The 57671-nt window shown below is 64.5% G+C and carries 47 protein-coding genes and 4 pseudogenes (2 of these 51 cut by a window edge); 21 read left to right on the top strand and 30 right to left on the bottom strand.

Annotation, left to right across the window (positions count from 1 at the left end):
- The 3 genes from ACVWY1_RS00535 to ACVWY1_RS00525 all read left to right on the top strand — a co-directional run.
- Positions 1–412, top strand: the 3' portion of a protein-coding gene (locus tag ACVWY1_RS00535; protein ID WP_198755418.1) for a tRNA-dependent cyclodipeptide synthase. It extends 338 nt beyond the left edge of the window; only the last 412 of its 750 coding nucleotides appear in the window; its start codon lies off the left edge, out of view; its stop codon occupies positions 410–412.
- Positions 413–482: 70 nt separating this feature from the next.
- Complete coding sequence (locus ACVWY1_RS00530; protein ID WP_457377616.1) at positions 483–2027, top strand: MFS transporter; 1545 nt, start codon at positions 483–485, stop codon at positions 2025–2027.
- Positions 2014–3354 carry an LLM class flavin-dependent oxidoreductase gene (locus ACVWY1_RS00525; RefSeq protein ID WP_457377615.1) on the top strand — a complete coding sequence of 447 codons (1341 nt, stop codon included), beginning with the start codon at positions 2014–2016 and terminating at the stop codon, positions 3352–3354. The genes ACVWY1_RS00530 and ACVWY1_RS00525 overlap by 14 nt, the downstream gene beginning before the upstream one ends.
- Before the next feature lie 139 nt (positions 3355–3493).
- On the opposite strand, the pseudogene ACVWY1_RS00520 reads toward ACVWY1_RS00525, so the two are convergent.
- The 3 genes and pseudogenes from ACVWY1_RS00520 to ACVWY1_RS00510 all read right to left on the bottom strand — a co-directional run.
- Positions 3494–3706, bottom strand: a pseudogene (locus ACVWY1_RS00520) (3-methylcrotonyl-CoA carboxylase); the annotation flags it as partial.
- 70 nt (positions 3707–3776) lie between these two features.
- On the bottom strand, positions 3777–4763 hold the full coding sequence (locus ACVWY1_RS00515; RefSeq protein WP_277504164.1) for an RHS repeat-associated core domain-containing protein: 987 nt from the start codon (positions 4761–4763) through the stop codon (positions 3777–3779).
- Between the two features lie 111 nt (positions 4764–4874).
- Complete coding sequence (locus ACVWY1_RS00510) at positions 4875–5036, bottom strand: hypothetical protein (RefSeq protein WP_277504162.1); 162 nt, start codon at positions 5034–5036, stop codon at positions 4875–4877.
- Between the two features lie 139 nt (positions 5037–5175).
- Here ACVWY1_RS00510 and ACVWY1_RS00505 point away from each other — a divergent pair.
- Positions 5176–5514: pseudogene (locus tag ACVWY1_RS00505) on the top strand (maltotransferase domain-containing protein); the annotation flags it as partial.
- Positions 5515–5655: 141 nt separating this feature from the next.
- On the opposite strand, the gene ACVWY1_RS00500 reads toward ACVWY1_RS00505, so the two are convergent.
- The 7 genes from ACVWY1_RS00500 to ACVWY1_RS00470 form a co-directional block, all read right to left on the bottom strand.
- Positions 5656–6570, bottom strand: a complete 915-nt coding sequence (locus ACVWY1_RS00500; protein WP_277505609.1) for a fatty acid desaturase family protein — start codon at positions 6568–6570, stop codon at positions 5656–5658.
- Between the two features lie 88 nt (positions 6571–6658).
- Complete coding sequence (locus ACVWY1_RS00495) at positions 6659–7726, bottom strand: GNAT family N-acetyltransferase (RefSeq protein ID WP_139671039.1); 1068 nt, start codon at positions 7724–7726, stop codon at positions 6659–6661.
- Between the two features lie 438 nt (positions 7727–8164).
- Positions 8165–9460 (bottom strand): histidine decarboxylase, encoded by a 1296-nt coding sequence (locus ACVWY1_RS00490; RefSeq protein ID WP_277504159.1) that lies wholly within the window; start codon positions 9458–9460, stop codon positions 8165–8167.
- A gap of 81 nt (positions 9461–9541) precedes the next feature.
- Positions 9542–10291: a 2,3-dihydro-2,3-dihydroxybenzoate dehydrogenase gene (gene dhbA, locus ACVWY1_RS00485; protein WP_110703388.1), complete on the bottom strand. Its 750-nt coding sequence runs from the start codon at positions 10289–10291 to the stop codon at positions 9542–9544.
- The gene (locus tag ACVWY1_RS00480) at positions 10291–11157 is read right to left on the bottom strand and encodes an isochorismatase family protein (protein WP_457377614.1); all 867 of its coding nucleotides are present in this window, start codon (positions 11155–11157) and stop codon (positions 10291–10293) included. The genes dhbA and ACVWY1_RS00480 overlap by 1 nt, the downstream gene beginning before the upstream one ends.
- A gap of 17 nt (positions 11158–11174) precedes the next feature.
- Positions 11175–12776, bottom strand: a complete 1602-nt coding sequence (locus tag ACVWY1_RS00475) for a (2,3-dihydroxybenzoyl)adenylate synthase (RefSeq protein ID WP_430944303.1) — start codon at positions 12774–12776, stop codon at positions 11175–11177.
- Positions 12777–12802: 26 nt separating this feature from the next.
- Positions 12803–13975 carry an isochorismate synthase gene (locus tag ACVWY1_RS00470; protein ID WP_277504158.1) on the bottom strand — a complete coding sequence of 391 codons (1173 nt, stop codon included), beginning with the start codon at positions 13973–13975 and terminating at the stop codon, positions 12803–12805.
- Positions 13976–14103: 128 nt separating this feature from the next.
- Between ACVWY1_RS00470 and ACVWY1_RS00465 the strand changes: the two genes are divergently transcribed.
- Positions 14104–18396 (top strand): amino acid adenylation domain-containing protein, encoded by a 4293-nt coding sequence (locus tag ACVWY1_RS00465; protein WP_457377613.1) that lies wholly within the window; start codon positions 14104–14106, stop codon positions 18394–18396.
- 75 nt (positions 18397–18471) lie between these two features.
- Positions 18472–19791, top strand: coding sequence for a putative histamine N-monooxygenase (basC, locus tag ACVWY1_RS00460; RefSeq protein WP_457377612.1), 1320 nt, complete (start codon positions 18472–18474; stop codon positions 19789–19791).
- A 152-nt stretch (positions 19792–19943) separates the two neighbouring features.
- Here basC and ACVWY1_RS00455 read toward each other — a convergent pair whose 3' ends face one another.
- Positions 19944–22049 (bottom strand): condensation domain-containing protein, encoded by a 2106-nt coding sequence (locus ACVWY1_RS00455; RefSeq protein WP_457377611.1) that lies wholly within the window; start codon positions 22047–22049, stop codon positions 19944–19946.
- A 218-nt stretch (positions 22050–22267) separates the two neighbouring features.
- Between ACVWY1_RS00455 and ACVWY1_RS00450 the strand changes: the two genes are divergently transcribed.
- From ACVWY1_RS00450 to ACVWY1_RS00410, 9 genes and pseudogenes are all read left to right on the top strand, one after another.
- Positions 22268–22786, top strand: coding sequence for a sigma-70 family RNA polymerase sigma factor (locus ACVWY1_RS00450; RefSeq protein ID WP_046855607.1), 519 nt, complete (start codon positions 22268–22270; stop codon positions 22784–22786).
- A gap of 120 nt (positions 22787–22906) precedes the next feature.
- Positions 22907–24694, top strand: a complete 1788-nt coding sequence (locus ACVWY1_RS00445; protein WP_457377610.1) for an ABC transporter ATP-binding protein — start codon at positions 22907–22909, stop codon at positions 24692–24694.
- 2 nt (positions 24695–24696) lie between these two features.
- Positions 24697–26466: an ABC transporter ATP-binding protein gene (locus ACVWY1_RS00440; protein ID WP_457377609.1), complete on the top strand. Its 1770-nt coding sequence runs from the start codon at positions 24697–24699 to the stop codon at positions 26464–26466.
- Positions 26463–27407, top strand: coding sequence for an ABC transporter permease (locus ACVWY1_RS00435; RefSeq protein ID WP_139671017.1), 945 nt, complete (start codon positions 26463–26465; stop codon positions 27405–27407). The genes ACVWY1_RS00440 and ACVWY1_RS00435 overlap by 4 nt, the downstream gene beginning before the upstream one ends.
- A complete protein-coding gene (locus ACVWY1_RS00430; RefSeq protein WP_102682064.1) occupies positions 27407–28342 on the top strand; it encodes an iron chelate uptake ABC transporter family permease subunit in 936 nt (311 codons plus the stop codon). Before ACVWY1_RS00435 ends, ACVWY1_RS00430 begins: the two co-directional genes overlap by 1 nt.
- Entirely contained in the window at positions 28339–29121 is a 783-nt protein-coding gene (locus ACVWY1_RS00425; RefSeq protein ID WP_258701578.1) for an iron ABC transporter ATP-binding protein, read from the top strand. Before ACVWY1_RS00430 ends, ACVWY1_RS00425 begins: the two co-directional genes overlap by 4 nt.
- The gene (locus ACVWY1_RS00420) at positions 29118–30080 is read left to right on the top strand and encodes a siderophore ABC transporter substrate-binding protein (protein WP_457377608.1); all 963 of its coding nucleotides are present in this window, start codon (positions 29118–29120) and stop codon (positions 30078–30080) included. The genes ACVWY1_RS00425 and ACVWY1_RS00420 overlap by 4 nt, the downstream gene beginning before the upstream one ends.
- Positions 30081–30306: 226 nt before the next feature.
- The gene (locus tag ACVWY1_RS00415; protein WP_457377607.1) at positions 30307–32544 is read left to right on the top strand and encodes a TonB-dependent receptor; all 2238 of its coding nucleotides are present in this window, start codon (positions 30307–30309) and stop codon (positions 32542–32544) included.
- 237 nt (positions 32545–32781) lie between these two features.
- Positions 32782–32925: pseudogene (locus ACVWY1_RS00410) on the top strand (CopG family transcriptional regulator); the annotation flags it as partial.
- Positions 32926–32949: 24 nt separating this feature from the next.
- Here the strand turns inward: ACVWY1_RS00410 and ACVWY1_RS00405 are convergent.
- The gene (locus ACVWY1_RS00405; RefSeq protein ID WP_457377606.1) at positions 32950–33882 is read right to left on the bottom strand and encodes a LysR substrate-binding domain-containing protein; all 933 of its coding nucleotides are present in this window, start codon (positions 33880–33882) and stop codon (positions 32950–32952) included.
- 121 nt (positions 33883–34003) lie between these two features.
- On the opposite strand from ACVWY1_RS00405, the gene ACVWY1_RS00400 reads away from it, so the two are divergent.
- The gene (locus ACVWY1_RS00400; RefSeq protein WP_102682000.1) at positions 34004–35335 is read left to right on the top strand and encodes a serine hydrolase domain-containing protein; all 1332 of its coding nucleotides are present in this window, start codon (positions 34004–34006) and stop codon (positions 35333–35335) included.
- A gap of 35 nt (positions 35336–35370) precedes the next feature.
- On the opposite strand, the gene ACVWY1_RS00395 is transcribed toward ACVWY1_RS00400, so the two are convergent.
- The 9 genes from ACVWY1_RS00395 to ACVWY1_RS00355 form a co-directional block, all read right to left on the bottom strand.
- Positions 35371–35874: a fimbrial protein gene (locus ACVWY1_RS00395; RefSeq protein ID WP_430944295.1), complete on the bottom strand. Its 504-nt coding sequence runs from the start codon at positions 35872–35874 to the stop codon at positions 35371–35373.
- 8 nt (positions 35875–35882) lie between these two features.
- Positions 35883–36389 (bottom strand): fimbrial protein, encoded by a 507-nt coding sequence (locus tag ACVWY1_RS00390; RefSeq protein ID WP_102681998.1) that lies wholly within the window; start codon positions 36387–36389, stop codon positions 35883–35885.
- Positions 36386–36871 carry a fimbrial protein gene (locus tag ACVWY1_RS00385; RefSeq protein ID WP_158247483.1) on the bottom strand — a complete coding sequence of 162 codons (486 nt, stop codon included), beginning with the start codon at positions 36869–36871 and terminating at the stop codon, positions 36386–36388. The genes ACVWY1_RS00390 and ACVWY1_RS00385 overlap by 4 nt, the downstream gene beginning before the upstream one ends.
- A 10-nt stretch (positions 36872–36881) precedes the next feature.
- The gene (locus ACVWY1_RS00380; RefSeq protein ID WP_158247484.1) at positions 36882–37475 is read right to left on the bottom strand and encodes a fimbrial protein; all 594 of its coding nucleotides are present in this window, start codon (positions 37473–37475) and stop codon (positions 36882–36884) included.
- Between the two features lie 8 nt (positions 37476–37483).
- Entirely contained in the window at positions 37484–38227 is a 744-nt protein-coding gene (locus tag ACVWY1_RS00375; protein WP_102681995.1) for a fimbria/pilus periplasmic chaperone, read from the bottom strand.
- 26 nt (positions 38228–38253) lie between these two features.
- Positions 38254–40731 carry an outer membrane usher protein gene (locus ACVWY1_RS00370; protein WP_430944293.1) on the bottom strand — a complete coding sequence of 826 codons (2478 nt, stop codon included), beginning with the start codon at positions 40729–40731 and terminating at the stop codon, positions 38254–38256.
- Between the two features lie 41 nt (positions 40732–40772).
- Complete coding sequence (locus ACVWY1_RS00365; RefSeq protein ID WP_457377605.1) at positions 40773–41231, bottom strand: fimbrial protein; 459 nt, start codon at positions 41229–41231, stop codon at positions 40773–40775.
- A gap of 157 nt (positions 41232–41388) precedes the next feature.
- Positions 41389–41943, bottom strand: coding sequence for a fimbrial protein (locus ACVWY1_RS00360; protein WP_457377604.1), 555 nt, complete (start codon positions 41941–41943; stop codon positions 41389–41391).
- A gap of 176 nt (positions 41944–42119) precedes the next feature.
- Positions 42120–42746, bottom strand: coding sequence for a response regulator transcription factor (locus tag ACVWY1_RS00355; RefSeq protein WP_102681993.1), 627 nt, complete (start codon positions 42744–42746; stop codon positions 42120–42122).
- A gap of 199 nt (positions 42747–42945) precedes the next feature.
- Here ACVWY1_RS00355 and ACVWY1_RS00350 point away from each other — a divergent pair, with 199 nt between their 5' ends.
- The 3 genes from ACVWY1_RS00350 (at position 42946) to ACVWY1_RS00340 (ending at position 48779) form a co-directional block, all read left to right on the top strand.
- The gene (locus ACVWY1_RS00350) at positions 42946–44157 is read left to right on the top strand and encodes an EAL domain-containing response regulator (RefSeq protein WP_457377710.1); all 1212 of its coding nucleotides are present in this window, start codon (positions 42946–42948) and stop codon (positions 44155–44157) included.
- A 126-nt stretch (positions 44158–44283) separates the two neighbouring features.
- Positions 44284–47898 carry a response regulator gene (locus ACVWY1_RS00345; RefSeq protein ID WP_457377603.1) on the top strand — a complete coding sequence of 1205 codons (3615 nt, stop codon included), beginning with the start codon at positions 44284–44286 and terminating at the stop codon, positions 47896–47898.
- Positions 47899–47957: 59 nt separating this feature from the next.
- Positions 47958–48779 carry an MrpH family fimbial adhesin gene (locus ACVWY1_RS00340; RefSeq protein ID WP_457377602.1) on the top strand — a complete coding sequence of 274 codons (822 nt, stop codon included), beginning with the start codon at positions 47958–47960 and terminating at the stop codon, positions 48777–48779.
- Positions 48780–48792: 13 nt separating this feature from the next.
- Here ACVWY1_RS00340 and ACVWY1_RS00335 read toward each other — a convergent pair whose 3' ends face one another.
- Positions 48793–49518 carry a methyl-accepting chemotaxis protein gene (locus ACVWY1_RS00335; protein WP_457377709.1) on the bottom strand — a complete coding sequence of 242 codons (726 nt, stop codon included), beginning with the start codon at positions 49516–49518 and terminating at the stop codon, positions 48793–48795.
- A 135-nt stretch (positions 49519–49653) separates the two neighbouring features.
- Positions 49654–49833 (bottom strand): annotated as a pseudogene (locus ACVWY1_RS00330) (HAMP domain-containing protein); the annotation flags it as partial.
- An 856-nt stretch (positions 49834–50689) separates the two neighbouring features.
- On the opposite strand from ACVWY1_RS00330, the gene ACVWY1_RS00325 reads away from it, so the two are divergent.
- Positions 50690–51427 (top strand): PA3715 family protein, encoded by a 738-nt coding sequence (locus ACVWY1_RS00325; RefSeq protein ID WP_457377601.1) that lies wholly within the window; start codon positions 50690–50692, stop codon positions 51425–51427.
- A gap of 157 nt (positions 51428–51584) precedes the next feature.
- On the opposite strand, the gene ACVWY1_RS00320 is transcribed toward ACVWY1_RS00325, so the two are convergent.
- The 6 genes from ACVWY1_RS00320 to ACVWY1_RS00295 all read right to left on the bottom strand — a co-directional run bounded on the left by ACVWY1_RS00320 (position 51585) and on the right by ACVWY1_RS00295 (position 56487).
- Positions 51585–51968, bottom strand: coding sequence for a hypothetical protein (locus tag ACVWY1_RS00320; protein ID WP_277504128.1), 384 nt, complete (start codon positions 51966–51968; stop codon positions 51585–51587).
- A gap of 24 nt (positions 51969–51992) precedes the next feature.
- Positions 51993–52556 (bottom strand): hypothetical protein, encoded by a 564-nt coding sequence (locus ACVWY1_RS00315; protein WP_277504127.1) that lies wholly within the window; start codon positions 52554–52556, stop codon positions 51993–51995.
- Positions 52557–52799: 243 nt separating this feature from the next.
- On the bottom strand, positions 52800–53603 hold the full coding sequence (locus tag ACVWY1_RS00310; RefSeq protein ID WP_457377600.1) for a glycine betaine ABC transporter substrate-binding protein: 804 nt from the start codon (positions 53601–53603) through the stop codon (positions 52800–52802).
- 113 nt (positions 53604–53716) lie between these two features.
- On the bottom strand, positions 53717–54043 hold the full coding sequence (locus tag ACVWY1_RS00305) for a putative quinol monooxygenase (protein WP_457377599.1): 327 nt from the start codon (positions 54041–54043) through the stop codon (positions 53717–53719).
- A 209-nt stretch (positions 54044–54252) separates the two neighbouring features.
- The gene (locus tag ACVWY1_RS00300; protein WP_457377598.1) at positions 54253–55425 is read right to left on the bottom strand and encodes an L-dopachrome tautomerase-related protein; all 1173 of its coding nucleotides are present in this window, start codon (positions 55423–55425) and stop codon (positions 54253–54255) included.
- A gap of 54 nt (positions 55426–55479) precedes the next feature.
- Positions 55480–56487 carry a zinc-binding alcohol dehydrogenase family protein gene (locus ACVWY1_RS00295; RefSeq protein WP_258601038.1) on the bottom strand — a complete coding sequence of 336 codons (1008 nt, stop codon included), beginning with the start codon at positions 56485–56487 and terminating at the stop codon, positions 55480–55482.
- Positions 56488–56593: 106 nt separating this feature from the next.
- Here ACVWY1_RS00295 and ACVWY1_RS00290 point away from each other — a divergent pair, with 106 nt between their 5' ends.
- Complete coding sequence (locus tag ACVWY1_RS00290; protein WP_110703451.1) at positions 56594–57484, top strand: LysR family transcriptional regulator; 891 nt, start codon at positions 56594–56596, stop codon at positions 57482–57484.
- Positions 57485–57548: 64 nt separating this feature from the next.
- On the opposite strand, the gene ACVWY1_RS00285 is transcribed toward ACVWY1_RS00290, so the two are convergent.
- On the bottom strand, positions 57549–57671 hold the final stretch of the coding sequence (locus tag ACVWY1_RS00285; RefSeq protein WP_214501678.1) for an Atu1372/SO_1960 family protein. 354 nt of this gene lie beyond the right edge of the window; only the last 123 of its 477 coding nucleotides appear in the window; its start codon lies off the right edge, out of view — the gene reads right to left on this strand; its stop codon occupies positions 57549–57551.

The following is a 57671-nucleotide window of genomic DNA, read 5'->3' as shown; positions in this document are numbered from 1 at the left end:
GCTGGCCTCGGACCGTTACGCCGAGCTGCGCCAGCAGGTGAACCAGCTTTATCGGGAAAGCGAGGAGCTGCGCGCCGCCATCGAAGCCACCATTGGCGTGTTCATCGAGCGTCTGCGAGTGCGTGACCCCGAGGCGGACCTGGAGCGCGCCGCCGCCCAGTGCCGCGAGTACATCCTCGAGGAAGTGCCGATCATCCTGCCGCAGTGGGCCGAGCAGGGGTACGACTACGTGATCTACCCGCAGCAGATGACCGACGCCATGGCGACCGCCCGGCGCCTGCTGGTCGAGCCTCACGCGCCAGACCGCGTGCACTGGCTGCCGCTGAAGTTCAAGAAACGCGGCATTCCGATTCCCTTCACCCTGCCAGGGGTGGTGCATCCGGCCTGGGCCGCCAGCGCCATTGCCATCTGACCTTTAGCCACGCAGGCCCCACGCCACACGGACGATGGCCTTCACACTGAAATCCGGAACAGGAGTTTCCATGGGCGTTTTTGCGCAACAGCAACGCAAATGGTGGGCTTTGCTCGGTGTGAGCATCGCCAGTTTTCTCGGCTGCGTCGACTTCACCATCGTCAACACCGCGCTGCCGGCGTTGCAGGCCGACCTCGGCGCCTCGGTGGGCAGCCTGCAATGGGTGATCAACGGCTTCATCCTGGCGTTGTCCAGCAGCATGGTGCTGGTGGGCAGGCTGGCCGACCTGAAAGGCCGCCGGCGGGTACTCAACCTCGGGCTCACGGTCTTCGGACTGGCCTCGCTGGCGGCAGGGCTGGCCAGCACCATCGATACGCTGGTGGCCGCGCGGATCGCCCAGGGCCTGGCCTGCGCGGTGCTGTACACCGCGTCGGGGGCGATCGTCGCGGCCACCTTCGCCAGCGAGGAACAGGGCAAGGCGTTCGGCGTGCTGTTCGGTGTCAATGGCATCGGCCTGGCGGCGGGGCCGGTGTTGGGCGGGCTGATTACCAGCGCCTTCGGCTGGCAATGGATCTTTCTGGTCAACGTGCCGTTCGTGTTGCTCAGCCTGGCGATCATCGCCGTGGCGGCGGACGAGTCGCGGGCCGGCGAGGACGGCGCACGGCTCGACTGGCTGGGGGCGGCGTTGCTGCTGCTGGGTTTGCCGAGCCTGGTGCTGGCCATCGTCCAGGGCGCCGACTGGGGCTGGACCTCGGCCAGTACCCTGGGCCTGCTGGGGGTGGCGCTGCTTGCCCTGCTGGCCTTCGTCGCGGTCGAGTTGCGGGTCGAGGCGCCGATCATCGACTTGCGCCTGTTCGCCAACCGCCGCTTCGTCGCGGCGGTCACCGCCAGCTTCGGCCTGGCAGTGTTCTATTGCGTGGCATTTTTCGTGATGCCGTTGTACCTGGCGTTGATCCGTGGTGAGAGCGTGCAGACCAGCGGCCTGCTGTTGCTGCCGACCACGCTCGGCGTGGCGTTGCTGTCGCCGTGGGTGGGGCGCCTGGTGGACCGCAAGGGCCCGACATTGCTGGTGCAGGCCGGGTTACTGCTGTTCGTGCTGTCCGCCGTGCTGCAGGCGGCATTCGGCGAGCAGACTTCGTTGCTGCACCTGCTCGGCGCCTTCGCGGTGATGGGGCTGGGCTGGGCGTGCATCCTCGGGCCTTCGACGGTGCTGGGGATCTCTTCGGTACCGCAGCAGGTGAGCTCGGTGGCCATGGGGTCGCTGATGACCCTGCACAATGTCGGCGGTGGGCTCGGCCTGGCGGTCGGGGTGGGGCTGTACCGGGCGGTGGCGGCCGATACCTTGTCCGGCGCCACGGGCGTACCTGCGCAGACCGCTTGGCTGGCCAGGGCGGCGGCGGCGCCGGAGCAGGGCGCGGCCCTGCTGGGCGAGCACCTGGGGCAGGGCGGCGACGTCCTGCAGGGCTGGGTGCATGCCGCGTTTCTCGACGGCTACCAGGCGTTGATGGTGTTCCTCGCCGTCAGCCTGTTGCTGGTCTGGGGCACGGTGACCCTGCTGCTGCGCACGACAAAAGCACCTGCGCCTGCCCAGGAGCCCAGCCATGGCAAGGCGTGACGGCCGCCTGCGACTGGGGGCTTTTCTCTCCGGCGCCGGCGCCCACGCCGGCAGTTGGCGACACCCGCAGGCCGACGCCGATGCCTCGATCAACTTCGAGCGCTATCGACAGTACGCCCAGACCCTTGAGCGCGGATGTTTCGACGTGCTGTTCCTCAACGACAACGTCGCCGTCGGCGAGCTGGATCCACGGGTGCTGCGCAGCAGCGCCCACAGCCTGCGCTGGGACCCGCTGACCCTGCTGCCGGCACTGGCGGTGGTGACCCGCCACCTTGGCTTGATCGCCACCGCCAACACCAGCTTCAACGAGCCGTACAACATCGCCCGCACCTTCGCGTCCCTCGATCACCTGTCCGCTGGCCGCGCCGGCTGGAACCTGGTCACGGGATTGATCGGCGGCGAGAATTTCAACCACGCGGCGCACGTGTCCCATGCCGATCGCTATGCCCGTGCCGGGGAGTTCTTCGACGTGGTCACCGGGCTCTGGGACAGCTGGGCGGACGATGCCTTCCCGCTGGACAAGGCCTCCGGCACCTGGCTGGAGCCCGCGCGGATGCGGGTGCTCGACCACCAGGGCGAGCATTTTCGCGTGCGTGGCCCGTTGAATGCGCCACGGCCGTTGCAGGGCTGGCCGGTGATCGCCCAGGCCGGCTCCTCTGAAGCCGGAAGAGCGTTGGCGGCGCGCAGCGCCGAGCTGGTGTTCACCGCCCAGCAGACCTTGACCGAAGGCCGGGCATTCTATGCGGACATCCACCAGCGCCTGGCCGTGGCCGGTCGGCCGTCGCAATCATTGCTGGTGTTGCCGGGCCTGGCGCCCGTGGTGGGGCGCACGGCCAGCGAAGCGCAGGAGAAGCACGAGCAACTGCAGGCGCTGGTGGATCCGGAGGCGGCGCTCAAGGCACTGTCGTTCCTGCTGGATATCGGCATCGACCTGGAGCGGCTGCCACCCGATGCCCCGGTTGTGCTGCCGGCCCCGTTGCCAGTGACCGAACGGCACAAGAGCCGCCAGCAGCTGGTGGTGGACCTGATCCGCCGCGAACGGCCCACCGCCAGACAACTGCTGGCCAGGCTCGGCGCAGGCGGACACCGGCTGCTGGTGGGCACGCCCGGACAGATTGTCGAGGAGATGGCCTGCTGGTTCGAGGAAGGCGCGGCGGATGGCTTCAACCTGCTGTTTACCCATCTGCCGGGCGGGCTGGATGATTTTATCGGGCAGGTGGTGCCGGAGTTGCAGCGGGTGGGCTTGTTCCGGCGCGAGTATGAGGGGCGTACGTTGCGGGAGAACCTGGGGTTGCGGTATGTGCCGAACCGGTATTTTTCGAACTGAGCGTGGCACCTGTGTGGGCTTGACCCGCGATGGCGCTAAAGCTATCGCGGGGCAAGCTGCTCGGGACTGTCAGATTTTCTGTGTGCGGGCCGGTAATGGCCTGACAATGGCCTGCGTCAGGCAGGCCCTGACTCTCACTAGGTCGGCCTGATGAACCGATCTCCGTCGGGGAGAACGCCGGGTGCGCCAGGATGCGGCGCAGGAAGATAATGTTGGTCTTCAGCCCCCCAATGGCGAGCTCATCAAGCATCGCCAGCAGTCGCAGGCGCGCCTGTTCGTGGTCCTGGCCCCAGGCGATCAGCTTGCCCAGCATCGGGTCGTAGAACGGCGATACCACGACGCCCTCGCTGACTAGCAGCTGGCGCATTTTGGAATCGGATTTCCATAGTGTGAGTAGGGTCGTGTTTTAGAAGTATTGAAGGCTAGCTAAGAAAGTTTCGTAACCGATCCATGAAGTCGCTGATGAAATTTCTCAATCCCTGCCCGAAACGAGGATAAAAGGTTATCGGTTCAGGGTTCGGGTGGGGTGCCGTACGAATTGTCATAGAGACGAGATTCCCCTGTGAGTCGAACGCATGACTGACTGGTACCTGTTTTTGGTAAGTAGTTACTGGCCTGTTGGCTAGCCGGGCTAGAACCAATCCTGGGGGCTTGACAGGATTGAAGTTATGATCCTCATACCAACTACCAGCATGGCAGCGAATGAGATGTATCGGTCCATTGGATAGTTCTATGTTTTCTCTCTTCATTTCTGCTAATAGCGCTTTGGGTTCGAACCCTCCAATTGTGCTGGTTCTAGGGCGCCCATGTCCGGCGATTACTGTCATGTTGTCGGTGTTGTGAATTATAGTGATGGCCCTAGCCTTAGGCGTTTCGCCAGTCAACTCTCCAAGGTACCGCACCGAGCCATCAGTTTTCTGAAGAGGAATAATGTGCGGTTTTCGCCGATGCCCTGAAGGGTCGCTGAAATTTATTGGATCCCCGGATGCAAATGCGTAGCTGTTGATCCCCCCTAGATCGAAAGGGCTTTCACTGTCCGGGCTACAAAATCTCATCAGAGTTGGTACATAAGAGCGCTGCCCCTTGCCAAGTAAATAATGGAGAGTAGGTTCCTCGGGGCGCTCACCCTTGAAAGCGATCGGTAGCAGTTCCTCGCGTCCAGCTGTGCCATATACGCTGAACATGCTGGATTGGACCCTGGCCACATAAAATGTTCGCATGGGAGTGTGTTGCAAATCGCAGGCGGCAAGGTTGACGAAATTTTTATCGGCTGTAGTGAGTAGCCAACCAACCGGTAAGCCACCGTGGCTTAAAATTGAAGTCTGACGTTCTTCCTCAAGAATCGTGGTGCGATTGTTATCAAGGTAAAAGAATCGCTTCACATGAAGCTTCCTGTCGACCATTGGCATACCCTGACTTCTCAATTAGTTTTCTTCGATAGGACATTTTTGCCGTAACTCATAATCACGGCATGTCGTGGGGCTATCAACTGGCAAATTTATCAGTTCTCCGGTCTATCCTTAGGCGTTCACCGGCGGCTCCAGGCTCGGCGGGTCGCCCACCGTAGGCGGCACGGTCGGCTTGATCGGCAGCTCGTCCGGGTCCTCCTCGGGCACCGGCGGCGGCAAGGTCGGGTCGTCGATGTTCGGGTCGGGTGTCTCCGGTGGAATGGGAATGTTCATGGGCCTGGCCTCGCGGGATGAATGAAGAGGTGTCGCAGGATTTGACCGGGGCTTGCGCCCTGCGCTCATTCTTTTTGAACCCTCGCGCTTGCGCACGGCTCTGAACCCTTTCCGCCACCAGCCCAAGGGAGCATGGTCGATGTCTGGTAACGAGCCGTTCGAAAGCGTGCCCATGGCGGGCGATCACCCGGACCAGGCCCCCAGCCGGCGTTTGCACTGCGTGGTCATGCATTCGCCGGGCAACGACCTGTGGCTGGCCGACTTCACCCCCACCGAGCTGGGCCTGCACCTGTTCAGCATCGAGGCCTAGATCGGCCCCTGGGCCACCTATTGCCAAGAAATACAAATTGTTGCTGCACCCCGACGCCGCACGTCTGATGGGGAGGCCGAGCATCGCAGCTACCTCACCCGCAGTCGCGAATTCCCGCTGGACGTGGACCGCGAGGCGACCCAGTTTGCCAGCTGGTATGAGCTGTTCCTTCAGGTTCGCGCGCAGAGCGTGTTGGGGCTGCGAAGTGCCAGGCGGCAGCAGCGATCTTGAAATCGAGCGCCGCCCGCGCGGCGCATCGCGGGGCAAGCCCGCTCCCACGCAGCCCCGTGCTACTTCAGAGGGGGCAGCTCAACTCCGCTGATCGAAGAAATGCCCCATCAGCTGCAACAACGGCCGGCGTCGGTTCTTCACCGCGAACTCCCATTCATGCGTCTGCGACGGCGCATGGCCGAGCTCATGCTCGCCCAGCAGCTTCTGCACCTTGGCCAGGCGGTACCAGGGCACGGAGGGGAAGGCATGGTGAACGATGTGCAGGTTGAAGTTGAGGATCACGAAGCGCGACCACAGCGGCAGGCTCTTGCAGTCGTGGGACACGCCGTCCTGCTCCCAGAACTGCAGGCGATCGGCATCGCGGGCGAGCAGCGGGGCCTCGGCGTGGTGCGGCAGGTTGAGCAGCTCGACCATGAAGAACAGGAACACCCAGGTGATCAGGTAGAACAGCACCAGGTCCAGCAGGTGCCCCAGGCTCCAGGCCAGCACGGCCGCCGCCAGGTAGCCGGCCAGGTACAGGCGGGCGAAGCGGATCTCCTTGAGGATCCGCGGCGAGCTGTCGCCCTTGGCCTTGGCGATGAAGGGCGCGCGCCAGTTGAGCAGGAAGTGGTTGGCGGCGATCATCGGGATCCAGTGCTTCCAGACGAACTCCAGGGTGCGCTCCTGCTTCTTGGTCATCACCGAGAAACGCTCGATCATGCCGCGGTTCTCCGGATCGTTCACCGGGTGCGCGGTCCAGGTGTGGTGAGCCATGTGGAAGCGCCGGCGGACCAGGAACGGCAGGGCGATCAGCCAGCCGTTGCAGTGGCCGATGAAGTCGTTGAACCGGCGGTTGGCCGAGGCGGCGCCGTGGGTCGCTTCGTGCATGATCAGGTAGAGCTGCACGGTGGCCAGACCGGCCAGCGCCAGGCCCAGCAACTGCAGGGCGGTGGAGTCGGCGAGCCAGAGGTTCCAGGCCACCGCCAGCAGCAGCAGGTCGGCAAACCACAACATCACGGTCCAGGGTTCCCGGGCACCGTCGGGGATCTGTTTTCTTACACTAAGCCATTGGTCCTTGGTCACTTGCTGAAACTCCGATCGGTTAGCTGGCGGCCCGGGAAGCCGGGGCCGCGGGTAGGCTGCAGAGGTTGTTGGCCAGGTGCGCGTAGGCCAGGTCGAAGCGGGCGATGTCATCATCGAAACCGTGGCTGCGCGGCGCCACGGCGAAGTCCTGGAACACCAGCTGGATGCAGTCGTAGCGGCTGCCGTTCTCCAGGTGCCAGGCCGGCAGGTAGGCGGTGATCGCAAAGCCCAGGCGGCGCAGGCTGGCCAACAGCTCCAGCTTGTCGGCCAGGATCACCAGGCCGACGTACTCGGCCTGGGAATATTGACGCAGCAGCGCGCCCAGCTCGGTCAGCACGGCGTGGGTCGAGGCATAGCGGCCGCACTGGCCCGACAGCATCAGCGCGGCGGCCTGCGGGTCGTGGCTGTAGCTGAGCTGGCCATGGCGTTCGGCGCCGCTCGGGCCGCTGAGGTAGGTGTCCGGGTAGCTGCCGGGGGCAACGGCAAGCTGCAGGGCGGGGTAGAGCAGCCTGCGGATATAGTCGGCGGCGCGGGTGGTCACGTACCAGGGGGCGACGTGCGCAAAGCGGGCCTGGGGTACGGGGTGGATGGCGGTCAGGTGATACTCGCGCAGGCCATCGACCTTGTCTGGGCCACCGTCATGGCCCACCAGCACGGCGGGGCGGATCTTCTTCATGACGCCGTGGCTGGCGATGTTGCGGGTAATGTAGAAGCCCAGTTCCATGGGTGCTGGCCGGTGCGTCTCGAAACCGAGGCGGACCAGGCTGGAGATGGCGCCGGTCCTGCGCGCGTCAGGGTGAATCACACCGTGGCACACCTCCCACGACTGGTTCCACGGGCGGCGGGCGATGCAGCAGCAGCCGACCAGGTTACCCTCGGCCTCGGCGACGAACCACTGCTGTTGCCCGCTGCTCATCGAGTAGCGGATGTAGGACGAGCTCTGGCAGGGGTGGGTGGTCTGCCCATAGACCTGCTGGAACAGCGCGGCGAGGGCTTCGATATCGGCGGGGTTGGCTGGGCGATAGCGCAGTGTTTCGGTTTCCGGCAACGGCGCAACGGCCGTTTGCGGTGAACGGGTCGCAGTCATGACGCACCTATTGTCTTTATTGAAGGCGAACGAAGGCAGTGACCGCCCAGGGCAGGTCACGGGTACGTGTCGGTTTTGGCGCTGCGGTCAGTGGCGAGGATGTCGTCGGTTGACGGCGGGGCTGGCGGGGGCGAGCAAAAGGCAAGGCAGGGCGGGTTTGAACGGAGCGTCATCCGTGAGCGTGGCCATTACGCAACTCCTGTACATGGCGGGGTTCTTGTCCGAGGCAAACAGAAATCCTTCCCGTTGCCAGGAAACCGACTATAGAGCCATGCCATGGGCTGTCAAACGCGCACGGAGGGTCGCCTGCGCGGTGGCCTGTGTGGGGCGGGCAAGGGGCGGATCAGCCCGCCCCCGGTTTTTCGGCACGCCAGGTTCCAGGGTCATGTGTTGTAGGCATAGGCTTACATGCTTACGCCCGTAATGACGACTCGGCGTTCAGCTATCGCTGCCCTTGGGATGGGCGATGATGCGTTGCGGTTCAGGTTTCCCCAGGCTCGGTGCAGGCACGCGCAGTGGCTGGCCGGCAGTGCTGTAGACCTGGGTGCGAGTGGCCAGCCCGTCGACCAGGGCGCCTTGCAACGGTTGCCTGGCCGGCGGCTTGCCACGGGCCTTGAGATCGGCGATCACCTCGTCGACCAGGGCATCGATCTGCGTGCTGTCCCGGTGGTGGGCGGTGGTGATCAGGTGCGCGGTATCCCCCGAGGTGGCCAGGCAATGCCGCTTCCACACGCTGGCCGAGGGGCAGGGGAACACCACGGTGATCGAGTTAGGGTTGCGCCAGGCCTCGATGCCGGCTGCCCGCAGCCGGTCTACCGCATGCTGGGCCAGGTCCAGGCAGCGCTGGATGCGCTCACGCCAGTCGTCCATGGAGCGGCTGCGCAGGGCGGCCCACATCATCAGCGGCGTATGGCCGTTGCGCGAGCCGCTGATGGTCTGGTCGCGGGCGCTGATGTAGTCGACCTCCACCGAGATGCGCTCGACGTTGGCGCGCCGGGCCACGACGATGCCGCAGGGCATCGGCGAGCCGATCATCTTGTGCCCCGAGACGCAGATCGAGTCGATGCCGTCGGCGAACGAGTAAGGCTCGGGGGCGTCGACGAAGGGCAGGATCATGCCACTGAGTGCCGCGTCGGCGTGCAGGTAGTAGTCCTCCCGGCGGATGCCGGCCTGGGCCAGGCGCTGCTGGATGACGGCGATATTGTCGGTGGCGCCGCGCAAGGTGGTGCCGATGTTGGCGAAGATGATCGGGTGGCGCTCGCCGTCGGCCGCGATCCGTGCGACCAAGTCGTCATAGTCCATCTCGCCACTGGCCTGGGACGCCACCACCTGGGCCTTGATGCGCAGCAGGCGGACGATCTTGGCCACCGAGTAGTGGGTGTCCTGGGAGTAGTAGAGCGTGGCGTCGGGGAATAGCTCGCGGGCCAGGTAGCAGCCGAACATGTTGCCTTCGGTGCCGCCATTGGTGACATAGCCCCAGCTGTCCTCGAAGGGGATGTGGAACAGTTCGGCGAAGAAGCGCATGACCTCGCGCTCGAAATCGAAGGAGTTGAGCAGGTAGTTGCTGTACTCGTTCCAGTCGCCGCAGTTGTTGATGGAGAAGCGCATGAAACGGTGCAGCAGGCTGTAGTCGAAATCGGCGGATTCGGGGTAGCCGACATTGAAGTACTGGTGGGTGAGGCAGTAGCGCCAGAACCCCTCGAGACGTGCGTGGTCGGCAGGTGAGAATGTCATGTCCAGCTCCATGGAGCGCGCCCGGCCGACCTGGGCCGGGCGCGTTGCGGGTGAAAGTCCTTGTCGGTGGTCGTGTCGGGCTCAGGCGGCCAGGGTGGCGCCGCCGTCGACCACGATGTCCTGCAGGGTCACGTGGCCGGCCTGCTCGGACGCGAGGAACAGCACCACATGGGCGATGTCTTCGGGCGTGGCGATCTTGCCCAGGGGCACGCCGAGCTTGAATTGCTGTGGCAGGCCGTCGATCAACTGCCGTTCTGCCGCCGGATCGCCCAGCATGCCGGCCAGCATCGGCGTGCGCGTCGAGCCCGGCGAGACCACGTTGCAGCGCACGCCGTAGGGCGCAAGCTCCAGGCCCACGCAGTGGCTGAGGCTGACCAGCGCGGCCTTGGAGGCGCAGTAGGCGGCCATGTTCAGGCGCGGCACATGGGCGGCGTTGGAGGCGACGTTGACGATGGCGCCGCGGCGCTGGCGGCGGAACACCGGGGTCCATTGGCGCATCAGGTAGAACGGCGCGCTGGCGTTGACGTCGAGGCAACGCTGCCAGTCCTCGCAGGACACCTCGTCGCTGAGCCCGAGCCGCAGTACGCCGGCGACGTTGACCAGTACATCGAGATACTGCGCCTGTTCCTTGAGCCGGTCGCAGACCCGTTGCACGTCGGCCGGATCGGTCAGGTCGACATGCAGCAGCGGGAACGGCACGTCGGCCTCCTCGCAATCCAGGCCGATGACCTCGGCGCCTTCCTCGACAAAGCGCTGCGCCACGCAGCGGCCGATGCCGCTGGCGGCGCCGGTAACCAGCACGCGCCGTCCAGTGAAGCGGGCCATGGCCATCAGGCAGCCCCCCGCGCTTGTACCAGCGACCACCAGCCGTCCAGGGTCGGCGCGTTGGCCAGCTCCTCGAAGCTGACGGCGATGCCGCGCTGCTTGAGCTCGGCCGCCAGCTTCATCACCTGCAGCGAGTCCAGGCCGTAGAAGATCAGGCTTTCCTGGGGATCGAGCTCGCTGTCGTCCTCGATCATCTGGCGCACCCGGCCGTGCAGCCAGTCGCGGGTGGTCACGCCCGCCGGCTGGGTCAGCAGGGTGGCGGTGTCGGTGACATGGCCACAGCGGGTGGCCACGTACTTCAGGGCCAGGCGGTGCTCCTCCTCGGAAAAGTCGGCCACCGCGTCGCCCACCAGGAAGGCCTGGATATCGTTCATGAAGGCATCGGCGGCGGTGATCATGCAGCCGATATGGGCGTACACGCCGCCGATCAGCAGCTGGTCACGCTGCCAGCCACGCATGCGGTCGAGCAGGTCGGAGCGCTGGAAAGCGCTGTAGCGCCACTTGGTCAGCACGGTATCGCCCGGCTGTGGCGAAAGCGCGTCGATGATCGGTTGCTGCTCGGGGTTCGCCGCCGGCAGGCCCGGGCCCCACATGGCGTTGAGCAGGGCGCGGTCTTCCGGCGGTTGTTCATGGGGCTGGGCGGTATAAACCACCGGGATGCCCTGCGCGCGAGCCCACTGGATCAACCGCGACAGGTTGTCCACCAGCGCGGTGAGCAGGGCGCCGTCCGGCTGGTAGAAGCGCAGGAAATAGCGCTGCATATCATGGATCAGCAGCACGGCGCGGGCCGGATCGGGTTGCCAGGTGGTCTTGTTGGCCGGGTAGCTGGCCGGTTGCGGCATGGGGTAGTCGTGGATGGTTGGAATGGTCATGTCGGGTCCTTGGACGGTCAGGCGGTCGGGGCGACGGCGAGCAGTGCGCGCAGTTGCTTCTTGTCGATCTTGCCCACCGCGGTCAGCGGCATGGCATCGATCAGCCGGATGCGGTCCGGGAGCTTGTATTCGGCGATGCCCAGGCCCATCAGGTGGCGGCGCAGGGCGATCGGCTTGAGTTGCGGGTTGCGCGAGACGATGAACGCGCAGCTCTTCTCGCCGAGCAGTTCGTCGGGCAGCGCCACCAGGGCGGCATGAGTCACGTCGGGGTGCATGACGATCAGGTTCTCGATCTCCTCCGAGGCGACCTTCTCGCCGCCGCGGTTGATCTGGTCCTTGACCCGCCCGACGACCCGCAGGTTGCCGTCGGCGCTGCGCTGGACGATGTCGCCGGAGTGGTAGAAACCGTCCTGGTCGAACACCTGGGCGTTGTGCTCGGGGCTTTTGTAGTAGCCGCAGAAGGTATAGGGGCCGCGGGTGGCGAGCATGCCGGGCTCGCCGTCAGCGACCGGCCGGCCCTGTTCGTCGAGGATGCGCACCTCGTCCAGTTCGCTGATCGGCCGGCCCTGGGTGGTGAACACCTGTTCGTCGCTGTCGTCCAGGCGGGTGTAGTTGACCAGGCCTTCGGCCATGCCGAAAACCTGCTGCAGCTTGCAGCCCAGCACCTCGGGAACCTGGCGCGCCAAGGCCTCGGCGAAACTGGCGCCGCCGACCTGCAGCAGGCGCAGGCTGCGCAGCTTGGCGGCGTGCCCGGGGGCGGCCTGCAGCCATAGGGCCACGGCGCTGGGCACCAGGGCGGCCATGGTCACGGCGTGGCGTTCGATCAGGGCGAAGCAGTGCAACGGCTCCGGGTTGGCCGCCATGACGATGCAGCCGCCAGCGTGCAGCACGCCCAGGCCACCGGGGGAACTGAGGGTGTAGTTGTGCGCCGCTGGCAGCGCGCAGAGGAAGCGCGTGGCGCTGTCGAGGGCGCAGATCTGCGCGCTGGCCCGCACGCTGTAGGCGTAGTCGTTGTGGGTACGCGGGATCAGCTTGGGGGTGCCGGTGCTGCCGCCGGACAACTGGAACAGCGCCACCTCGCCGGCGGCGCTTGGGGTGTAGTGGGTGCCGCGCACATCGGCGCTGGCGCTCCAGTCGTCGAGGGCATCGAGCATCAGCGTCAGTTTCGGGCGCAGGCCTTCCTTGGCCAGGTCGTCGAGGAACGCCTCGTTGCGGAATACCTCATGCTCCGCCGAAGCGATCAGCAGGGCCGGCTGGATCTGCCGGGCGAAAGCGCCCAGCTCGTGCTGGCGGTGGCTGTACAGCGCGTTGACCGGGGCGATTCCGGCCTTGAGCAGGGCGAACAGCACAATGTAGAACTCGGCGACGTTGGGCAACTGCACCAGTGCCGTGTCGCCCTGGCCAAGGCCGTGGGCGGCCAGGCGCGACGCCAGGTTGGAGGCGCGGCGGTCCAGTTCGCCATAGCTGATGCGGCGTTCGCCGCAGAGGATCGCCGGGGCTTGCGGCTGCACGGCGGCGCGGGCGATCAGCAACTGGCTGAGTGGCTGGTCGTTCCAGAGGCCGGCGGCGCGATAGCGTTGCGCCCGGTCTGTGGGCCAGGGGGTGAATTCGATGGTCATGGGCATCTCGGAAAGCCGGTTTGAGGTCAATGGTCCAGGCCGCATGCACGCAGCATGGTGCCGAGCTTGGTCTGCACTTCGTTCCATTCGCTGTCGGGGCTGGAGGCCTCGACGATGCCGGCGCCGGCGAACAGGCGCACGCGCTGGCCGCTGAAGGTGCCGCAGCGGATGGTCACCACCCACTCACCGTTGCCCTGGGCGTCGCACCAACCGACCATGCCGGTGAACAGGCCACGCTCGAAGGGCTCGACGAAGCGGATCAGCTGGCGGGCGCGCTCGGTGGGGTAACCGCATACGGCGGGGGTCGGGTGCAGGCGGCAGGCCAGTTGCAGGGCGTCGATATCGGCCGAGGCCAGTTCACCCTCGATACGCGTGGACAGGTGCCACAGCGCCGCAGTGCTGATCAGCGAGGGCCGCTCGGGGACCTGCAGGCGGCTGCACAGCTCGCCGACGCGCTGGGCGATGTCCTCGGTGACCAGGCGGTGCTCGTAGTGGTCCTTCTCCGACGCCGCCAGCCATTGCGCATTGGCGCGGTCGGCCTCGGGGTCGGCCATGCGTCGCACGGAGCCGGCCAGCGGGTTGCTGACGAAGGCGCTGCCTTGCTTGTGCACCAGCAGTTCCGGGCTCACCCCCAGCAGGGTGGAACCGTCGGCCAGGGGCACGCGGAAGTGGTAGCCCTCGCGGTTCAGTGCCTTGAGGTTGGCCTGCACCTGGGCTGTGTCCACGGGCGCGGCAAAGTGCAGTTCGCGCTGTACCGAGAGCACGGCCTTGCGCACATCGCTGTGCTGGAAGTTGACGATGGCGTGGCGCACGGCGCGCTTGAAACCGTGTTCGTCGGGGATGTTGGCCTGGCTGAGCAGAGCAGGCAGCGAGCCGGGCTGTACAGGAGCCGCGGTGCGCGCCTGCCAGGTATAGGCCTCGGGAACGTACAGGCTGGAAGCCTGGGTGGTGTCGAAGGGGATCGCGCCGACCACGATGGGATTTTCCTGCCCGGCCTGGCGGGCGCGTTCGAAGGCCTGGTCGATGCTGCGCCGCAGTGCGCCACCGGCCAAATGGCTGCCGTGAGCCGGGGTGTCGATGCGTTCGCGCAGGCCGCTGACGCTCAGCTCGCGCTCGCCGGATGTGAATGAAAAGCTCGAATCCTCTTGGTTGAGCGGCATGGTGTCCCTGTCTTGCAAACGCAGGGTGCCTGTCTTCATGGGTTGCCTCCTTGGCGATGGGTGAGAAAGAAAACCTTGAAATATAATCATTCTCGTTAGTAAATATGAGGACGCGAAACACATGGATTTGTCAACTACGCGGGTAAGCGATGAGAGAGTTAACTTCGATGCAGGCCGCCTGTTGGATCGGGCGGGATGCACATGCGGCACTGGGTGGCGTCAGCGCGCACCTGTACGCCGAGTTCGATGGCCGGGCCATCGATGTGGCGCGCCTTGCCGGCGCACTTGAGGAGCTGTACCGGGCGCATCCGATGCTGAGCCTGCGCATCGACGGGCAGGGGCTGCAGACCATCGACGTAGCACAGCGCGCCCAACTGGAGCTGGAGGATTTCAGCGATCTGGATGGTCCAGCCGTGGAGCGGCGCCTCCTGGAGAAACGCCAGCAGTGGAGCCACCAGCGCCTGGACCTGAGCATGGGCCAGGGTGCGCGCTTCGGCCTGAGCCTGCTGCCGGGCAATGCCAGCCGGCTGCACGTGGACACCGACATGATCGCGGTGGACCCGTCGAGCTTCCGGGTGCTGATGGAAGACCTGGCCCGCCTGTACGACACCCCCGGCACCGCGCTGCCGACCACACCGAACTACTTCGACTGGCTGGACCAGGTGCGTGCCGATGCCGACCTGCGTGCCGCCCGCAGCCGCGACCGTGCCTGGTGGCGAGCACGCCTGGCGCAGATCGCCCCGGCACCCTCGCTGCCCTTGCTCCCTGCGGGGCCGGCACGCAGCGAGCGCTTTGCCGCTCGCCTTGAACCTGCGCAGTATCGTGCCTTGCAGCACGCGGCGCACGCACTGCGGATCACCTCGTCGGCGTTGATGCTCGGGCTGTTCGCGACCGCCCTGGGTGAGCACAGCGGCGATCGGCGCTTGCGCCTGAACGTCCCAGTGTTCTGGCGCGAACCGCTGCTGGAGCCTGTGCAGCGCATCGTTGGCGAGTTCGCCAACCTGGTGCTGGTGGATGTCGACTTCAGCGGAGTCGCCAACCTTGCCGCGCTGTGCCGGGACCTGCATCGGCAACTGGTGGAGCGTCTGGCGCACAGCGCCTATCCGGGCGTGGACCTGATGCGCGACCTGTCGCGCCATCACGGTACGCCGCAACTGGCACCGGTGGTGTTCACCGCAGGGCTGGACCTGCCTGGCGGCGAGCTGTTCTCCGAGCGGGTGAGCCGGGTGTTCGGGCCGATGGACTGGGTGATCTCCCAGGGCCCGCAGGTGGCCCTGGACGCGCAGGTGGCGCGGGCCGACGGCGGCCTGCTGATCAATTGGGACGTGCGTCTGGACGCATTGCCCGCTGACTGGGTCCAGGCACTGTTCGAGCGCTTCATCGCCCTGGCTGTGGCGGTGGCTGCCGACACGGGCGCGCTGCACCAGCCATTGGCGATTGCGGCGAGCCGGGATCGACCACTGAACGCTCTGCAACAGGCTTACCTGCTGGGGCGTGGCGAGCATCTGCCGCTGGGCGGCGTGGCCATGCAGGAGTTCCGCGAGTATCGCGGGCGCATGGACCTGGCGCTGCTGCGCAGCCGCCTCACGGACATGGTGCGCCGCCACGACAGCCTGCGCACCCGCATCGATGCCCAGGCATTGACCCAGTCGATAAGCGACCAGGTGCAGGTCAACCTGGAGGTGATCGACCTGCACGGGTTGACGGCCGAGCAGGCCCAGGCGCAGCTTGAGGTCCGTCGCGAGGACTATGCCCATGCGCTGTTCGACCTGGCCGGGCCGCCCTGGAATGTGACCGCCTTCCAGTTGCCACAAGGCGAGTTGGTGGTGTTCGTGCGCTTCGATGCGCTGATTCTCGATGGACGCTCCATCGCTACCTTGATGGTCGAGTTGTTCGACGGTCACTGCCAGCCGCTGACGGCCAGCGAGCCCACGGCGGCTGTCATCGACCAGAGCGAGGTGCGCAAGGCCGATGCCGAGTATTGGAAGGCAAAGCTGGCCGAGGTCGACGGCGCACCAAGGCTGCCGTGGCGCCAAGCCTTGGACAAGGTCGGCGTGGCCCGATACGCCCGCCAGCGTCAGGTAATCTCCGCCCAAGCGTTCAAGGCATTGAGCCGCGCCGGTGCGCGTGAGGGGCTGTTCAAGAACTCGACGATCATGGCCGTGGTGCTGGAAGTGCTCGGCCACTGGCTCGACGAAGGCAGCCTGTGCGTGGCGGTGCCGGTGGCGCCGCCGCAGGACGGCGCATTTGCCAACCGCTCCAGCTTCATCGCTGTCGATTGGCAGCGCGGCCTGCCCAGCCTGGCCGAGCGCGCCAAGCGCCTGCAGGCCGATGTGCTGGAGGGCTTGCAGCATCTGGCGTTCTCCGGCGTGGACCTGGCCCGCCTGCTGTACGACAGCAACGGCCCAGGCCCGGCGCTACCGGTGGTGCTGACCAACGGCCTGTCCTGGCCAGTGGGCGCGGTCGATGGCCCGATGTCCCTGAGCGCGGGCCTGACCCAGACGCCGCAGGTGGCCATGGACATCCGATTCTGCAACACCGCCGAGGGCGGGCTGGCGTTCGAGATCGACTATGCCCGTGAAGCGGTCGATGGCCGCTGGGTCGGGCAGTTGCTCGCAGCCTTGAACCAGGCGGTGGCGCAATTGGCCGGGCAGGCTGCATTCGAAGTCAACGCACGGCAATTCATCGACCTTGGCCACTACCGCCTGAACAGCAGCGAGGCGCAGGCCGAGCCGGTCGATTTCCTTGGGCGCATCGCCCACAACCTGTTCGGCCCGGACAATGGACGCATCGCCTTGCTGCATGGCGAGCAGCGCATCAGCTATGCCGAACTGGGGGAGGGTGTGAAGCGCATTGCCGGGGCATTCCAGGCCCGCGGGCTGCGCCCCGGCCAGGTGGTCGCCATTTGCCTGCCACGCGGTCCTGAGCACACCATGACGGCCCTGGCCTGCGCCCTGAGCGGGCTGGTCTGGGTACCGATCGACGCGGCGGCGCCCGAGGAGCGCCTGCGCTATCTGCTGGACAACTGCCAGCCGGCACTGGTGGTCGACGCCGTCGCGCCACTGCAGGCCAGCCCTCCGGCAGCCCTGGACCTGACGGGCCTGGCGGCCTTGTCGGCGAGCACCGTGCCGGCCTACTACCTGTACACCTCCGGCACCACCGGCAAGCCCAAGTGCGTCGTGCTGAACAACCGCGCCACCGCCAACGTCATCGGCAGCACCTTGGCGCAGTGGCAGGTCAGCCGCGACGATGTGTTCATCTCGGTGACCCCGCTGCACCACGACATGTCGCTGTTCGACGTGTTCGGCAGCCTGTGCGCCGGGGCGGCGCTGGTGCTGCCCGAGCCCGGCGAGGAAAAGGATGCGCTGCGCTGGAACCAGTTGGTCAGGCAGCACGGTGTGAGCCTTTGGTGCTCGGTGCCGGCCATCCTCGAAATGCTCCTGGCCTGCCGTCAGGGTGATGGTCTGCGCAGCCTGCGCCTGCTGGCCCAGGGCGGCGACTACATCAAACCGGCGGTGATCGCCGAACTACGCGAGCAACTGCCCGAGGCGCGCCTGGTGTCCCTGGGTGGCCCGACCGAGACCACCATCTGGAGCATCTGGCACGAAATCGGTGAACAGGACCGCGCCAGGGTGCCCTATGGCCGGCCACTGCCGGGCAACCGCTACTGGCTGCTGGATGAGCACGGCGCGCATTGCCCGCAGGGCGTCGCCGGTCGTATCCACACCAGTGGGGTGGGCTTGGCCTTGGGCTACCTGGAGGACGGCAAACTGGTGCAGAACGACTTCGTCAATGTGCCCGACGAGCACGGCGCGCCAGTGCGTGCCTTCCGTACCGGTGACCGGGGCCGCTACCGCGAGGACGGCGTGCTGCTGTTCGACAGCCGGGTCAATGGCTATGTGAAGGTGCGTGGCGTGCGGGTGTCGCTGCCGGACATCGAGATCGAGCTGATCCGCCATCCGGCGGTGCAGCAGGTGCTGGTAGTGGATTACGGCGACACGCTACAGGGCGAGGCCTGCATCGGCGCGCTGTATGTACGGCGCCATGGTGCGCCGCCCGGCGCCGTGGCGTTGCGCGAACATGCCCGGGCCCTGCTGCCGCAGTCCCACGTGCCCACACGGTTTGTCGAGGTCGACGCCTTGCCGTTGACCGCCAACGGCAAGCCGGACCGCAGGCTCGCCCGCGCCTTGCTTGAAGGTGACACCGAGCAGGCGCCGATACCGGCGGCTGTGCCCAGCGACCCGCAGCGTCATGCCCAGGTGCTGGCGATCTACCAGCAGGTGCTCGGCGCCACACAGCCGGCCAGGGATTTCCTCGCCATGGGCCTGCGGCCGCAGCACCTCAAGCCGCTGGCGGCACGCCTGGGCGAAGCCTTCGCGGTGCGCCTGTCGCCCGCGCAGTTGCTGCCGTGCCGCACGGTGGAAGAGGTCGAGCGCCTGCTCGTCAGCGCCCCCGTGTGAAACCACCGGCCTGAATCAATCGCCCTGGGCCTGGCCTGGGGCGCCAATCATCGTTCTTGGGAAATCATCGAGCATATGGACATCGCACACCTGGATATCGCCGGCATCGGCATCGGACCGTTCAACTTGGGCCTGGCCGCGCTGCTGTCGCGCCACCCGCACCTGAGCTGCGCGTTCCTCGAGCGCAAGGCGCAGTTCCGCTGGCACGAGGGCCTGCTGCTGCCCGGCACCACCTTGCAGGTGCCATTCCTGGCCGACCTGGTGACCCTGGCCGATCCCTGTCACCCGCTGAGCTACCTCAATTACCTGCACCAGCATGATCGCCTGTTCCAGTTCTACTACTACGACCATTTCCAGGTGCCCCGGCGCGAGTACGACCACTATTGCCGCTGGGCGGCGGGCCAACTGCCGGGCTGTCATTTTGGCGAGGAGGTCACGGGCGTGCGTTACGACAACGCCAGCGAACGCTTCGTCATCGACAGCGTGTCGGTGTCGGGCCTGGAGCGGCGCTACAGCAGCCGCGACCTGGCCATTGGCCTCGGTACCCGGCCATGGTTGCCGGCCTGGGCGCGCACCCGCACCCAGGCGCCGTTGCTGCACTCGGCAGAGTTCGGCAAGCGTCAGGGCGAGCTGGAGCAGTGCCGGCGCGTGGTGGTGGTCGGTTCCGGACAGAGCGCCGCGGAGTGCGTGCTGGCGCTGTTCAACGCGCTGACCCCGGAGCAGGTGGAGGCGGGGGCGTCGATCCACTGGATCACCCGCTCGGGAGGCTTCCACCCCATGGAGTACTCCAAGCTCGGCCAGGAGTGTTTCACGCCGGCGTACATGAACTACTTCCACACCCTGGCGCGGGACAAACGTCGGGAGATCGTCGCCCAGCAGGGCCTGTTGTACAAAGGCATCAGCTTCTCGACCATCGGCGCGATCTACGACCTGATCTACGAACGCTCCATCGGCGGGCGCGAACCTGGGCTGACGCTGTTGTCCAGCTGTGACGTGGAGACGGTCGAGGAGCTGGGCTCGGCGGGGCTGCGCATGACCTTCCGGCACAGCCAGCTGGAGCAACGGGCAACGCTGGAAGCCGACGCGGTTGTCGCGGCGACCGGCTATGCCCATGCCTGGCCGCAGTGGTTCGAGCAGCTCAAGGGTTCGGTGCTGGCCACCGACGCGCACGGCGACTGCATCGTCGGCGAGGATTTCACCGCGCAGCGTTGCGATGGCGGCAGTGGCCGCGTGTTCGTGCAGAACGCCGAGATCTTCCAGCATGGTGTCGGCTCGCCGGACCTGGGGCTGGGGCCGGTGCGCAATGCGGTGATCGTCAACCAGTTGCTGGGCCGGGCGCAGTACCGGGTGCCGCAGCGCTCGTCGTTCCAGCGGTATGGGTTGCCGGAGGACTGAACGATGGGGCTTTAACCAGAACTGCGTGGGAGCGGGCTTGCCCCGCGATGCCATGCATGGCACCGGCTTCGCCGGTGATCGCGGGGCAAGCCCGCTCCCACGGAGGCACAGTTCCCTGTATCGGGAAAAGGGGCGCAAAGCGCCCCTGGTTGCTACAACTCCACGTCGCCCAGCGCCCGCCGGCCGCCATCCACCTCGGCCAACACACCGAACGCCGCCGAAATCATCGCGCACAGGCGCTCGACCTGAGCACCGCTGTAGCGATCGCTGCGGTAGGTGACCACCAGGCGCAGCGAGCGTTGGCCATCGAACACATCTTCCATGATCTCGAACTGCAGGCCGAACATCGACTCGCTCTTGTCCGGGTCGATCTGCTTGTAGCGGATAGCCCGGCCATCGGGTGCCTGCAACGCGCCATTGAGGGCGTTGTTGGCGTGGATCTGCACATACACATCGAACATCAGGCCCTCGGCGGGGGTCATGCCCAGCGCCTGCTGGATGGTCTCCATGGGCACGTCGGCATAGGCCATCGAGTCGTTGATCATCCGCGTCACCTCGCCCAGCAACCCGGCCAGCGACTGTTCGGGGGCGAACTGCACGCGGTGGGCGACCATGGTGGTGAAGTAACCGACGGTGTCGAAATACGCAGGGTCGGTGCGCCCGGACGCCGAGGTGCCGATCACCAGGTCCGAGAGGTTGCCGAGCTTGTGCAGCGACAGGGCGATGGCGGTGTAGATCACGCTGAACAGCGATGACTGATGCAGCCGGGCACTGGCGCCCAGTTGCTCCAGCATGCCGGGTTCGGGGCGCAGCTCCAGCCAGCGCGCACGCGTGGTCGCCTGGTCGGCGGGCAGCAGCGTGGCGTCATCGCAGGCGGGCAGGGCGAGACCGCGGGTGGCGTCGCGCAGCAGCTCGGTCCAGTACGCCAGGTGGCGCGGGTTCGGGCCCTGGGCACTCTGGGCCAGGGCGAATTCGTGGAAGGTGCGCGCCGCCGCGGGCCATTGCGGCGCCCGGTCCTGGGCGCGGGCCAGGTAGGCCTCGACCAGTTCGGCCATGATCACGTTCAGCGACCACTCGTCGATGGCCATGTGGTGGACCAGGAACGACAGCACCTGGTGGCCACTGTGCGGGTCACGCAGCATGCGTAGCCTGAGTGGCAGTTCGCGGGCCAGGTCGAAGCGGTGCTTAGCCTCGCTGGCCAGGCTCGCGCCAGCGCTTTCGGCGCTGTTCCAGAACCACTTGAAACGGCCCAGCTCGGCCAGCGGCACGATGCGCTGGCAGGCGTCGTCGCCCTCGCCATGGTAGGTGGTGCGCAGGCTGGCATGGCGCTCCAGCAGGTCGGTGAAGGCCTGCTGCAGCAGCGCCTCGTCCACCGGGTCGTGGAAGTCCAGGGCAAAGGGCAGGTTGAAGATAGTGCCGTAGTCGAAGGCCGCACAGGCACGCCACAACGACGCCTGGGCCAGGGCCATCGGCGCCTGCTGGATATCCACGGCCTGATCGCTGGCCTGGCTGGCTTGCCCTTGGCTCAGCTTGGCGCGTGTGGCCAGCGCCGAGGCGCTGGGCGAGGCGAAGAAGTCGCTGAAGCGCAGTTCGATGCCATGCTCGCCCTGCAAGCGCCCGATGATCCGGGTGGCCAGCAGCGAGTGGCCGCCCATGTCGAAGAAGTCATCGTCCAGGGTCATGCCAGGCTCCGCCAATGCCTGGCGGAACGCGTCGAGGATGCGTTGCGCGATGTCCGTCGAAGGCGCCTGCGACAACGGTTCGAGCACCAGTGGCTGGCCGCCGGCCTGGGCGTCATAGGCGGCGCGGATGCGTTCGAGCAGGGCTTGCGGCGACTGACGCAGCACCGCATGGCAGAGCAGACCGAGCGCCGCCTGGTGATCGCCGGCCAGCAGCAGGGCCTCGAACGGCGGCTGCGTGGTGGAATCCCAGGGCGCCGCCTGGCGCGTCCGCAGCAGGGCGTCCATGCCCTCGGCCGTGCTCCGCTCGATACGCAGGCACGGGTACCAGCCGGGTTCCTGGGTCTTGTACAGGTCGCCATCGTCGCTGAAGTGGTAGCGGCTATTCAGGCCCGGCGTGGCTTCGACCACCGCCTGCACGGCCAGGGCCAGCAGCGACAGGTCGGCCGTGGGCCCAAGGCGCCAGGCGCCCAGTTGCCGGTGCAGCTGCTCGGGTTGCTGTTGCTGGGCGAACCAGGCGAGTTCTTCGTGTTCATCCAGGGCCTGGGGCGAGGGTAGGGTGGTGTTGCGTTCCAACATGGTTAGCTTCCTGCTGTTCGATCGATCAAGGCCCGCGTCGGCCTTCACTGCCATCCGTGGATCGCGGTGAGTGGCCGCGCAGAGGGTTCGCACCACCGGGGTGCATTGCGTGAATCCCGAGGATTCGTTATGGTGAGAAAGATGCAAATAATTATCATCTAGATTGGCGCACGTCAAAGGAAGCCGTCTGGAATGCACCACGCTCAGGGAGAGGCACCGTGGACAACGGAACGTTCGCGCTTCGTCAACAGCTGCAACAGCTGTATCAGGATCATCACGGCTGGTTGTGCGAGCTGCTGCGCCGCAAGCTGGGCAACGCGGTGGACGCGGCGGACCTGGCCCACGATATCTACCTGCACCTGATGAACAAGGGCCAGGTACCAACGGCGGAACAGTCGCGCTGCCACCTGACGCAGATCGCCAACGGCAAGGTCATCGACCTGTACCGCCGCCGCCAACGTGAAACCCGTTACCTCGAGGACCATGGCCTGCAGCCCGAGCCGCGGGTGCCGTCGGAAGAGGCGCGGGCGCTGGTGGTCGAGGCCCTGGGTGCGATCGACAGCGCCCTGCAACGGCATTCGCCCAAGGCCCGCCAGGCCCTGCTGCTGTGCCGGCTCGACGGCATGGCCCATCGCGCCATCGCCGCCGAGTTGCGGGTGTCGGTGTCCTCGGTCGAGAAGTACATCGCCGCCGGCGTGCGCACCTGCAGGCGCTACCGCATCGGCAGTGGCGCCTGAGCGTGGGCATTGTTTTTTGCGGGTTTGCCCGCCTCGTGCGGAATACAGGTTGAGAAGGACTGGCGGGCCAGGCGCCAAAGTGGCTGCCCGACCTGCTCCTCGTGCTGAAAAGGAGCATTCATGAGTGTTGAACAAGGGGTGGCGGTGCAGCAGCCCGCCAAGGGACCGGTCGCCGCAGTGCTGGCGCCGATTCGCGGGCGCTTGATCATCGCCGGGTTGCTCGCCGCGTTGGGCGCCATGCTCAGCCTGGCGCCCCTGGCCGCGATCGCCGAGGTCGCACGGCTGGCGTTCGCCGAAGGGCAGGGCGTCGCCCAGGCCTGGCCGGTGATCGTGCTGGGGCTGAGCTGCCTGTTCGTCGGCATGGCCCTGATTTCGCTGGGCGACCTGGTGGCCCACCTGGCCGACAACCACATCACCGGCACGCTGCGCCTGGCGATCATCCGCCGCCTGGCACGGGTGCCGCTGGGCTGGTTCACCAGCCGCGCCTCCGGCGAGGTGAAGCAGGCCATGCAGGACGATATCGGCATCCTGCACAGCCTCACCGCGCACTTCTACACCACCCTCGGACGCAGCGCCGGGGCGGTGCTGGCGTCGATCGTCTACCTGTTCGCCATGGACTGGCGCATGGCGCTGGTGTCGATGCTGCCGTTCCCGCTGTTCTTCCTGTTCTTCGCCCGTGCCCACCAGGCCAGCGCCCGCAACATGCAGGCCTTCGGCGCCGGCATGGGGCGGATCAACCAGGCGGTGGTCGAGTTCGTCAACGGCATCCCGGTGGTCAAGGCCTTCGGTGGCCAGCGCAAGGCCCATGGCAGCTACCGCGAGGCGGTGGACGCCTTCGCCGCGGCCTTCACCGACTTCACCCGGCCGCTGGTCAGCGCCATGGCCAATGCCAACGCGATGATCGCGCCGGTATCGGTACTGGGCGTGGTGCTGGCGTTCGGCACGCTGTTCGTCGGCCTGGGCTGGATCACCCCGGTGCAGGTACTGCCGTTCGCCCTGGTGGCGCCGGGCATCTGTGCGCCGCTGCTGTTGCTGGCCTATATCACCCACGACCTGAACAACGCCACCGGTGCCGCTCAGCGCGTGCAGGCGCTGCTGAATACGCCGGTGCTGGAGACCGACGGCCAGGGCGCCGGCAAGCTGCCGGCCGATGCACGCATTGAGGTGCAGGGCCTGGGCTATCACTACGACCCGCGCAATCCGGTGCTGAGCGAGGTGTCGTTCACCCTGGAACCGGGCACGGTCACGGCAGTGGTCGGCGCCTCGGGCGCCGGCAAGTCGACCCTGGCGCGCCTGTTGCTGCGCTTCTTCGACCCCAGTGCCGGGCGTATCACCCTGGGCGGCGTCGACCTGCGGCAGATCGACAGCGCGCAACTGTACCGACGCATCGGCTTCGTCCTGCAGGACGTGCGCCTGATCCATGCCAGCGTGCGCGAGAACATCGCCCTGGGCCGGCCTTCGGCGAGCCAGGAGCAGATCGAGACGGCGGCGCGGATCGCCAATATCCACGAGCGCATCCTCGCCCAGCCGCGCGGCTACGACGCGGTGATCGGCGAGGACGTGCAGTTCTCCGGCGGTGAACTGCAACGGCTGAGCATTGCCCGCGCGGTGCTGCTCGACCCGCCGGTGCTGGTGCTCGACGAAGCCACCGCGGCGGCCGACGCCGAGAACGAAGTCAAGCTGCAACAGGCGCTGTCGCGCTTCGCCCAGGGGCGCACGCTGCTGGTGATCGCTCATCGCCTGGACACGGTGATGCACGCCGACCAGATCCTGGTGCTGGACCAGGGCACGGTCGCCGAGCGCGGCAATCACGACGAACTGCTGGCCCGTCGCGGCCTGTATGCCCGCTTGTGGGCCGCCGGCGGCTATGCGAAGACGCGGGCGACCGCGCAGGTGGAGGAACACTGATCATGTTGGGGATTTTCGTTCGACTGCTCGGCGACGACGCCGTGTTCCTGCGCCGTTACATCCGCCTGGCGCTGGTGTATGGCGTGCTGTGCGGGCTGACCATCGTCACCCTGGTGCCGATCCTGCGTCACCTGCTGGGCAACCAGCTGGAGGCCGCCGGCCAGTGGCTGGCACTGCTGGCCCTGGGCGTGGTGGTGTGCTGGTACCTGCGCCGCCGGGTGGAGAAGGCCGGCATCGCGGTGGGCATTGCCGTGCTGCGCGGTGGCCGCCAGCGCCTGGGCGAGCATGTCGGCACGCTGCCGGTGGGCTGGTTCAATGCCGCCAACACCGCGCGCCTGAGCCATGTCACCACCCAGGGCATGATGGAGATCGCGCAACTGCCGGCCCATGTGTTCACGCCGCTGTTCACCGGGGTGGTGACGCCGCTGGTGATCCTCGGTGCGCTGTTGCTGGTCGACCTGCGCCTGGGCCTGGTGGCCCTGCTCAGCCTGCCGCTGCTGGCGCTGGTGATGCTGGCGACGATGCGCCTTGGCCAGCGCGCCGACCAGCGCTACCAGCGCGACACCGCGCAGACCAGCCAGCGCATGGTCGAGTTCGCCCAGGCGCAGTCGGTGCTGCGCGCGTTCAATGGCGAGCAGGGCGGAACGCGCTTCCTGGAGCAGGCCGTGGCCCAGCAACAACAGGCGGCGCGCAAGCTGATCCAGCTGTCGGCGCTGTCGTCGGTGCTCAACGTCTGGGCGGTGCAGGCCAGCTTCGCCGCCTTGCTGGTGGTCGCCACGCTGTGGCTTGGCGAGCAGGCCGGCGCAGGCGTCGACAACGCAACGGTGATCGGCACCCTGGTTGCGCTGGTGCTGGCGACCCGCTTCATCGACCCGCTGCTGGACGTGGCCGGCTACAGCGAGGTGCTGCGCGGCACCCGTGGCCAGCTGCAGGCGGTGGCCGAGCTGCTGGCCGTCAAGCCGCTGCCCGAGCCCGCCGCACCGCAGGCGCCGGTCGACGGTTCGGTGCAGCTGGAGCAGGTCGGATTCCGCTACGGCGACGACCAGCCCGAGGTGCTGCGCGAGGTCAGCCTGGACATCGCGCCCGGTAGCATGACAGCGCTGGTCGGCGCGTCGGGGTCGGGCAAGACTACCCTGGTGCGCCTGATCGCCCGTTTCTTCGACGTTACCCACGGCCGGGTCAAGGTTGGCGGGGTGGATGTGCGGCAGATGTCCGCCGAACAGCTGGCCGGGCAGATCAGCCAGATCTTCCAGGACGCCTACCTGTTCCAGGGCAGCATCGCCGACAACATCCGCCTGGGCAAACCCGACGCCAGCGAGGCCGAAGTGCTCGAGGCGGCGCGGCTGGCCGGGGTGCAGGAGATCCTCGAACGTCTGCCCGAAGGCTTGCACACGCCGGTGGGCGAGGGCGGTGCGCGCCTGTCCGGCGGCGAACGCCAGCGCATCTCGATTGCCCGCGCGCTGATCAAGGACGCGCCGATCCTGCTGATCGACGAGGCCACCGCGGCGCTGGACGCCGAGAACCAGGCGGCCATCGCCGAAGCGCTGGCGCGGTTGCGCGGCAAGCGCACGCTGATTGTCATTGCCCACCAGCTGTCGACGGTGGCCATGGCCGACCAGATCGTGGTGCTGGACGAAGGGCGCATCCGCGAACAGGGCGCCCATGCCCAGCTGGCTGCCGAAGGTGGCTTGTACGCGCACTTCCTCGAGCAGCGCCGGGCCGCCAAAGGCTGGCGCATCGGTGAGGCCGCAGGCGATGGAGTGACCGCTTGAGTCGGGTGCTGCTGCCAACGCTGTTGTTGCTCTTGTGTGGTGCTTCATTGATGGTCGGGGCCAGCCAGATGTCCTGGTCGGCCTTGCTGTCGGCCTCCGATGATGCCTGGCTGACCCTCACCGCCAGCCGCTTGCCACGCCTGGCGGCACTGGTGCTGACGGGTGTCGGCCTGTCGATCTGCGGGGTGATCCTGCAGCAGATCGTGCGTAATCGTTTCGTCGAGCCTGCCACCTGTGGCGGGCTGGATGCGGCCAAGCTGGGCATCCTGGTGGCCCTGACCGTGCTGCCGGGAGCCGGGGCTACCGGGCGCATGCTGTTCGCCCTGGTGTTCTGCCTGCTGGCGAGCCTGGTGTACGTGGCGATCATCCGCCGCATCCGCTTCACCAACCTGGTGCTGGTGCCAGTGATCGGCCTGATGTACGGCAGCGTGCTCAGCGCCATCGCCGAGTTCTATGCCTATCGCCACAACATCCTGCAGAGCATGCAGGGCTGGCTGCTAGGCGACTTCTCGCGGGTGATCGAGGGCAACTACGAGATCATCTACCTGATCCTGCCGATCGTCGTGCTCACCTATCTATATGCCCAGCGCTTCACCGTGCTGGGCATGGGCGAGGGCATGGCTACCAGCCTCGGCCTGAACTACGCGGCCACCGCGATCCTCGGTCTGGTGCTGGTAGCGGTGACCGTGTCGGCCACGGTGATCACCGTGGGCGCGATCCCCTTCGTCGGCCTGGTGGTGCCGAACCTGGTGGCGCTGCGCTACGGCGAGAACCTCAAGCGCACCTTGCCCATCGTCGCCATGTGCGGCGCGGCGTTGCTGCTGGCCTGCGACATACTTGGCCGGTTGTTGATCCACCCCTACGAAGTGCCCATCGGCCTGACCGCCGGCAGTGTCGGCGGTGTGCTGTTCCTGGTGCTGATCCTGTGGAAGTGCAAATGATGCGCCGCGCCGCCTGGTTGTTGCTGCCGGCCCTGGCGCTGGCGTTCCTGTTGCTGGGCTCGGGCCTGGACTTCAGCTACGTGATCCCCAAGCGCCTGGTGCGCCTGGGCGCGATCGTGGTGGCCGGGGTGTGCATCGCCTTGTCCTCGGTGATCTTCCAGACCCTGGCCGGCAACCGGGTGCTGACCCCAGCGATCATGGGCTACGAAGGCATCTACCTGTTGTTCCAGGCCGTGCTGGTGCTGTGGCTGGGCACCGGCAGCGTGGCGCTGCTCGGCGCGCAGGGCAACGCGTTGCTGTCGATCGCGTTGATGCTCGGTTACTCGTGGCTGCTGCAGCGCTGGCTGCTGCGCGAAGGGCGCGGGGATGTCTACCGCCTGCTACTGCTGGGGCTGGTGCTGACCATGGTGCTGGGCACCTTCACCCAGTTCATCCAGCTCAAGACCAGCCCGGGGGAATTCTCCATCCTGCAAGGCTTGGGTTATACCTCGTTCAACCGCGCCCAGCCGGCCCAGGTGCTGTACTCGGGCCTGCTGGTGGCGGCAGTGGCAGTGCTGGTGGCGCGCGGCACACGGGTGCTTGACGTGCTGGCGCTGGGTCGCGACCAAGCCATTGCCCTGGGCCTGGACCATGGGCGCTGCCTGCGCCTGCAGATGGCGCTGATCGCCGTGCTGGTAGCGGTGTCCACCAGCCTGGTGGGGCCAACCGCATTCATGGGGGTGTTCGTCGCCAACATCGCCTATGCCCTGGCGCGCAGCGCCCGGCACCAGGTGACCCTGCCACTGGCCTGCGCCGTGGCCATCGGCATGTTCCTGCTCGCCCAACTGCTGGTCGAGCATCTGTTCAACTACCGGACCAGCGTGAGCATCCTCGTCAACCTGGTGTGCGGCGCGTACTTCCTCGCGCTGATGGTCCGTACCCGAGGCACCCCATGATCACCCTCGAACACCTGCACAAGGCCTATGGCGACAAGACCGTGCTCGAAGACGTGAGCCTGACGTTCCCGGCCGGCCAGGTTACCTCGCTGATCGGCCCCAACGGCGCCGGCAAGAGCACCTTGCTGATGTGCATGGCTCGGCTGCTGCCGGCCAGCCGCGGGCGCATCCTGCTCGACGGCCTGGACATCGGCCGCATCGCCATCGCCGACTACGCCCGCCGCGTGGCCACCCTGCGCCAGGTACTGGACTTCAACCTGCGCCTGACCGTCGAGGAACTGGTCGCCTTCGGCCGCTTTCCCTACAGCCGCGGGCTGCTGACCGCCGACGACCACCAGGTAATCGACGAATCCCTGGATTTCCTGGGGCTGCAAGCGCTGCGCCGCGCCTACCTCGACGAACTCAGCGGCGGCCAGCGGCAGATGGCCTTCCTGGCCATGACCATCGCCCAGCGCACCGACCTGTTGCTGCTCGACGAGCCGCTGAACAACCTCGACATGAAGCACGCGGTGCAGATCATGCAGGCAATCCGCAGGCTCTGCGACGAGCAGGGGCGCACGGTGATCCTGGTGGTGCACGACATCAACTTTGCCGCCAACTATTCCGACCACATCGTCGCCATGAAGCAGGGCGCGGTGCACAGCCACGGGCCGGTCGCCGAGGTGGTCACCGAGGCCAACCTGCGCGCGCTGTTCGGCCTGGCGTTCGAGATTCTGCCGAGCGCGCACGGTTTTGTCTGCAACTACTTCAACCCATCACTATCGAGAGAGCTGGTATGAACGGAATCTGCAAGATACTCCTGGCCGCCGCCGTGGCGGCCGCGTTGCCGGGCTGCGACCAGGCCCCGCCGGAGCAGGCGCGCGCCGCCAGCGCCGACTACGCCCCGGTGAAGGTCGAACACGCCCTGGGCACCACGCTGGTCGAACACCAACCGCAGCGCGTGGTGGCCTTCGACATGAGCGAGCTGGACACCCTCGACCAACTCGGCGCGCCGGTGGTCGGCATCGCCAAGGACTATGTCGCGGGCTTCCTGGCCAGGTACCGCGACGACCCCAAGGTGGCCGACGTCGGCACCACCATCCAGCCCAACCTTGAACGCCTGCATGCGCTCAAGCCTGACCTGATCCTGATCTCGCCGCTGCAGGCGCAGAGCTACCAGGAGCTGAGCCAGATCGCCCCGACGGTGCACTACGACATCGACATGGACAACCGCCAGGGCAATGTCATCGACACCGCCAAGCAGCACCTGCTGACCGTCGGGCACATTCTCGGCAAGGAAGACTTGGCCCGGGAAACCGCCGCGCGCATCGATGCCAAGGTGGCCCAGGTGCGCAAGGTGACCGACGGGCGCCCGGAAAAGGCGCTGGTGGTGCTGCACAACAACGGCGCGTTCACCGCCTACGGTGTGCGTTCGCGCTACGGCTTCATTTTCGACACCCTCGGGGTCAAGCCGGCCAGCGACGATATGCAGGCCGGCCTGCACGGCCAGCCGATTTCCAACGAGTTCATCCACCAGGCCGACCCGGACATCCTCTACGTGATCGACCGCACCGCGGTGATGGAGCGCCGCGCCGCGCTGGACCGCGAGACCCTGGACAACCCGCTGCTGCGCCAGACCAAGGCGTGGAAGAACGGCCATGTGGTGTTCGTCGATCCGCAGACCTGGTACCTGTGCACCGCCAGCGTGACCTGCCTGGAGCGGGTGGCGGACGAGGTGGTGAAGGGGTATCAGCGCTGACTTCCTGAAAGGGGGGCTGCTACGCAGCCCATTCGCCGGCAAGCCGGCTCCCACGGAAACTGCAGCCATGCGCGATTCCTGTGGGAGCCGGCTTGCCGGCGATGAGGCCGATACAGATGTGAAACCGATAGTGGCCAAGTGACTGTAATTTCTGTTGAGGGATTCGCCGACTCGTACGGAATGACTAATGAGAAACATTACCATTCTGTCCCGAAAGGAATCCCTCATGCCTCCACTGCAACATCCTCAGGCACCGAAACTGCCCCGCAGGGCCTTGCGCATGGCCGTGCTGCTGGGCATGGCCGCCATCGCCGGCAATGCCTTCGCGCAACCGCCACGCAGCACCACCTCGGCGCAGCAGCAGACCCCCGATGTAAAGGAAGAGGGCCTGACCCTGCCGGAAACCCTGGTGCAGGAAACCCGTGACGCCCTCGGTGCCCCGCCACCGGAATATGCCGGTGGCCAGGTCGGCTCGGGCAGCCGGGTAGGGCTTATGGGCAACAAGGACTTCAGCGAAACCCCGTTCAACGCCATCAGCTACACCAAGGAATACATCGAGAACCGCCAGGCCCAGGACATCGGCGCGGTGATCGGTGCCACCGATCCGTCGGTCTACGTGCCGAGCAAGCGCGGCATCTTCGAGACCTTCTTCATTCGTGGCCTGTACAGCACCGGCAACGACATCACCTTCAACGGCCTGCCGAGCATGGCGCCGAACATGCGCGGTTCCACCGAGCTTGCCGAGCGCATCGAAGTGCTCAAGGGCCCGTCGGCGCTGCTCAACGGCATGCCGCCAGACGGCAGCGTCGGCGGCAGCATCAATATCGTGCCCAAGCGTGCCGGCGACGAGCCCCTGGCCCGGTTGACCGCCTCCTACGAGTCCGATGGCCTGGCTGGCATGCATGCCGATATCGGCCGCCGCTTCGGCGACCAGAAGCAGTTCGGCGTGCGCTTCAATGGCGTCTACCGCGACGGCGACACCCCGGTGGACGACCAGCAGCACCGCATGCAGCTGTCGTCCCTGGCCCTGGACTGGCGCGGCGAGCGGGCGAGGGCGTCGCTGGACTACTACCACCAGCGCGAACGCATGGACGGGGTCAACTATTTCGGCATCGCCTCGATCAGCCCCGGCGTGACCCACCTGCCCAAGGCCAAGAAGGGCGATCACTCGCTGGCCCCGGAGTGGGGCTACACCGTCAACGACACCGACACCGTGGTGCTGCGCGGCGAGTACGACCTCAACGACTCGCTCACCGCGTTCGCCGGCTGGGGCCATCGGAAAGGGGGCTACAACGCGCTGATGACCAGCGGCATGCTGCTCAATGATGCCGGCGACATCTCCGCCACACCGATCCGCTCGGCTCGAGATGGTGAGCAGAAGTCCGGCGAGGTCGGCCTGCGCGGGCGCTTCGCCACTGGCCCGGTGGACCACGCCTGGTCGCTGGCGGCCACCCGCTACGACTCCGAGAACAGTTTCAAGGACAAGCGCCTGCCGACACGCATCCTCACCAACTACTACAACCTGGACTATGGCCCGCGCCCGGAGATCGGCGAGTACGGCAACGTCACCTCGCGCATGCGCGCCCGGCTGAGCAGCGAAGCCTTGCTCGACACGATGTCGTTCCTCGATGACAAGGTGCAGTGGACCGTCGGTGCACGCCACCAGAACGTGCGCGCGTCGAACTACAACGGCAACCACCAGCGTACTTCCAAGCCCTACGATGAAAGCCGGGTTTCGCCGGCCACAGCCTTGCTGGTAAAGGTCACCGACGAGCTGTCGCTGTACGGCAACTACATCGAAGGCCTGAGCCAGGGTGGCATCGCCCCGGACAACGCGCGCAACGCCGGCGCGATCATGGCGCCGTACCAGACCAAGCAGTACGAACTGGGCGCCAAGCTCGACCTGGGCACCTTCGCGCACACGGTCAGTGTCTACCAGGTGAAAAAGCCCAGCGCCTATACCGATCCGCTCACGCAGATCTACGGCGTGTACGGCGAGCAGCGCAACCGTGGCCTGGAATGGTCGTTCTTCGGCGAGCTCGAGCCGGGCCTGCGCCTGCTGGGCGGTGCGTCCTACACCAAGGCCGAGCTGACCCAATCGATACGCAAGGAAAACGAAGGCAACCAGGCCACCGGGGTGCCCAAGGTGCTGGCCAAGCTCGGCGTCGAGTACGACCTGCGCGAGATGCCCGGGCTGACCCTGACCGGCAACGCCAACTATGCCGGCCGGCGCTATGCCACCGATGCCAACAACCTGTCGCTGCCGTCCTACACGATTTTCGATCTCGGGGCCCGGTATACCCTGAAGGTCTCGGACAAGCCGGTCACGTTGCGTGCCACCGTGCAGAACGTCACCAACAAGGCCTACTGGATCGGCTCGTGGAACGGCGGCGACGGCAGCGGCCTGTCCGGAGGGCTGGGCACGCCGCGGTCGTTGTTGTTCTCCACCTCGGTGGATTTCTAGCCAACGCCGTGTGGGAGCGGAGGTGCGCCGATGCCCCGCGACCATCGGCGTAGCCGGTGCAAGGCTACGCAGCCCGTTGACGCAGAATGACCATTCACTGTTTTTGCATCAAACTGCTAGGAGACCCCGCAGCACAGAGCACTACTGAAGGCACTGATGAGCGGAGGTTAGTTTCAGTTCGAACACTGAGGAGATCCGATAATGGCGAATACCATCAAAACCAGCTCTATTTTGGCCCATGAAGAAGAAAGGGTGCGGTTGACATCGGAAGCCCTGGCGGATGTTGACGCTGGCTGCGTGATTGACCACCAAGCCGTTAAAGCTTGGGTTGATAGCCTCGGCACGGACACGCCATTACCAGCACCGCACTGTGTCGTATAACTGCTTGTACAGGGAATGTAGTTTTCAAGTATCACCCGCATGGGAGGGCTTCTGCGCGACCACCAGCGCATCCGGATACTCTTCGCGCAGGCTGCCCCCCAGCCAATCCATGAACCACAACGCATCGGCACTCGGCGGCTGAGTCGGCGTCAGCAACTGGTAGCTCTCCAGCGCCACGGCCTGTTCCACGCAACGCACCAGGCTGCCTTCGCGCAGTTCACGTCCGACCAGCACTTCGGTGGCCAGGGCGATGCCGTGGCCGCGCTGGGCCAGGTTCAGCACGATATCGTTGCTGATATGCGAGGTATCGGCCTTGACCCGCACCCTGAGGCCATTGGCCGCGAACCAGCTGTTCCACCAGGTGCCGTCATCGACATGGATCAGCCGCAAGGCGGGCAGGTCGGCAGCGCTCAGCCCTGCGGGCAACTGCGCCAGGTAGCTCGGCGCGCATACCGCGAACACCTTCGGGCGGATCAACACCTCGCGTACACCGTTCAGCTCACCCGGCAGGCCGAAGGCGATGCCCAGGTCCGCCTGGCGGGCATCCACGCTGGTGAACGTGGCATTGGGCTCGATGGCGATCCTCAGGTCCGGGCGCAGGCTGCGCAAGGTGTCGATGCGCGGTGTCAGCCAGCGTGAGGCGAACGCCGGCACGCAGAGGATCCGTAGCCAGCGCTCGTCTACCCGTTGCGCCAGGCGTGCACCGGCATCGGCAAGGATCTGCAGTGCTTCGGCTGCGGCCTTGTAGTAATGGGCGCCGGGCAGGGTGAGGGTCACGCCGCGGGGGGAGCGCTCGAGCAGGCGCACGCCCAGCCAGGCCTCGAGGTTCTTCACATGCCGACCGATCGCCGGCTGGGTCACGTGCAACGCCTGGGAGGCCGCGACATAACTACCCAGGCGGGCGGCGGCCTCGAAAGCACGCACGGCGTTGAGCGGGGGCAGTCGGTCTTCGGCCATGGGCACGCTCCTGGCTGTTAGTTTTTTTAATAGTGAAGGCAAATTTATTGTGCTTTTCCCGCCCGCTCAAGTTGTCGACACTCGGGACGGCGTATTTCCGCGCTTTACGAGGAGCCCTCCGATGCGGCCAACAACAATAAATAAGTCGTTCAACGGTCTTTCCATCCTGGCCCTGACGCTCGCCGCCCTGGCTGGTGCGGCGCAGGCGGCCGACAACAAGGGGGCCTGCGGCGTGCCAGAGCTTGAACCCTGCCCGCAGCCCTTCGACAAGGTGCTGCCGGCTGCCAGGGATATGCTCACCTGGGACCAGGACACCCGGGTCGTGGGCTTTCGCAACACTTACCGCCTCTACGGTGGCGATGTCTTCGCCCCGAACGGCGCCACGCCATTTCCCTTGCCGCCGGCCAGCCACACGCTGACTGACGTGCAGTATCAGTTGGGCGGCAAGACGCACAACCTGGCGCAATACCTGGCCAACCAGAGCGTGACCGGCCTGCTGGTGCTTAAGGACGGCAAGATCGCCTACGAGTACTACGGCAAGGGCAACACGCCGCAGACCTTGTGGACGTCCCGCTCGGTGGCCAAGTCGGTGGTCAGCGTGCTGGTCGGCATCGCTGTCAAGGAAGGCAAGATCCAGTCGCTGGACGACAGAATCAGCCGCTATGTTCCGGAACTGGAGGGTTCCGAATGGCAGGACGTAACCTTGCACCAGCTGTTGCAACACACCTCGGGCGTAATCTGGGACGAGAACTACGCCTCCAAGGATTCGGACTTTTCGCACATGACCCAGTGCGAGGCCACCGCCGATCCCTATCACTGCGTGCTCGAACTGGTGAGGTCGGTCAAGCGCAAGCCCGGGGTCAAGCCGGGCGAGGTCTGGTCGTACAACACCGGTGGCGCCTGGCTGGTCGGTCGGGTGCTGGAGAATGCCACCGGCATGACCATTGCCAAGTACCTGCAGAGCCGCGTGTGGAGCCGCTACGGCATGCAACAGGCCGGGGTCTGGCATGCGCTGGTGCCCGGCAAGGTGGACATGGGCGGCCACGGCTTCAATGCCACGTTGCGTGACTGGGGGCGGTTCGGCCAGTTCGTGCTGAGTGGCGGACAATTGCCAACGGGCGACAAGCTGCTCCCGGACGACTGGATCGCGCGCTCCACCCACTGGACCCAGGCCAAGGGCTCAGTGACGGCCGCCGCACCCAAGGGTCAGTACGGCTACCAGTGGTGGTACAACGCGCCGGCCCCAGACAGCGATGCCGAACCCAAGCGCACCGCCACCAGCGGCCAGACGTTCTGGGCGCTGGGCATCTTCGGCCAGAGCATCGCCATCAACCCGGCGGAGCGTCTGGTAGTGGTGCAGTGGTCGACCTGGAAGAACGCCGAGAGCCCCGGCTCGCTGTATGACGAGCAGGCGGTATTCGTCAACGCGGTGGGCAAGGCGTTGAGCAAGTAGTACCCACCGAAGACAGGGTGCCTCGAGGCGTCCTGTCATTCGTAGCTGAGTGAGAAGGTGACCGTCCCTTCAAACCTGCCTGGCTGCAGGATCTGCCCTGCCAGGAGGTCGCGTTGCAGGTACGCATTGAAGCCGATCAGATTCTCGCCGTTGACCAAATCGCCCATCGGATGGGCCTTGTTCAACGCCAGGGCTTGTCCATTGCCGCGCTCCAGGCCCACCAGCAAACCTTCGGCAACCACGAGCAGGCCAGGGTGTTCGATGCTCTCGGTGCCATGCAGGGTGATGCTGACGCCTTTTGCGCCCACCTCTGGCGTGCAGTTCTGCAAGCGCAGGACGACTGGTTCGCCGCGGGTACGCCCATTGAGGTAGAGCGCCTTGTCGACGATGTTGCCGAAGTCGAGCGTGACCGCTTCAGACTCAGTGGCCAGCACGCAGGGCTCATTGACCAACGTGCCTGAGAAAAACAGGTTGTCCTCGTTGGCCTGGGCCTGCCCGACCAGGCAGGCCGTCATACAGACTGCGATGATCTTGTACATGGACGCTCCTAGTAGAGTTCGGCGAGCAGTAAGGCCGAGGCGGTGAAGTCCTTGCTCTGCAGCACAGCGTCGCGGCGCTTGACCGGGACCGCCTCCAGCAGCGGCAGTGGCGAACCGTTGGACACCTGGAGAGGGCGGGAGATACCCACCACAAGGTCGGCACCGTCCAGCAGAACCTTGATTCCCAGGTCGGGAATCGATGTCTGCAACGCCGCCGGATCAAAGGCTGTGGGGTCACCCACCAAGGTCAGGCGCATGCGCCAGGCAATGCCCGAACCCGCCGCGCCGGGGCAGTCGAGCTGATAGGGGATCGGCTGACGATACTCATGGCCATCGATGCGATTGATGGCGATGTTGCGCTGGAAGCGCACATCGATACGGCCGCCTTTGTCACTGAGGGTGCACAGCGGCGTGGCGATCAGGTTGCCACTGAACTGCACGTTGTCGGCAGCCTTGCCCGAGAGCGCAAGGGCGAGCAGTAAAAGCGCCAGGAGCGCACGGTAGAGTCTGTTCATCGATAGTCCACGACCAGGGTCGCACTGGCCTTGAATGCGCCGGATTCGATATCGCTACCCGGTTGCTTGACCAGCACTGCCTGAAGCAGGGGCACTTTGCCGGAGTCGAAGTCGCTCCAGGTATTGACGCCGAGCCTGGCGTTATCCTTCTTCAAGGCAATCCCGAGACCGGGACGGCCAGGCACGAGCAGCAACTGCGGATCGAAGCCCGCGATGCTGCCCTTGATCTGCAGGCGCAACTGGTTGGTGCCGGCTCGTTTGCAATCGAGGGTGTAGTCGAGGGTGATGGTCTTGTAGACGCCATCGATGAACGCTGTCTGCACGTCACCGAATGCCGCGTCGATCGGCTGATCGGCATTGATCACGCAGGGAATCGAAGCGAGGACCGTGCCCTTGATGGTCAGTACTTTGCGTTCGTCCGCGTTCACGGTCGACAAGCCCCATAGCAGGGCAATGGAGACCGCCACCTTCAACACCCTCATCGGTCTACCCTCAGTCATATGTCAGGTTCACCCAGAGACTGGCGCGGAACGCGCCGGGTTGCAGCGCCGCCGAGGTGCGCTCGGGCCGCAGATAGAACGTCAGCTGGCTGGCGCCCGGAGAAACGAACCAGGCAGGTGCGCTGTTGCCCAGCCGGACATCCTGCCCATGCACGTTGAGCAGGCGCAGGCCGAAACCTGCAGCGCCAGCCACCTTGATCAGCTCCGGCGTATCACTGTCGGCAACGGCGCTGAATGTCACCGTGGCCACCGGCTCGATGGCACTCCAGCTCAGTGTTCCAGTCTGTTCATCACGGCGGCCACCCTCACTGCGCACGCAACCCTCGAGTTTCAGGCGCAATGGGACGGCAGCGCCCCGTTCACCCAGGCGAGCCAGTGTGCGGGTGTCCAGCGCCCCCAGCGCAATGGCCTGGTATGCCGAGTCAGGTGCCAGATAGCAGGCGCTCTCCAGCAACACCCCCGTGACCTGGAACTCGGCTGTCTGAAGATCGCGTGCGCTTGCCAGGAGGGGCAACAATGCATTGCCAGCGCAGAGCAAAACCGTCAGGCGCACGTTGAATGTCTTGCTCATCGACCAATAGTGCATGGCAAGGCTCATTGACTGCCGGCAAGCGGGCTGGCGGTGCAGGTGTCCCCAGCGCAGGTGAAGCTCAAGCGTGGGCGACCGCCATAATCGTTCACATACGTAAGCACCGGGCTATCGCCCAGTTGGGTACGGCCAAGCCCAAGGTCCTGTTGCGCGCCCGGGGCGACCATCAATGGCTTGAAAGCACTCACGGAGCCGGCTTTCGCATCACGGGCAGCGTCGATAAGCGTGACGTAGTAAGGGGTGGGGTTGTTTACCCGATAGGCATCCCCCTGGCGAATCAGCGTCAGACGTTCCTGCCAGGGTACCTGGCCCATGCTGGCCTTGGTGGCGATCGCGGCGGGGCGATAGAACAGCTTCACTCGCGTCTGCAAGGCGATCTGCAAGGTGTTCGGCTTGTCACTGCGCGGCGGAATTTCACGCAGGTTGAAATAGAACAGTGATTCGCGATCCTGCGGCAGTTCGGCAAGCGCGGGCAGGCCCTGGATCTTCACCTGACTGTTGCTGCCGGCCTCCAGACGCTGGATAGGCGGGACGACGACCAAGGGGCTGCCGATTTTCTCGGCATGTTCATTCTCGAGCCAGGCCTGCGCCAGGTAGGGCAGTTGGGCATTCTGGTTGCTGATACCGAGGCTCACCGACTTGTCCGCACCGGTGAAGATGACCCGGGTGCGGTCCAGCGATACTGCCGCGAGGGTCGTTTGAGCGGTGCACAAGGCAAGCATGATGCCCAGAGGTTGCAAGATGTTCATGGGTGCGTTCCTGTTTCGTGAAAATATCAAGCAGCGGTGCCGACAGGCTGGCAGGAGAGCTCCAGCGCTTGCTGCGGGCTGGTCAGTTGCGAGGGCAGGGTGAAGCGGCAACGTTCGGCGCCGTCCCAGTGCAAGGACATGGCTTCGCCGGGTTTCATGCCGCTCAGGTAGGTCGCACCGTCCTCGCCGACGATGCCGGTTTCCTGGCCGCGCAGGTTCTGCACCGTGGCGCCGAACGGTGGCGTGCCGTGCTCGCCCAGGCGAATGACGACCATGGCTTTATGTCCGGCAATCACATCGAAGCGCCGATAGCCGATAGCCCCCTCGGTCAATGTGGCCTGGGTCACCGAGCGAGTGGCTTCGACGTCGTCAGCCAGGCTGTCCAGCTCGATGCTGGCCTGGTTGCGGTAGTAACTGTTGACATCGGTGACCACGGCTTTGCCGAAACGGTTGGTACGGGTGACCGCGCCATTGCCACGTACCGGCACACCCGCCACACCCTGGGTATCTAGCAGCAGCCGGGTGCCACCCATCACGCTGCTGCGGTGCAACGCGGCGCCTTGGCCGGTCAGGGTCGCGCCGCCTTGCAGTGAAAGTCCCGCCGAGGTGTATTCGCCTGCCTGATGGCTGGCGCTGGCGACCAGTTGCATCTGATCGCCGTCACGGGAATAGAAGCCACCCAGGCTCTTGCCGCCAGCCGCTGTGCCGGCGCTGAGCATGTAGTGGCTGCGTTCGTCGATGCGGTCGTAGCCGCTCAGCGTGTGGGAGCTATCGCCACCACTGGTCGAGGAGTTGAGACTCAGCGAGCCCGTCCCGCCCCAGGGAACGGTGAGCGACAGGTAGGCACCGTCTTCGGCGGTACCATTGGCCGTGTTGCGGTACGCCGTCAGCGACAGGCTGAGGTTCTTCAGGTTACCTGTATCGAAATAGCGCGACAGTGACAGGCTGTAGCGATCACTGGGCCGACTGTTCCAGTAGGTCTGGTGGTTGTAGTTCAGGTAGGCGCTGAGCCCGGCGTCACGGAACTGCTTGCTCAGTGTGGCGCTGTACAGTTCCTTGCTCTGGTTGAAGGGGTTGGCGCCACGACGTGCCTCGACGAACTCGTTGATGCTCATGTAGTTGCGCTGCGAAAACCGGTACCCGGCAAAGGTCACCTGGCTGTCATAGGCATCGAAGCGCTTCGAGTAGCTAGCGCGGTAGGACTTGCCGCTCAGGGCATCTTCCCCGGGCAGGTTGGCGCGAGACTGGGTCACGTCCAGCGACAGGGCGCCGAACGCCATGAGGTCCCGGCCTGCGCCCAGTGCAAGTGCGTTGTAGCCCGCTGCGCCGAGGGCACCGCCATACAGCGACCAGCCATTGCTGACGCCCCAGGAAAACTCGCCTGTGGCGAAGCTTGGGCCATCGAGGCGATGTTCCCAGTCGGAAGGCTGACCCGCGGCCAGCTTGTAGCGCACGCTGCCTGGGCGTGCGAGGTAAGGAATGCTTGCCGTGTCCAGCTGGAATTGCTGGACATGACCATCCTGTTCCTCGACGCGTACGTCGAGTTGGCCACTCACCGCATCGTTCAGGTCCTGAATGCGAAACGGCCCTGGCGGTACCTGGGTGTCGTACAGCACACGGCCTTGCTGGCGGATTACCACGCGTGCGTTGGTATTGGCCACGCCGCGCACTTCGGGGGCATAGCCCCTGAGGTTCGGCGGCAGCATGTTGTCGTCGCTGCCGAGGTTGACACCGGTATAGCGCAGGCTGCCGAACAAGCCGGAGTCCAGGTAGTCTTCCCCCACGACCAGGTTCGCACGCAGGGAGGGCAAAGGCCGCAGCGCATGGATCCGGGCCCAGGTGAATTGCTGGCTGGAGGTTCGGTCGCTGCCACGCTGCGCCTGCGCCTGCCAGTCACCTCGCAGGCGCCAGGCGCCAAGGTTGACACCCGTGGTGCCGTTGCCACTCAAATTGTCACCGCGTCCTCGTTCTCGCTTGCGCCAGCGGCTCTGCAGGTTGAGGTTGTAGTCGAACAGCAAGCCGTCGATACCGTGGTCCCAGCGCGAAGGCGGGTCCCAGTTGCTCGCTGTGTATTCCAGAGAGTCCTGGGGAATGCTCAGGTTCAGGGCCGAGGCTCCCAGGTCGCCGTGCGCCTGCATGCCCGGCACGCTGGTGAGATCCAGGCAGGCGCCATCATGCCACCAGGCCAGATCGTCGAGCCGCTGCTCCTTTAGCCCGATCTGTTCCACCAGTGACGGGGCAAGACAGGCGACGCTGTCCTTCGGATCGCCGTTGCGGGCGATATAGGGCACCTGGAATTCGGCCAGTGCCTGCTGGTTCACGCGGACCATGAGCGTGTACTCCCCGGGCATGATGAAGTTGGCCGACGCAAACACACCCAGATCCAGGTGCTGGCGATCCTTGACATCCAGTACGTCAGTGTTGAACTGAAACTGCTGGGCAGCACTCGCCCATGACGCGAGGCAGGACAGTGCCGCGATTGCCGATACCTTGCGATGAGTCACGAATGCGTTCCTTGAAAGCTGTAGCGCCAATGGTGGCGTGATCAGAGGTGCTGAATGACCAGTCTGACCGTGGCGCGGAACTCGCCCGATGCCAGGGTGGCGCCGTCGCCCACCAGTGCGAGGACGTAGTCCAGGGTCAGTCGGTCGACCGCAAAGTGACTGCCTTGCAGCACCGTTCCGGGGACGATCGGCTTTCCGTTGCTGTCCCGGATTTGCAGGGCGACGCCTCTGGCATCGCCCTGGGTGCTGAAATAGCCTTCGCTGCCCTCACCGTCGAACACGACCCGCATCAACTGCCGTGGGTCGGCCTGGTCTTGCGCGGACATTGCGAAGCAGCCGCTGATCTCGATGCGCAGCGGTTGCTGCGAAATACCATCGCCGCGTAGCAGTCCTTGCAAGGCCGTGGCCGGCAGGCTCACCGTCTGGTTATCGCTGCCAACGCGAATGGAGCAGCCACCGACCACGATACTGCCCGTCAGTTGCACGCGTCCTTTAGGCATCAGGGCCCTCGGTTCGGTCGTCTGCGCACAGCTCAGGCCTGTCCAGAGGCACAGTGCGGCGAGCCGTACCTGGGTCCAATGACGCATCGGCGTCTCCTCATGCGCCCCGCGGCAAAGGCGATTGCCGCGCCGCGGAGCGTTCCAGTGGTGCGCCGCGTTACTGGTAGGCGAGGGTAAAGTTGGCGAAGGTCTCGAAGCTGCCTGGGGTGATCTCGGCAGCTGCGTCAGGGTTGCCGTTCTTCCCGGCGACCATGTCGCCTTGCAGGTAGGCATTGAACAACAGCGAGGTATCGCCATCGGACAAGCTCTGTGCCGGCGATTCGCTGCCAAGCTTGATCAACGCGCCGGTGTGGTCGGCAATCGCCAGGCTGGCGCCGGTGGCCGAGCCTTTGATTGCCAGCAGTTCGGGGTTGGCGGCAGGCGAGCCGGTGAAGGTCGCGGTGGCGCTCTTCAGGGCGCCAAGGTCGCAGCCTCGCAGCTCGATCTTGAATGGCGTGAGCCGGGACTTGCCGCCGTTCTTCAGTTCTGCGTTGGCGATCTGGTCCATGTCGATCGTCTGGTATTGCGACTCCTGGGCGATGGAGCAGGGCGCGTCGATAATCGCACCCTTGAAGGTAATGACACCGTGCCCCTGATCCTTGGCGACACTCGCGGTCGACAACGTGGCCAAGCTGACTGCCATGATCGCGCCGGCCAAAGTACTGACTTTCATTTTCACACTCCTGTATTGACGTAGACGTCCTCGAAGGGGGTTCGATGGAACGTGCTCGAAACGCAGACCAGCAACGTTCGAGGTGGCGCCAGTCTAGGAATGGGAGGGGAGGAATGGAGTAGGACGTTGCCGACGCACCCATAGGAAACTTCCTACAGGCGAGGAGGTGGAGTCTGTCAGGGAATCAACGCATTGCGCTTGGCGAACTCGGCCAGGTCCACCAGTGACGGAACGCAGAGTTTCTGCAGAAGACGTGTCTTGTAGGTGCTGACGGTCTTGTTGCTCAGGAACAGCATTTCACCGATCTGTTTATTCGAGTACCCCTGCGCCAGGTACTGCAGCACGGTCATCTCGCGGTCGGTCAGTGCGCGGATCTGCTCCAGCTCGGTCAGGTTTTCCGCAGGGTTGACACTGTCAGAGGGCAACGACGGGTAGAAGGTGTAACCCGAGTCCACGGCCTTGATCGCGGTAATCAGGCTGCTCAGGTCCTCCTCTTTGTTGACGAACCCCCGAGCGCCCAGCTGGATGCAGCGGCGACACACGGCATCGGCGGTCTGCGAAGTCAGCACGAGGATCTCGCTACGTACTTTCAACGCCTTGATCCGGGTAATCACGCTCAGGCCGTCCAGCTTCGGAATACCGATATCGAGCACTACTACCTGCGGCGTCAACTCACGCACCATCCGCACCGCATCAAGGCCGTTGTCTGTTTCGCCGACTACACGCATGCCGTGCTTTTCCAGCAATACCCTGACGGCAAGGCGAATGACCGGATGGTCGTCAACAATCAATACACTGTGCATCTTTCTAACCTTCAATACCCAAACAGGATGGTGCGGTGGCGTTTTGCTTGCACAGGGTAGCACTATCGGCTGCGCGAGAAAGGGCCGAGGCTTGTGGAAGTACAGTGTAGGAATTTTCCTAAAAAAACTTAGGAAAACTCATATGGAGATGGTACTCAGCCGTTCTCAGACTGGCTTTCCCCCTGCAGGAATGACGGCAATGCAACCTCTAAGCATTTTGGTGCTGGAAGATGAACCCTTCCAGCGCCTGGTTACTGTGACCGCGCTACAAAAGCAGTTCTGCGGCCCGATACTGCAAGCCGCGGACGGCGAACAGGCCATGGCGATACTCCACCAGAGCAGCGGTATCGACATTGTGCTCTGCGACTTGCGAATGCCGGGCACCGACGGCCTGGCATTCCTGCGCCAGGCCAGCCTCACCGGCAAGGTGGGGGCGGTGGTGCTGTGCAGCGAGCTGGACTCAGTGCTGCGCCAGGCCACGGTGGCGATGATCCACTGCCTGGGCCTGCCGTTCCTTGGCGACCTGGGCAAACCTTTCAGTCTCGAGGGGTTCAGCGGGTTGCTCGGACGTTATCGCGCGTATCGGCAGAGCACGGCCGCCCCCCTCGAGGCCATCGAACTGGCCACGTTGCGGGATGTACAACAAGGGCTGGACAACGGCGAGTTCGAAGCCTACTACCAGCCCAAGGTGAGCTTGCCCGGGCAACGGGGCATGGGCGCAGAAGTACTCGCTCGCTGGGCCCATCCCCGCTGGGGCGTGCTGACACCCGCGCATTTTCTGCCGGTGATGGAGCAGAGCGGCCTGGTTGATCAACTTTTCTGGCAACTGCTCAGACAAGGTCTGAGCCTGTCCCGGTTGCTGGCGGCGCATGGCAAGCCGGTCAACCTCGCCTTCAACCTGCACCCCGCGCAACTGGCCTGTGACTGCCTGAGCGAACGGATATCGGCGCTGCTCAAGCAGTTGCGGGTACCGCCGGCGCAGGTAACTTTCGAAATTACCGAATCCAGCCTGATCAGCGTTCCGGCAAAGAGCCTGGAGAATCTGCTGCGCCTGCGCATCATGGGCTGCGGATTGGCCATGGATGACTTTGGTGCTGGCTACTCGTCCTTGCAGCGGCTCGGCGAGTTACCCTTCAGCCAGATAAAGCTCGATCGCAGCTTTGTGCAGCGAATGCAAAGTCTGCCTCAGGGAGAGGCAATCATCAGTTGCGCCATCGCGCTGGCTCGCGCCCTGGATCTTTCGTTGGTCATCGAAGGCGTGGAAACGTCCGAACAGTTGGCGCGCCTGATCGAACTCGGTGCGACCTTTGCCCAAGGTTTCCTGTTCGCCCGACCTATGCCGGAGCGGTTGTTCATCGAGTACTGGGGAAGTGCGCGGCAGGCAGATGAAGCCGACGACTGTGCGCTATGATTTGTTCAGTCAGGAAGACCGATCAACGGCTCACAGCCATCATTGATGAATCCCCTTCAATCCATTGCTCCCTTCGGTTTTCTATCCCCCATGCTTCCACGGTTTCCATGGCTGTACCCATGCCTGATGCTGTTCTGCGCCCAGCTGACGGCAGCAACGCTACCGGTGCCGCAAGCGCTCACGGGGTTGCTTGCCGCCGAACACTATCCCGTCAACCTGGCGGCCGAGGACTGGCAATGGTTGCGTCAAAAGGCTGAACTCAGGATCGGTGTTTCGCCCAGCGAGGCGCCACCTTTTTCAGTGAGTGCCGAAGGCCATCGTTACGAAGGCATTAGCGCCGATGCGACGGCTCTGGTTGCGCAGTTACTGGGGTTGCGGGTGAAAGCGGTGACGTATGCCAGCGACCAGGATGCCCTGCAGGCACTACAGGCCGGTACCATTGACGTACTCAGCCGTCATGCCAGCCCAGCACCATCCGACACGTTGATCTTCAGCGCCCCTTACGCGAATGATCGCCTGGCGGTGTTCAGGCCCAGCGCCGAACCTCGGCATTCGCCGCCCGACCTGGCCGGGCTGCAGGTGGCCGTGACAGACGAGCATGTCGAGGCATTACGCGAGCGCTTTCCCCGTGCGCAGTTCAAGGTGAGCGCCGACCCGGGCCAGGCAATCGCGGCAGCGGCGTTCGGGCAGGCCGATGTCTATCTGGACGATCTGTATAGCGCCTATTACCAGATCAACCGATCCTATTACGACTATGTGCGCTTCGAACGCTTTGTCGATGTGATCTCTGCTGACTACCGCTATGGGCTGCGTGCGGACAACACACGTCTGCAGCGACTGCTGGACACTGCCATCCATGCCATTGGCAATGAGCGGATGGGGGCCTTGGCCAAACGCTGGGTTGGCAACAGTTTCATTCCCGGCGAGACGCCACTGGAGCTGACCTCGGAGCAGCGGCGCTGGATCGAACGTCATCCCGTCGCACGGTTGGTGATCAACGATGATCTGGCACCTGGTGCCTATTTTGACGCCAAAGGCGTGTTCACCGGTGGTATAGCCGATCTGCTGGAAGTCATTACCCTCAGTACCGGGCTGCACTTCCAGGTAGTCTCGCGCGGAGGTGGCTTCCCTGAGATCATCGATGCGGTCCGCCAGGGTGACGCGGACCTGGCGATCATGACCGCCAGCCCGACACGTGAGGAGCACCTGCGTTTCTCGCGCCCTTTGCTGGGTGGCCCGTTCGTGTTGCTGCGCCGTGCCCGGGAGCAGGCCTCTGCGATGAGCTTGGCCGACAAGAAGGTGGCCATTCCCACTGGGCATGTCGCTATTCCTCGTTTTCGTGCGACCTTTCCGCATGCCAGGCTGATCGAGGCAGGCGGTTCATTGGACTCGATGAACCTTTTGTACCAGGGCAGGGCGGACGCCGCAGTGGTGTCCTTGCCAGCTGCGCGGTACTACAACGAGCGCCTCTTCGATGGCCAACTAGCGATCGAGCGCGCGCTCGATATCGGCCCGGCGACCGTCAATTTCGCCATGCGCCGAAGTGATGCCGAACTGCAGTCGATCATCGACAAGGTCCTGCGCGACGTGGCGCCCGATGAACTCAATGCGATTTCCAACCGTTGGCGCTCCCCGCCCGGCATGAGCGGGGAGACCTGGGTCGATTACCAGTGGCTGATCGTCGAGATCATCACCGGTGCCGCGCTGTTGCTGGGGCTCTCCCTGGTATGGGTGGGCTACCTTCGTCGCCAGGTCAGGGCCCGGCTGGTCGCCGAACGGCAGCTCGGCGACCAGTTGCAATTCGTCCAGGCCCTGACCGACAGCATGCCGCCGCCGTTGTATGTGCGCGATGTAAAAGGGCGCATGCTGTCGTGCAACCGCAGTTACCTTCAGGCCGTTGGCCTGTCTGCTTCCCAGGTACTGGAGCGCAACGTGCGCCAATTGCCGGCAGGGCACTTCGAGCGCTCGGGTGATTTCCAGCGTAACTACCTCAAAGCCATGCGTGATGGACAAACCATCGAGACGGTCTGCACCTTCCAGTTGCAGGGCCGGGAGGTGTGGGTCAACCACTGGATCCAACCGTTCAATGACTCAAAAGGTGTCACCAAAGGGGTCATCTGTGGCTGGCTGGACATCACTGAGCACCGCCAGCTGGTGCGCCAACTCGAAGAGGCCAAAGACAGCGCTGACGCGGCCAGCCGCGCCAAGACCAGTTTTCTGGCGACAATGAGCCATGAGATCCGCACGCCGATGAATGCGGTGATCGGCATCCTGGAGCTGGCGCTCAAGCGCGCCGACAGCACGCCGATCGACCGTGCCAGCATCGAAATCGCCCATGGTTCGGCCAAGAGCCTGCTGTCCCTGATCGGCGACATCCTTGACATCGCACGCATCGAATCCGGCCATCTGAGCCTTTCGCCCAAACGCGCCAACCTGCGTGAACTGGCCGAGTCGGTGGTCCGGGTGTTTGAAGGGCTGGCGCGTCAGAAACGCCTGAACCTGTCGCTGGATGTCGACTCCAGTATCAATTGCGATGTACTGATCGATGGCCTGCGCTTCAAGCAGCTGTTGTCGAACCTGGTCAGCAATGCCATCAAGTTTACAGAGGAGGGGCGCATCAGCATCCGCATGGGTGGTGTGCTGGTCGAGGATGCTGTACTCCAGGTAGCTCTTGTGGTGGAAGATACTGGCGTGGGTATAAGCCCAGCCGAGCAGAGCCGGTTGTTCCAGCCCTTTGCTCAGGTCAAGCGCAATGTTCAGCATCTTGAGGGCTCCGGGCTTGGCCTGGTGATCTGCCGCTCGCTGTGCGAAATGATGGGTGGCCAGGTAAACCTGAGCAGTGAGCCCGGCCGTGGCACGCGAGTGGCGGTTGACCTGCGCCTGCAGGTGCTGGAGCGCATGAGTGGCGCTGTCGCGCCATCGCCCGAGCCGGCTTGTCAGGTCTGCTGTCTGCAGGTGTTGGTGGTGGATGATCACCAGGTCAATCGCCAGGTGCTGCACCAGCAACTGCAGTTCCTCGGCCATGAAGTCATCCAGGCGCAGGATGGCCAGCAGGCCCTGGCATGCTGGAGCGCGCAAGCCTTCGATATTGTCATAAGCGACTGCCACATGCCTGTCATGAGCGGTGTGGAACTGGCGCGGGAGATTCGGCGACAGGAACAGGAGAAAGGGCTTGAACGCACCGTGATCATCGGTTTGACTGCCGATGCCCAGCCTGAAGAAATTGAACAGTGCATACAGGCCGGCATGGATGATTGCCTGATCAAGCCTATAGGACTGGATGAGCTCGGCAGACGCCTCGCTGCCTTGGGCACATCTGGCGAGCCTTCAAGCATGCCTGGACCTGCGCCACTGCCGATGCGGCACGCTGAGAGCCCATTGCTGGATCTGGGGCCTCTTGAGGTGCTGGTAAGCAATCAGCCAGCCAAGTTCCGCGAGATTCTTGACAAGCTGGTTGGCAATAACCGTCGGGATAGCCAAGCGCTTGGCCGATTGCTGGAGGAGGGGGCTACCGGGGCCCTGGCCGAGCTTGCGCACCGGATCAAGGGCGCCGCACGTGTAGTCAAGGCGCAGCAGGTGGTAGAGAGTTGCCGGCAACTGGAGTGGCTGTGCCAGAGCACCGATATCAGCGTTGCGCGCCTTGCGCAGGCGGTCGAGAACGTACAGTCCGCCATCGATGCACTGGATCAGGCGCTCATGTATCTTCGGAAATTTCCTAGTGATGGCTCGGATACTGCCTAGGTAATCACAGCTAATTGCCTACGTACTCTGTACGTCCAATGTGCCAGGCAAAGATTGTGATGAGCAAGTCGACAAGGTACTCCCGCTTCGCCCTGGCCATCATCGTCGCGACGGTGATCGGCAGGGCGCAGGCGGTCACCATCGTTTCGGATGAAAGCCGCATCGAACCGGGGGGAACCCGTTACTATTTCACGGTCACCGACTGGAACAGCGGGGGCGGAGCGTACTGTACCGATCTCAGGGCGGTCAGTTGTAACCTGAGCATCCATGGTGTTCACGGAGCAGGCAACTACATGAGGATGATCTCCAGTGGAAACTACTGGAGGTTGACGCCCTCGACCTCGATGAGCAGCATCTACAGCCAGTTGAGCACGCAGGGCTTCAGGATCCCTTTCCATGGATCGGTACTCGTCCCCAAGACCACGACCATCGATGACCGGTTCTGCATCTCGTTCACCGAAGGTTATTCGTACGAAGGCTCTGGTGGCTTCGTGGTTCCTGTAGGCCCCTGTACCAAAGTCAAGAAACCTGTGGTGCATTGCCAAATCAATGGTTCTCCGCTCATTGATCACGGCACTGTGAAAGACACAGAGGTCAATGGCCACGAAGCGGCGACACAACTGCAACTGGCTTGTACCAATGTATCCAGCGTCACTGTCACGTTGAGCAGGGATGGCTCGAAGGGTGTGCGCCTGAGGTCCGACAACAGCCTGTACTCGCAGCTCACCATGAATGGCTTGGACGCCTCGGCAGGCCTGCCTGTCGCGGTGGAAGAGGGCAGTCCTGCGCGGCTCCTGATGAAGTCAATACTGGTTGGCAGCGGCTTGGTCACTCCGGGAGAGTTTTCCGGCTCCGCGGTAATGACCGTTTCCATGCCCTGAACCACGGTACCCTTCACACCCGAAAGCGCGACACACTGGCCTGCATGCCCTGGGCAATCTCGCCCAGCCGCTGCGCCGCCGAGGCCAACTGCCGCGTGGTGTCGGTGCTGTCCCGCGACATGCGGGCGATCAGCTCGACCTGCTGGGCGACATCCTGACTGGCCCGGGTCTGCTCGCCGATGGTCTGCGAGATTTCTTCGACCACCGACGCGGCGCGGCGGGCGCCTTCACGAATCTGCTGGATCGAGTCGCCAGCCTGGGTGGCCAGCTCCACGCCGGCGCGGACCCGGGTGACACCGGTCTGCATGCTGTCGACGGCGTTGCCCGTGCTTTGCCGGATACGTTCGATCATGCCGGTGATCTCCCGGGTCGACTGCGCCGTGCGCCCGGCCAGGCCCCGCACTTCGTCGGCGACCACGGCAAACCCGCGCCCGGCCTCGCCGGCACGGGCGGCTTCGATGGCCGCGTTCAAGGCCAGCAGGTTGGTCTGCTCGGCGATGGTGTTGATCACCTGGATGATCGAATGGATTTCTTCTGAGCTTTGCCCCAGCACAGTGATGGTTTCAGAGGACCGGTTGACCGCTTCGTCGATCCCCTGCATGCCGCCAACCACGTTGAGGATGACCTCGCCGCCGTCGCTGGCCAGGCGCTCGGACTGCCCGGAGATGGCCTGCGCATCGCGGGCGTGGTCGGCGATCCGCGCCAGGCTGGCGATCATCTGCTCGGTGGCCGAGGCCATGCTCACGGCGCTGTCGGACTGCTGGCTGGTACGCTGCACCAGGCTACTGGAGGCCTGGCCCAGTTCATCGGCCACTTCGCGCAGCAGCAGGTTCTCTTCATGGATGGCCTTGATCATGTTGCCCAGGCTGTCACGCATGTCCGCCAGCGAACGCAACAGATGCCCGGTTTCGTCACGGTCGTGGACCTCGATCGCGGTGGTGAGGTCGCCCTGGGCGATACGCTCGGCAACCGCCATGGTCTGGCTCAATGGCCGCAGGATCGAGCGCAGCAGCAGGAAGGTGCACAGCACCAACGCCAGGGTCGCCAGGATCATCCCGGCCACCAGCACGCTGATGCCCTGATGCAGGGTGGCGGTGCTCTGCTCGCGGCTCTGCTCGGCATTGCCGGCGATCAGGTCGCTGAGGGTGCTGTTGCGCTGCTCCAGCTCCTTGAAGGCGGCGACGAAGGCCGGCAGCTGCGCCTGGGCCTGTTCAGGCGACTGCAATGCCAACTGAATGATCGAGGTGGCGCTGGCGATGTAGTGGTCGAGGAGGGGGCCCAGGTCGTTGATGGCCTGGTGCAGGTCAGTGTCCAGAGGCAGTTCCAGGTTGCTTTGCACGACGCTGCGGAACCACTTGGCGTGCTCGTCGAGGTCGGCCAGCACCTGGTTGGCGGTGTCGGTATCGCCCGGCTTGACCAGCAGGGCGGCCAGCACATCGGCGCGCAGCGCATCGTGCATCATGTCGCCTTCCATATGATTGCGCAGGGCCGCCATGCTGGCCTCGCTACGTTGCAACGCCTGGTTCTGGTCATGCTCGGCGAGCAGGCCGCTACCGCCGAGCAACAGGGCGGCGAGGATGCTGACCAGACCGAACCCGATGGTTTTCTGGCGAATGTCCATTTTCGAACAGGCTCCGTGGGGTGGGTCTGGTGAGCATAGATGGTTGGAGGTATTTCGCTGGCCGGAACAGGTCTGTGGAGGAGGGTAGGCAGTAGGCTCATGCCACGGCTTCAGAATTTCCTGGCTTATGTATATAACTCAACTAAATGTTTATTTAGTTGAGTTATACTTTCTGATTATTAAAAGCTGAGCAGGGCGCAGGGACGTGTTGCAGGAATCTATCAAGCGTGTGAAGTTTTCGCCCAACTCGCTTACCTTGGCAAAAACATCAAAGGAATGAGACACCTTCATGCGTCGATTCGCCGTGTTACCGCTGTTGCTTGCCCCCATGATCGCCTGGGGCGATTGCACGCAGCACCTGCAAACCTGGGCCCAGGACCTGCATCCAACCTTGGAGCTCGCCACCGAGTTTGTGGTCTGCAAGGTCAATCCCGCAGACGCCAGTCAGGTGCTGGCAGTCTTGCCTTTGATGGTGAACGTCGATGAATACGGGCAAGGCGATTACGGCCTGGATGTGCTGGTGGCCGATGCCGCCAGCGGCAAGGTCATAGCCCACAGTTACCAGGAGGCTGCGATCGCTTCCGACGCGGTGCGGTTTTCAGGCCTGACGCTGGACACCGCACGTTACCAGGTCGCGCCCGGACTGCGGGCATTTGGCGTGCGCATCAGTCACACAGGCTCGTCACGGGTCAATCCGTTCGGCAGCGAAACCCTGAATCTCTACGTAACCGACGGTTCGCAGTTGCGGCAGATCATGGGGCAGTTGGTGGTAAGCGAGAGCAATGGCGAATGGGACGGTGTCTGCGCCGGTGAATTCGGCGAGACGAAGCGGACCCTGGCGATTGGCAAACCTGGCAAGGATGGATTCAGCCGATTGCGGGTTACCGAGGTTTCGACTGGCAGGCAGGCCATTCTCAAGGGCGAGGATGACTGTGAAGAAATGGAGGTCAAGTCGAGGACGAAGACGTTCAGCCTGGATTATGACGGCGGTCGGTATGGAGTACCGAAAGAATTGACGTACCAGTGAGCTGGACTGGCAATGGGGCTTTGATGGAGGCTGAAATCTGGCCTCCCTCTGGGCATGGTGTTCAATACGAACTTACGCATAATGTATATTATGTTAAATAACGTATTATGGGAGGTGACCTCTTGAGTCGATCACCCCATGGTTTGTATCTGCCGGATTACGCTCGAGCCGCCGGCGCCATCTCGATAACTGCGCAGCGCCCCTTCGTCCGCACCTTCTGCACCAGTCGCGCTCTGTTGACGAACACATCGATCTGACAGCTGCCTGAGTGCTGCACGTCTTCCCAGTATTCCGTGTGCACAAGCTGTCCGTTCTGCGGCCCCGTGTAAGTACCCGCGGCTTCACGTGTGACATAGCTGCTGTCGCGCACATACCTGAGCACGACCAGATCCTCTTCCGGCACCACCATGACCTGCCGTGGCACGCCGAAGAAATCGATCAGCTCGCCCACCGGGCGATCTTTCCAGGCACTGCTGGCTTCCAGCGATGCGCAGCCGCTGAGCAATGTGGCCAACAGGCCCAATGCGAACAATCGGTTCATAAGGTCTTCTCCCTGGAGGCCGCTTTACTTGGCAGACATCTGTGCGAACCCTTCGTCGATCTTCTGCATGATGGCTGCCTTGGCAGCCTCGCGGTTCAATATCTGGAACAGCTGTGGCCCTGCCTTGGCTATTTGCGATGCCGGCATCACACCCAGGCGCTCCATTTTCCGGGCCTGGCGGTCAGCCGGTTTGCACAGGAAGTCGCGGCTTTGCGCCAACCAGGTGTCAGGTTTGCTCTGCCATTGACTGGAATACTTGGCGTTGTGCAATTCATTGAAAACACTGCGAAAATCCTGCGCACCCATAATGCGTACACGGTTCTTTGCACAGTCGATTTCGACATCGTACGCCGTAAAGTTGGGTTTGCCGGGCTCTTCGTAAAGCTGATAAACGCCCAATGATTTCGCGCCACCTGGGCGATTGAAGATGTTATTGGGGTCGCCGTCTGCGACGAACACCTGGTTCTTGCCCAAGCCACCTTGGTAGTGGACTACCCAAAAGTCGCCCATCAGTACATCGCTCGCCTGGGCAGCGAGGACATTGCATACAAAGGCGACAGGCAGGAGCTGCTTCTTGAACACGATCATGGGGGGCAGTCCTTTGCCTATTCTTCGAGGCGATAGTTTCTCGCCTGAACATAAGGCAAAGGGCTATCTAGTACATCCGCCCTATGCACCGCTGATAGCGCAGCGGCCACCCCATTCGGGTCTTGAGCGCCCTCCTCTGCAGCCTCGCCGAAAGTCCCGACGCCAGTTGCGCATGATCCGTGTATCAGGGGACGATCTGTCAAAACCGTGTCGTCGATTAGGAGCCGTGCAACGCCCCTGGATTCAGGACACTGGCCGTAACCACGAAGCCAGCACCTGCGGGTGCTTCTCGAACCAGGCGTGCGCCGCTTCGTCAGGGCTCGCGCCGCAGCGGTTGATGGCGTGGTCGAGCTCGGCCACGATGGTGTTGTCCAGGCGGATGTTGTCGAGCACCTGCAGCTGTGCGGCACTGAAACCCGATAGCCGGTCGTCCCGTGCAAGCAATACGGCCCGGTCAACACTGCCCAGCAAACCCTTGGGGTCCTTGAGCTCGCGGATCCGATAGCTGTGATGCAGGAACTGCGGGTGCCAGAGCGGCACTATTCCCCACTTGCCCTCACGCACCAGTTGCTCATAGGCGGCGACGCATTGCTCCTGGGTCCCGGTACGGAAACTGTACCCGGCACTCACCAGGTCATAGTCGACCATCATTTTCAGGGAGAAGCGGGTAATGCCGGCGCCCGCCCCTATACCTTGAATCTGTTTGTGCATGCGTGCGCTGACGCTGGGGTCAAGCAGGTCCTCCACCGACGCGACCATCGACTCCGGTACATAATCGGGAACCCCCCATAATGCATAGGGCGTGTAATGCAGCCCCAGCTCACGGGTTGCTACCTGTTCCTCCACCTGTGCCTTGTAAAGTCCGTGGCTTGAAGGTATCCACGCCGACGCGAGCATGTCGATCGCGCCCTCGCGCAGCCGCTCGAAGTTGCGCTCGTGCGGCGCGCTGGAACGCTCCACCACGAAGCCCATGCGTTGCAACACCAGGGCCACGACCGCTGCTGTGGCATGGTGAAAAGACAAGTCGGTGACGCCGAGCCTGACCATGTTTGCCCCTCTCTCTTGCATGTGCCCACGCGCCAATGCCGCTGGCAGCAAAGCCACAGTGGCCAGGGCCTGGATGAATTGTCTGCGCTTGACCGGTCGCATTGCCCGCACCCTCAGGGATGGGGCGCAACGGCAGATGAAACCGGGTCAAGGAAAATCAGTTGCAAGGGCTCCGCCAACAGCTGGTCGGCCTGCTCGGCAAAACGCTGGAAGTGTGCGGTGGCCAGGTGCGTGTCCAGGGCCTGCTGGTGGTCGAACGCCTCGCGCATGTAGAACGTCCCGGGCTTGTCGCTGCGTTCGAACAGCATGTAGTCGCGGTTGCCGGGCTCCGCTCGGGTGGGCTCGATCAAGGCCAGCAAGGCCGCTTTCAGTGCCGGTGCCTGGCCCTGCCTGGCCTTGAGGATGGCAAGGGAAACAAGGGGGTGCTTCTGTCGGTTCATATCGTGCTCCTGGTCGGTTGTCCAAGGCAGGCGCGGTAAGGCCTGCCTCGAGGTGTGTGTCAGTGTCTGCGGGCAGCTCGCCCGGAGTAACCTGGACTGCGCGTCAACACTTTCACGGCTGCAGTGAAAATACCGATCACATCTGTGTCGCCCGTGGCTTGCTGGTATAGCGGTAGAGCAAGTTGGGTTCGCTGACGACCAACAAGTGCTCAATGGGTCGGTGCCGGCGCCGCATCGATCTTCAGGCGCATCAAGGCATAGGGTTTCTGCCGCAGGTCCCGCCCGCCTTGGAACAACGCCTGGCGGTGCAGTTGGTTGGCGATGAAGTACAGGTAGCCATCCGGCCCGATCGACAGGGTATCGGGCCAAAGCAGTCGCGGATCATGCACCAGCGTCTGCCAGCGCCCGTCCGGCCAGCGCTTGCGGATGGCGTTATGCTCGTAATCGCCGGCATAGACAGCGCCCTCGGCGTCGGCCTCCATCCCATCGGAGGCGCCCTTTTCACCGAGGTCCTCCACGGCTGCGGCAAGCCGTTGCTCGCTGATGGCAGGGTCGCGCAACAAGGCGGTGGACACGGCATACAAGTGTCGGCTCGACAGCGGCGTGAAGTAGAGCGTCTGACCATCGGCTGACAAGGCGATACCATCGGACGCCACCGACAATGGTTTCGATGTGCCGTCCGGCTGGCTCGCCATCAGCGGTGTCCCCTCGACTACCGGAACAAAGCCTGGTGCCACGGAGGTCGAGAGGGCATCACTGAGACGGCGCTCGGCACGCCCGCTGGCGATGTCCATCACGATGATCGCCCCTGGACCGCGCAGCGAGGAGTCGGTCACATAGACCGTGCCTTCGGCGCCATGGCGAAAATCAAAGCGCATGTCATTGACGTAGGTGCTGGGCAACATCACGTTTTCCGGGAACATCAGCCGCTTGACGATTCGATTGCTCGCCAGGTCGACCGCGATCAGCTTCGCGCCACCAGGGCGCGGCGTCTGAAACCCCGGTGCCGCAGTGTCCAGCAGCCAGACGCGGCCCCGGCCATCGGCCACCACGCTCTGCACGCTTATCAATCCCTTTGCGGGGTCCTTCGGGTCCTCCTGATTCAACGACAGGTCCGGAAAAGGCCGGACCTCGCCGTCACGAAGCTCGCCAACGGTGAAAGGGACCTTGTCGCCCCAGCGCGGATAGTTGACGAAGATGCGCCCGGTTTCGGTGACGGTGACGCCTGTCGGCATGGCGTCATGGAATGCATGGACCTGCTCGAGCTTGCCGAATGCCCGCTCTGCGGGCGCATGCGCAGAAAGCGCATTGGCATCGATAACCTGCGCAGAGGACATACCTGCCGTCAGTGCGGCGCAGAGAAACACGGTTTGTTTAAGCATGCTTGCTCCTGGCGGACCGGATCGGCCGGTCCGCCGTTGTCTGTCAAATAGGTTTCAGAAGCCTTCCAGAACGATCTTGCCGCGCGCCTTGCCACTCTCGACCAACGCATGGGCACGGCGCATGTTGGCGGCATTGATGGCTCCGAAATGCTCGCCCAGAGTGGTGCGCAGGGTGCCCTGGTCGATCAGCCCGGCCACGCGCTCAAGCAGCGCGTGCTGGCACACCATGTCGTCGGTCTCGTACAGCGAGCGGGTGAACATCAACTCCCAGTGCAATGACAGCGACTTGCGCTTGAGCGGCATGACATCGAGGGTCTGCGGGTCGTCGATCACACCCAGGCGGCCTTGCGGCCGCAGCACTTCAACCAGTTGCGCGAAGTGCTGATCGGTATGGGTGAGGCTGGCGACATGGCTGACCGACTCGATCCCCAGGGCACGCAGTTGCCCTTGCAGCGGCGCACTGTGGTCGATGACGTGATGGGCGCCCAGTTCGCGCACCCAGTCTGCGGTCTCGGCACGGGAGGCCGTGCCGATAACCGTCAGGCGGGTCAGTTGCCGGGCCAACTGCACCAGCATCGAACCGACGCCGCCGGCGGCGCCGACGATCAGCAGGGCATCGCCCTCTCCGCCGCCCTCCACGATACCCAGGCGATCGAACAACAATTCCCAGGCGGTGATGGCTGTCAGCGGCAGCGCGGCTGCCTGCGCTGCACCCAGACTGCGTGGTTGATGCCCAACGATACGTTCGTCGACCAGGTGATATTCGCTGTAGCTGCCGGGCCTGGCGATGGAACCTGCGTAGTACACCTGGTCACCTGGCTTGAACAGGGTCACCTGCGGCCCGACTTCACGGACGATCCCGGCCGCGTCCCAGCCAAGTATTTTCGGCTCACGGGTGAAAGTGCCAGCGCGCACCTTGGTGTCGACGGGGTTGACCGACACGGCCTTGACCTCGACCAGAAGGTCCCTTGGCCCAGGGTTCGGCCTGGGCATAAAGATGTCTTGAAGAGACGCTGGGTCTTCAATAGGCAAGCCGTTGTGGATGAAACTGATCGCTTTCATAGGCACTCGCTACTGGATATGGTTTGATTCGTGAATCCAGTCTGGCGTGTCCGGTCCTTGGGAAAAACGGGCCCTGCCCGTGAACACTTTCATTGCAGGAGTGATAATGATCCGTCTCGACGACCTGGGCATCTTCGTTCGCAGCGCCGCGCTGGGCAGTTTTACCGCGGCGGCTCACGAGGCCGATTTGTTGCCCGGCCAGGCGGCCGAGGCGGTCAAGCGCCTGGAGCGTGAGCTGGATGTGCGGCTGTTCGCCCGAACTACGCGCAGCCTGCGCCTGACGGCCGAGGGCGAGCAGTACCTGCCTTCTGCCCTGGCTGCCCTGGAAGCCCTCCGACACGGGCGGGACAACCTGAATCGGGAAAGCGCCCAGTTGAGCGGAACATTGCAGGTGGCCGCGCCCTCCGATCTGGGGCGTAACGTGCTGCTGCCCTGGCTCACGGCGTTTCGTCGCGAACACCCGCAGCTGAACCTGCGCTTCTTTCTCTCCGACCAGATCGCCGATCTGTTCCGTGACCCGGTGGATATCGCCATCCGCTACGGCCTTAACGCCGACGCCAACTATATCGCCCTGCCACTGGCGCCTTGGAACCGCAAGGTGCTAGTGGCCTCGCCCGAGTACCTGGCGCGGCAAGGTGCGGTGCAGGCCCCCGAAGACCTGCGCGAACACCAGTGCCTGCTGTACATGCAGCAAGGCCGGATCTACGACAAGTGGCAACTGGGGGCGCAGACCGTCCAGGTGCGTGGCGCCCTGCTCTGCGACGATGCCGATATCGCCCGGCGCTGGGCCGTGGCCGGCGAAGGGATCACCTACAAATCCTGGCTGGATGTGAGCGACGACGTGCTGGCCGGACGACTCGTCGTACTGTTGCAGGATCACCCCGGGCCGATCATGCCGCTGAGCCTGGTGTGCCCGCACCGCAAGCAGTTGTCGCCTGCGGTGAGGCAGTTGCACGCCTGGTTGTCGTGCCGCTTCGCCGGGCTCGAGCGCGACTGAGCAACGGGAACAGGCAACTGGCGAAGAACAGTTTGTTGGCCTGGATCATGATCAGGGCTCCCGTTCACTGGGCATCGATTTCAGCGAACAGGTACACCAGGCAGAAGCCGTCCATGGGCATCACGGGGTTGGACCAGATCATGCGTGTGTGGCGGGCTCGCTCGTTGAAGACCTCCACCAACAGGTC

The organism is Pseudomonas sp. TE6288, assembly GCF_054062095.1.
This window is presented reverse-complemented; position numbering and strand designations above follow the sequence as displayed.

Coding starts and splice junctions, on each gene's coding strand:
- ACVWY1_RS00530 (WP_457377616.1), top strand. CDS start 483: ATGGGCGTTTTTGCGCAACAGCAACGCAAATGGTGGGCTTTGCTCGGT.
- ACVWY1_RS00525 (WP_457377615.1), top strand. CDS start 2,014: ATGGCAAGGCGTGACGGCCGCCTGCGACTGGGGGCTTTTCTCTCCGGC.
- ACVWY1_RS00515 (WP_277504164.1), bottom strand. CDS start 4,763: ATGCCAATGGTCGACAGGAAGCTTCATGTGAAGCGATTCTTTTACCTT.
- ACVWY1_RS00510 (WP_277504162.1), bottom strand. CDS start 5,036: ATGAACATTCCCATTCCACCGGAGACACCCGACCCGAACATCGACGAC.
- ACVWY1_RS00500 (WP_277505609.1), bottom strand. CDS start 6,570: ATGTTGTGGTTTGCCGACCTGCTGCTGCTGGCGGTGGCCTGGAACCTC.
- ACVWY1_RS00495 (WP_139671039.1), bottom strand. CDS start 7,726: ATGACTGCGACCCGTTCACCGCAAACGGCCGTTGCGCCGTTGCCGGAA.
- ACVWY1_RS00490 (WP_277504159.1), bottom strand. CDS start 9,460: ATGACATTCTCACCTGCCGACCACGCACGTCTCGAGGGGTTCTGGCGC.
- dhbA (WP_110703388.1), bottom strand. CDS start 10,291: ATGGCCATGGCCCGCTTCACTGGACGGCGCGTGCTGGTTACCGGCGCC.
- ACVWY1_RS00480 (WP_457377614.1), bottom strand. CDS start 11,157: ATGACCATTCCAACCATCCACGACTACCCCATGCCGCAACCGGCCAGC.
- ACVWY1_RS00475 (WP_430944303.1), bottom strand. CDS start 12,776: ATGACCATCGAATTCACCCCCTGGCCCACAGACCGGGCGCAACGCTAT.
- ACVWY1_RS00470 (WP_277504158.1), bottom strand. CDS start 13,975: ATGAAGACAGGCACCCTGCGTTTGCAAGACAGGGACACCATGCCGCTC.
- ACVWY1_RS00465 (WP_457377613.1), top strand. CDS start 14,104: ATGCAGGCCGCCTGTTGGATCGGGCGGGATGCACATGCGGCACTGGGT.
- basC (WP_457377612.1), top strand. CDS start 18,472: ATGGACATCGCACACCTGGATATCGCCGGCATCGGCATCGGACCGTTC.
- ACVWY1_RS00455 (WP_457377611.1), bottom strand. CDS start 22,049: ATGTTGGAACGCAACACCACCCTACCCTCGCCCCAGGCCCTGGATGAA.
- ACVWY1_RS00445 (WP_457377610.1), top strand. CDS start 22,907: ATGAGTGTTGAACAAGGGGTGGCGGTGCAGCAGCCCGCCAAGGGACCG.
- ACVWY1_RS00440 (WP_457377609.1), top strand. CDS start 24,697: ATGTTGGGGATTTTCGTTCGACTGCTCGGCGACGACGCCGTGTTCCTG.
- ACVWY1_RS00430 (WP_102682064.1), top strand. CDS start 27,407: ATGCGCCGCGCCGCCTGGTTGTTGCTGCCGGCCCTGGCGCTGGCGTTC.
- ACVWY1_RS00425 (WP_258701578.1), top strand. CDS start 28,339: ATGATCACCCTCGAACACCTGCACAAGGCCTATGGCGACAAGACCGTG.
- ACVWY1_RS00420 (WP_457377608.1), top strand. CDS start 29,118: ATGAACGGAATCTGCAAGATACTCCTGGCCGCCGCCGTGGCGGCCGCG.
- ACVWY1_RS00415 (WP_457377607.1), top strand. CDS start 30,307: ATGCCTCCACTGCAACATCCTCAGGCACCGAAACTGCCCCGCAGGGCC.
- ACVWY1_RS00405 (WP_457377606.1), bottom strand. CDS start 33,882: ATGGCCGAAGACCGACTGCCCCCGCTCAACGCCGTGCGTGCTTTCGAG.
- ACVWY1_RS00400 (WP_102682000.1), top strand. CDS start 34,004: ATGCGGCCAACAACAATAAATAAGTCGTTCAACGGTCTTTCCATCCTG.
- ACVWY1_RS00395 (WP_430944295.1), bottom strand. CDS start 35,874: ATGTACAAGATCATCGCAGTCTGTATGACGGCCTGCCTGGTCGGGCAG.
- ACVWY1_RS00390 (WP_102681998.1), bottom strand. CDS start 36,389: ATGAACAGACTCTACCGTGCGCTCCTGGCGCTTTTACTGCTCGCCCTT.
- ACVWY1_RS00385 (WP_158247483.1), bottom strand. CDS start 36,871: ATGAGGGTGTTGAAGGTGGCGGTCTCCATTGCCCTGCTATGGGGCTTG.
- ACVWY1_RS00380 (WP_158247484.1), bottom strand. CDS start 37,475: ATGCACTATTGGTCGATGAGCAAGACATTCAACGTGCGCCTGACGGTT.
- ACVWY1_RS00375 (WP_102681995.1), bottom strand. CDS start 38,227: ATGAACATCTTGCAACCTCTGGGCATCATGCTTGCCTTGTGCACCGCT.
- ACVWY1_RS00365 (WP_457377605.1), bottom strand. CDS start 41,231: ATGCCTAAAGGACGCGTGCAACTGACGGGCAGTATCGTGGTCGGTGGC.
- ACVWY1_RS00360 (WP_457377604.1), bottom strand. CDS start 41,943: ATGAAAGTCAGTACTTTGGCCGGCGCGATCATGGCAGTCAGCTTGGCC.
- ACVWY1_RS00355 (WP_102681993.1), bottom strand. CDS start 42,746: ATGCACAGTGTATTGATTGTTGACGACCATCCGGTCATTCGCCTTGCC.
- ACVWY1_RS00350 (WP_457377710.1), top strand. CDS start 42,946: ATGCAACCTCTAAGCATTTTGGTGCTGGAAGATGAACCCTTCCAGCGC.
- ACVWY1_RS00345 (WP_457377603.1), top strand. CDS start 44,284: ATGCTGTTCTGCGCCCAGCTGACGGCAGCAACGCTACCGGTGCCGCAA.
- ACVWY1_RS00340 (WP_457377602.1), top strand. CDS start 47,958: ATGAGCAAGTCGACAAGGTACTCCCGCTTCGCCCTGGCCATCATCGTC.
- ACVWY1_RS00335 (WP_457377709.1), bottom strand. CDS start 49,518: ATGGCCTCGGCCACCGAGCAGATGATCGCCAGCCTGGCGCGGATCGCC.
- ACVWY1_RS00325 (WP_457377601.1), top strand. CDS start 50,690: ATGCGTCGATTCGCCGTGTTACCGCTGTTGCTTGCCCCCATGATCGCC.
- ACVWY1_RS00320 (WP_277504128.1), bottom strand. CDS start 51,968: ATGAACCGATTGTTCGCATTGGGCCTGTTGGCCACATTGCTCAGCGGC.
- ACVWY1_RS00315 (WP_277504127.1), bottom strand. CDS start 52,556: ATGATCGTGTTCAAGAAGCAGCTCCTGCCTGTCGCCTTTGTATGCAAT.
- ACVWY1_RS00310 (WP_457377600.1), bottom strand. CDS start 53,603: ATGGTCAGGCTCGGCGTCACCGACTTGTCTTTTCACCATGCCACAGCA.
- ACVWY1_RS00305 (WP_457377599.1), bottom strand. CDS start 54,043: ATGAACCGACAGAAGCACCCCCTTGTTTCCCTTGCCATCCTCAAGGCC.
- ACVWY1_RS00300 (WP_457377598.1), bottom strand. CDS start 55,425: ATGCTTAAACAAACCGTGTTTCTCTGCGCCGCACTGACGGCAGGTATG.
- ACVWY1_RS00295 (WP_258601038.1), bottom strand. CDS start 56,487: ATGAAAGCGATCAGTTTCATCCACAACGGCTTGCCTATTGAAGACCCA.
- ACVWY1_RS00290 (WP_110703451.1), top strand. CDS start 56,594: ATGATCCGTCTCGACGACCTGGGCATCTTCGTTCGCAGCGCCGCGCTG.